The following is a 57,671-nucleotide window of genomic DNA, read 5'->3' as shown; positions in this document are numbered from 1 at the left end:
ACATCTTTAAAAGCATTAAGATGATAAGTTACGCCGGCCAATTTCACATATTTAGCATTCAGCGCTAATACCTTACTTTCATAATCATCACGGAATTGAGTGTAGGACTTATATTTTGCAAAATCATTTTTATTATCCAGCTCTGCTATCAATTTATTGTAAGGCGATTCTGAATACAGATGATCAATATTTTTAGCGAACGCTTTTTGTATCGCGGTTAAAGTTTGTCGTGCAGTTTGTTTCAGTTTGGCAATCATGAGTACCGCAAACTACTAATATTTTCAGTTTAATAAATGCAATATTCCCCAATCACCACAAAATGCGTTGAAATATTTCCACAAATTTCTACAAGTTACAACACACAACTATTAGGAATGCCTTTTTACAAGCTTGTTACAGCGGTTTTATAATGGTTTAACACTTTGGTGCTTTATTTGCCTTAAACGAAATCTCTAAACGAGGTATTACGATAGTTAAAAACTTTTATGAAAAAATTATTTACACTTTTAACCTTAGCCTCTGTTGCGGCTTTTACATCATGTAAGAAAGACAACAACAACAATTCGGGCACAGGCCCAACTACAACCATCGGAAATAAAATCGCACCGGATGGTTTCAACTTCGCTACTACTAAAACAGTTAATTTAAATGTTACCCTGCAAGACAATAACGGCGGCCCAATCGCAGGCGTTGTGGTTAGTGTTTATGCTCCGGGTAACACCGATCCTTCAACTTCATTATTTAAAGGCGTTACCGATAAATCTGGTAACTTAACCGGTAAAGTAACTGTTGCTACTTCGCTTGATAAAATAGTTATCGACCCTGCTTACGTAGGTTTAATGCGTTATGCAACTGCTGCTATCAACAACGGTTCAACCACTGTAGTTATCGGCGGTAAAAGCGGTTACAGCGGCGATATTATCCCCGATGCCGTTAACAGCGTAGCTACAGGTACTTCATCAAGCCACACCATGGTTAATGGTACAACTTCGGTAGATGTGGTTTATCCAACAGGATACACTTCTTCTAACGCGTTTACAAGCCCAACTAATTTAGGCCGTCCAGCTTATTTAGAAGCAACCGGTGATGTTATCGATGCTTCATTACTTTCTTATGTAAACGCATCATTGCCAGAAGGTACCCCGGTAACAACCTCACATCCTTCATACCTGGCAACAAATGCTGTTCACGCTATTAACGTAACTGCAAAATCAGACGTTTGGGTTACTTTCGTATCAGAAGGTGCAGGTTACCAAAACACATTGGCTTACTATACCTACAAAACCGGCAACCCGCCAACACAAGTGTTAGGTGGTACCAATGCTAATGGTATTGATAAGGTTACTTATATTTTCCCTAACGCTTCGGGCGCAGGTTCAGGTGGTGGCTTAAAAGCTGGTGATAAAGTTAAATTAGGCACTTTTGATGCAGGTACAACTATCGGCTTTGTATTAATTCAAAATGCATGGACAGGTAGTGGTGTTAATACCAGCAACACTGCTTTCTTTACCCAGGACGAGTTTAACCCAGAGAACACTGCAGCTTTAAGAAAACACACTGTAATGTTATATGATGATGTTCACAAACTTTACTTATTAGGTTTTGAAGATCAAAACAGACAAAATGGTGGTTCTGACAACGACTTTAATGACTTAGTTGTATACGCAACTTCTAACCCAATCACAGCTATCTCTGGTACAGGTGTAGCCCCAATTGATAAAGGCGGCGATAGCGATGGCGACGGTGTTCCGGATGCATTGGATGCTTTCCCTACAGATCCGGCAAGAGCTTATATCAGCTACTACCCATCAGCAAGCACTTATGCCAGCTTAGCTTACGAAGATAATTTCCCAAGCAAAGGCGATTATGACATGAATGACCTGTTGGTTAAATATCGTTATACATTCATCAGCAATGCTTCAAACCAGGTTGTTGAATTAAAAGGCGATTACATGGTTGGTGCAGCAGGTGCTTCATTCCACAATGGTTTCGGTGTACAATTACCGGTTCCGGCTTCGGCAGTGTCTTCGGTAACTGGTCAACAGTTCATCAGCAGCTACATTTCATTAGCATCAAATGGGGTAGAAGCAGGCCAAAGCAAAGCGGTAATTATTCCGTTTGATAACCACGAAGCCCTAGCTAAAAACCCTGACGGTGCGTTCTTCATCAACACTTTAACTGCTAAAGATAAAGTAACCAGCAAAACAGCTACTGTTGATATTAACTTTAACACACCTGTAGCGGCTTCAACTTTAGCAATTGCTAACTTCAATCCATTCTTGATCAGCAACCTGCGCCGCGGTTATGAGATCCACTTACCGGGTTATGCACCAACAGATAAAGCTAACACAGCACTGTTTGGCACAGCCGATGATAACTCATCACCTTCTGCTGGCCGTTACTATGTATCTAAAGAAAACTGGCCTTGGGCTATCAGCTTCACCGGCGACTTTAGCTACCCTGTTGAAACTGTTAACATTACGCAAGCTTACCCACACTTTGCTGATTGGGCAGGTTCTGCAGGTGTTAGTTTCCTTGACTGGTACAGCAACACAGCAAGCGGTTACCGTGTAAGCAGCAACATTTACAGCAAATAATTTTTAACTATCTAATATATCCAGAAAGCCACCAGCCTAAGGGCGCGGTGGCTTTTCTTATTTAAAAGAAACCCTCATTTAGATTTAAATCCTCACCAACATTTTACCTGTGTTCTTGCCTTCAAAAAGGCCAATAAACGCTTGCGGTAAGTTGGTAAATCCGTCTACTATCGTTTCCGAATAAGTTAATTTACCTTCATTTAACCACCTTGTTAACTGAGCAACGGCCTCTGGAAACCTTTCGGCAAAATTGGCAATCAGGAAACCCTGTACGGTAAGAAATTTATAAACCACTATTGGCAGTAAGCTTGGGCTTTTCTGCTGTTCTGTATCATTGTAATTAGAAATAGATCCACAAAGCGGGATGCGGCCATAAGGGTTCATATTAGCAATTACCGCATCAGAAATTTCGCCGCCTATATTGTCAAAATAAATATCAACTCCATTAGGGCAGCTTGCTGCAATTGCCTGTCTTATATCCGGAGTGGTTTTGTAATTAATAGCAGCATCAAATCCAAATTTAGTAGTCAGCAACTCAGCTTTTTCGTCTGTACCCACAATGCCAACCACATAGCATCCCATAATTTTCCCGATTTGACCGGCGATGCTGCCCACCGCGCCAGCCGCACCCGAAATAACAAGTGTTTCACCGCGTTTTGGTTTCCCGATATCTAATAATGCAAAATATGCCGACAAGCCCGTTATTCCTAACACACCCAAATAAGCGCTTAGGGGAGCATCTTTAGCATTTACTTGCTGAACTCCCGTACCGTCATTTACCTGGTATTCTTTCCAGTCAAGATAACCGCTAACAAACTCACCTTTCTTAAATTTTCCATTTTTCGATTCTACAACCTCTGCAATCAGCTTTGATGTTATAGGCTCATTAATTTCGAAACGGGGCTCTTTAGTACCAGACATTTTACCGCGTAAATAGGGGTCGACTGAAATATACACAGCTTTCAAAAGTATTTCTCCGATGCCAACTAACGGCATTGGCTCCTCAACCGTAACAAAATCCGAAATAAGCGGCATTCCTACAGGTCTGTTCTTTAGTTTAATTGTTTTGTTTTTCATAACATTAATACAAATCCATGGATTTATATTCCATGGATTATAAATAAGTAAATTTTTTTTATACCCTCAGTTTATTCAAAAGGTCATTCAACAGTTCAGCTTCTTCGGCGTTAATGCCATAAGCTACTTTATTGAAAAGCTCACGTCCCTTAACAGCCAATTTTTCCCCATCAGCAGTTAGCTTAATAAACACAACCCGTTGGTCTGAATGATCCCGATCTTTTTGAACCAGGCCTTTCTCCATTAATTTATTGATAAGTCTCGATACATTAGGCATCCTGTCAATCAAGCGTTCTTTAATTAAGTTAACGTTTGCTGTTTGGTTGGGCTGGCCTTTTAAAATTGCAAGCACATTGAGCTGTTGTAATGATAACCCGATGGGTTTTAATGTAACAGCAATCTCGCTCAAAAGCCAGTTTGCAGTGAAAATCAGATTCATACCGGCCTTGTGTTGGGGGACTACAAATTGCTCCTGTTTAATCTCATCTTCAATTTTCATAAGGCAAATATACAATCCATGGATGATATTAATTTATTGAAGAAAATTATTACGTTTAATAAACACAGCAAGTATCTATAATACCAATGCACGTCATAGATATTTCCTATAGCCCATCTAAACAATCAATCTGGAAGCCTGCCGATTTAGCCGTATATTTGCCATATAAATAACAGATAAACTATTATGATAACAATTGGTCAACAATTTCCTGCTTTTAATAAAAAAGCCGTAGTTAGTATAGAAAAAGGTAAAGAGTTTGAAGACATCACTTCTGACTTTTTAGTTAACGATGATAACGTTTGGACTGTAATGTTCTGGTGGCCAAAAGATTTCACTTTTGTTTGCCCTACTGAGATTGCCGAATTCAACAAAAACTATGGTGAATTCCGCGACCGTGATACCCGTTTAATCGGTGCTTCTACTGATTCTGAATTTGTTCACGCTGCATGGAGAAAAAACCATGATGATCTGCGCGATCTTAAATTCCCAATGTTAGCTGATACTTCAAAATCATTAGCTGAAGACCTGGGTATTTTAGAACCAACTGAAAAAATTGCTTACCGTGCTACTTTCATTATCGACCCAACTGGCGTTGTACGTTGGGTATGTGTTAACGATTTAAACGTTGGCCGTAACGTTAAAGAAGTTTTACGTGTACTGGACGGTTTACAAACTGACGAACTTTGCCCTTGTAACTGGGAAAAAGGCGAAGAAACTTTAACCGTTTAATTAAACATTTATAATCCCCGTGAGCCATCCTTACGGGGATTGTTATTTTCTGTCTGCAAAAAAACAAACAAAAATGAGCGAAACTACAGATGTAATACAAGAGCTTTTAGAGAGTGTAGCCGTAGATAAAAGCTACCGCACCACAGCACTTGAGTTATTAGAAAAAGGCGAATCGCGCTATGTACGCGATTTAAAGCTAAACTTTACCAGCACACTTACTTCAGAGCATTTAAGTGCTAAGGAGTGCGCGCTATTAGGTCTAAGCACCGCTATTAACAACACCAACAAGCCACTGGCTGATTATTATACCAAATACGCCGAAGAACAAGGCGCTACCGCTGCCGATATTGCTGAGGCTGTTGGTTGTGCATCATTGCTTGCATCAAACAACGTATTCTACCGTTTTAGGCACTTTACCCAAAAAGAAAAGTACACCCAAATCCCTGCACGTATTCGTATGCAGTTGATGATGAAGCCGGTAACAGGTAAAGAATTCTTCGAACTAATGAGCCTTGCTATCTCAGCCATCAACGGTTGCGAGATGTGTGTTAACGCCCACGAGGACTCCCTGATCAAATTAGGCACTACCGAGGAGCGCATTTTCGACGCTGTGCGAATCGCTTCTTTAGTAACCGCAACAGGCAAGGTGGTTTATTAACACTTGTTGATTAATACCATACAAAAAGCCTCTGTATATTCATATAGAGGCTTTTATCTTTTAATTATTTGTTAATAAATTTTTGCTTTTAGCTGAATAAATTCTTTAATTTTATAGAAGATTAAGCAACCTCGTTTCCATTATACTGATAGTCGTGTGTGCTCGGGGGAAAGACTACTTTTTTAATTGTATTTTTTTGGATAAGCCGTTCAGAGGTCAACTGAGCGGCTTTTTCCTTTTGATGTTATCTACAATCAAAAAATCCCGGCTATTTTTATAGCCGGGATCGATATAATTTTATTACTTATTTAAGTAATGCAAAATAAGCAGGTTTATGCTACTTAGTGTGCATCAGCTACCGCTTTCAGCTTCTTAAATGGCTGCAGATAGAGCAGTGGGATTGAGAACAACATCACCAGTCCAGACAACCAGTAAGCATCATCATAAGTAAGCAAAAGTGACTGTCGGGTAACGACACCTTCCATTGCCTGGTATGCCATTCTGGTGGCATCAATCATCGAACTTCCTTTGGCCATAAAGGCGTGCACATAGCCATTGAAACGATCGGTAAAGATCGGGTTGTACTGGTTAATATTTACCAGCAGGTTATTACGGTGCAGACCCTGGCGGGTGTGGATGATGGTAGTTAATACCGCAATACCAAACGAACCGCCCAACTGGCGCATCATGTTATTTAAACCAGAACCCTGGCCAATTTCGGGGCCTTTAAGGTCGGCCATGGCAAGGGTGGTTAGTGGTACGAATAACAGGGCCATACCAACACCACGGATCAACAACGGAACCAGTACATCGCTTTGGCCTGTTGCCAGTGTAGAGTGACTCAGCATATTGGTAAACACAAAGAACAGGAACATACCAATAGTTGCCATAAACTGTGCAGGGATACCCTTGTTAAGCATTTTGCCAATAAATGGCATCATTGCAATGGTACACAAACCGCCGGGGAATAGCAGCTCACCCGTTTGCTGTGCGTTAAAGCCCAGCAGGTTCTGGCAAAATACCGGGAACACAAATACTGAACCGTATAGACCGAAGCCCAATATAAATGAGGTAACCATACCCACAGAGAAACTGCGGTGGCGCATAATGCTAAAGTTTACCACCGGGTGGTCTGTACTTAACTCGCGCCATAAGAATAGCAAGAAGCCTAACACAGCCGCGATAGAAAGTACCAGGATGTAAGTTTTGGCAAACCAATCTTCATCCTCACCTTTTTCTAATATGGTTTGCAAACTACCTACTGTAATAGCCAGCAGGATTATACCCCACCAGTCAACAGGTTTACTTGTATCCTTGGGCGTCTCTCGTATAAAGGTTATGGTACAGAAGGCCGCAAGCGCACCTACGGGTATATTTACGTAGAAGATCCACGGCCATGAGTAATTCTCTACAATCCAGCCACCAATGGTAGGCCCAACTGTAGGCCCTACTACCGCGCCTAAACCAAACAGGGCTGTAGCAGTGCCAATCTCTTCGCGCGGCCAGGTTTCTATCAGGATAGCCTGGGCCGTCGAGATTAAACCACCACCGGCAAATCCTTGTATCACCCTGAAGAGGATCAGCTCGTTCATGGTATGCGCATTACCGCACAGGAACGACACAATGGTAAATACGATAATTGACGCGAGAAAATATTGCTTACGCCCGAAACGGCTTCCCAGCCAGCCCGACATAGGTAATATAATAACGTTGGCTACTGCATAACCGGTAACTACCCAGGCCACATCCGTTAGGGTGGCGCCCAGGTTACCCTGTATGTGGGGCAGCGCTACGTTTACAATCGTGGTATCAATCAGCTCCAACAATGAAGCCGTGATCACAGTGATTGTAATAATCCATTTTTTAAAGCCGGTTTCAGCCATAATTAATTGTTATTTAGTCCTTAGTAATAACAGACACGTTTACACTCATGCCCGGGCGCAGTTTATCTAAAGTAGCTTTATCTGCGTTAATTTTAATTTTAACCGGCACACGTTGCACTACCTTCACAAAGTTACCTGTAGCGTTATCCGGAGGTAATAATGAGAATTTAGCACCTGTAGCAGGTGAGAAATTGTATACAGTACCTTCCAGTTTCATATCTGGGAAAGCATCAACTTCTACATCAACTTTCTGGCCGTTTTTAATCTCGGTCAATTGTGTTTCTTTAAAGTTTGCAGTAATGTAAAGGCTGTTATCGTTTACAATTGAAAACAATGTTTGACCAGCTTGTACTAACTGACCCAATTGGATGCTCTTTTTAGAAGTTACACCAGTAGCAGGGGCAACAACAGTGGTGTATGATAATTGCAATTTCGCAAAATCAACATCAGCTTGTCTTTGGTCAGCACCGGTATTGGTAACTTTCAATTGATCGCGGGTTGTGCCAATTTGTACAACCGCTGCATTGTATTGGTCTTTAGCAGCCTGATAATTTGCTTTAGCAACATCCAGATCAGCTTTAGCCTGGTCGTATTGTTGTTGGGTAACAGAACCGTCTTTTACCAGGTTTGCATAACGTGCATAATCTTTTTGCGCTTTATCTAAGTGAGCTGCATTTGCCGCAACCTGTGCTTTATAGCTTGCAGAGTTTGCAGTGGTCTGGAAAATTTGAGACTGGCCAACACCGATGCTTGCACCGGCACCTTTTTGTGCGGCTAATGCTTGCTCTAGTTTAACCTGGTAATCGCGGGGATCAATTTTAACCAAAACCTGTCCTTTGGTTACGTGTTGGTTATCCTCGAAACCAATAGTATCTACATAACCACCAACACGTGCTACAACAGCGCTGATATCACCATCAATTTGCGCATCATCAGTATCTACGTGTTTGCTGAAATATATATATTCTTTTACGCCGAAAACGATACCAATCAGTAAGACAACACCTAATATGATAGGAACTACCTTATTGGGTTTCTTTTTTCCTGTTTCTTGTACTTCTTGTTCCTGTGCCATTTTATTTCGTGAGTTTATTATTTATTAAGTGTTCCGGTTGATTTAATTAAATTATAGTAAGCAAGGCCTGCTTCGGCTTTAGCCAACTCCAGGTTAATTTCTGCCTGGTATAATAATGATTGTGCATCCACACGGTCTGTTACCGTACCGGTAGAGTTTTGGTATTTAGATTCCTGTAACTTGTTATTCTCAGTTGCCTGATCGATAGAAACTTGTAACAGGTTAATCTTATTCATTGCCGCTACATAGTTCTGGTAGCTTTTATTCACATCGTCTTTCACATTATCAACTTCAATGTTTTTGTTGATAATTACCTGGTCGCGTTGGATGCGTGCTTCAGACTCTTTGTTTTTGTTGGTCCAAAGTGTGCTGAAGTTCCATGATAACGATAAGCCTAAAGTAAGTGGGGTGATATAGTTATCGTGAGTTGGCAGCGGGTTGGCAGCTATATCTAAATAGTATGCTGCTGCAGAGGCCGATAATTTTGGCGACCTGTCAGCCATAATACTTTTAATATTGGTTTCTGCAACTTCTGTACGCAAGCCCAGTTGTTTCAGCTCTTTGCGGTTAGCCATTGCGGTATCTAAATAGTTTTGCAATGGTGCTGCCGCGTTAGTTGGCGTAGGCAGGTGATTGATGTTAATTTTGGTATCCTCTGGCAAGCCTAACAATACGTTAAGGTTGTAATTAACAATTTTACGATTGCTCTCCAGGTCAATGCCGTTTAACTCGATGTTTGAGCGTTGTAACTGGAAACGCAATACATCATTTTTAGTTACCAAACCCTGTTCGAAAAAGCGTTGAGATTGGTGGATCTGCTGATCAACCGATTTTAAGTTCTCTACAACTACACCCTGGCTTTGCAGTATGCGATATAGGTTGTAATACTCGCTGATGATGTCGATAGTGATATCTTCTTTATCCTTATCAATATCAAGTTTCGATATTTTCACTAACAAGTCTGTTGATTGTTGTGCCAAACGCAGTTTACCACCGCCCCAGATCAGCTCATCGGCAGATACAGTACCCAGGTTTGCATTCGCACTTTTAGGTAAAGAGAAACTTTGGTCGCCAAATGCCAGTGTGTTTGCAGGTATTTGTGCGCGGGTGTACATAAAGCTTGCACTTGCAGTTGGCAGGGCTTTATCTTTAGCTTGCTTGTATTGCGAAACCGCCTGGTCTATCTTTGATTGCGATAGCTTCAGCGTTTTGCTGTTGTCGAGGCCTAATTTTATAGCCTCGTCTAAAGTAAGCGTTCTGTCCTGTGCAAAAGCGGCCGTAAATGTGAGCAGGCTAAAACCTGCCAGCACTAAACCGTACCGGCCTAATGCTTTAAATTTAAGGTTGATGATTTTATTTATTTGTGTGATCATGTTCTATAACTAAATATGGTTTTAACAGCGCTATTAAATAATTTTTGAGGCGTGGCTTAAATTTCTCTTCCAGTTCCTTCTCATCTTTCATGTCAAAACCAAACATTTCAGATGATACATAAGGCGTATTCATGATATAGTTTTTAATACCATAAATGGTAGCGCAAATCAATTGGATGTCTGCATCTTTTCTAAAATCGCCGGAATCGATACCGTCCTGAACGATCTTGAAAAATTGGTTTACGTTGTTTAAAAGTATTTTGTTGATCTTATCGCTCAGCTCACCACGCTTACCAACGCTCAATTCCTGGTAAAGCATTTTCTGAAAGCAATTATTGCTGAAAATACGATCAACATAGGTATCGATGTATTTTTCAATTTTGCCCCAGGGAGTTGTGCTTTCATCATTGTTAATATCAGCCAACAAACTTCTAAAAGTGGCTATGCGGTGTTCGAAGATGGCTAAGAATAAACCTTCTTTCGAACCGAAATAGTAATTAAGCATGGCCATGTTTACACCGGCTTCGCCAGATATCATACGTGTCGAAGCTCCGTCGTACCCTACTTCAGAAAATACCCTTTCGGCTACTTCTAAAATATGGTCTTTCTTATCTATCTTGTCCTTGTCCATTTTTTTAATCCGGCACAAAATTAATCAAACGATTGATTAGTTGTTGGTGGATTTGTCTGTTTGATGTAAACTATTGCTTATCAACCCTATATTTTTAATCGGTTGATTAACTTTAATTTATACTATCAACAATAGATTTTGTTTTTACTTTGCACAAACAAATTTTTGCGCGCTTATTTTTTTACAAATTATAATGAAACGTTTCATTTACCTGTTTACCTTCATATTAAGTTTCCAACAAGTTTTCGCTCAAACTGCGCCACCAGCAAGCGTGGCAAATATTGAGCAGGACCTTAAAAAGCTCAACGTTTTGGGCAGCGTACTATATGTTGCCGCCCACCCCGATGATGAGAATACCCGCCTGTTAGCATACCTGGCACAAGAACGCCATTACCGTACCGGTTACCTATCGCTTACACGCGGCGATGGGGGACAAAACCTCATCGGTACCGAACAGGCCGAACTGTTAGGGGCCATACGCACCCAGGAGTTACTGGCTGCCCGCCGGATGGATGGCGCCGAACAATTTTTTAGTCGCGCCAATGATTTCGGTTTCTCTAAAGGACCGGATGAAACCCTGAAGATCTGGGACCGCGAAAAAGTATTGAGCGACGTAGTTTGGGTGATCCGTAATTTTCGCCCCGATGTAATGATCTGTCGTTTTCCTACAACGGGAGAAGGCGGACACGGCCACCATACCTCATCGGCTATTTTGGCGCAGGAAGCATTCACTGCAGCTGCCGATCCAAGCCGTTTCCCTGAACAATTAAAATACGTTAAACCATGGCAGGTAAAACGCCTGTTGTGGAATACCTTCAACTTCGGTTCGGTAAATACCACCAGCGACAATCAGCTTAAGATTGATGTTGGTGGATACAACAGTTACTTAGGTAAAAGTTACGGCGAAATTGCTGCCGAAAGCCGTTCGAACCATAAAACACAAGGCTTTGGTTCGGCACGCCAGCGCGGCCAGGCTTTCGATTATTTTAAAACTATTTTGGGCGATGCACCGCAGAATGACATTATGGATGGCGTAAACACTTCGTGGAAACGTGTAAACGGCGGTAATGAAATTGAAGCGAACCTGTCTATCATTAATAAAGTTTTCGATCCGGCTAATCCGCAATTGTCAGTTCCTGCATTGGTAAGGTTACTTGGTATGGTAGAAAAAGTGCCGGATGTTTACTGGCGAAACCAGAAAGCAGCGCAACTAAAAAACCTGATTGCCGAGTGTGCCGGTTTATGGTTCGAGAGCTATTGCACCGCACCAATGTATGCTAAAGGCGATAACGTTGATGTAAGCACCCAGATGATCGTTCGTTCTGATGCGCAGGTTACACTTACATCTGTTAGCTATAAAACCGATGCAGATAAACCGGATGGCCACGAGAACCTGGCAGCTAATATCCTGAAAACAGTTAACTCAACCTTTAAAGCTACCGAACTTACCCAGCCTTACTGGTTAAAATATCCGCACGGCGTGGCCATGTACAGCACAGGTTACCTGGATTCGATAGGGGATGTAGCCCAAAAAACATTGCCGCAAAATATACCGCCCGCCATGCACGTAGTATTTACCATTGCGGGTAAACCAATCAGTTATGACGTACCTGTACAATATAAATATGTTGACCCTGCACGCGGCGAAATTTATCAGCCATTAATCATCGCCCCTGCGTTAACAGCCAACATTGTTAATAAAGATTATATCTACAACAGCCAGCAGTCGCAAACCATACAGGTTAAATTAAAGGCATTCACCAAAGCAAGCGGCAATATCAGCCTGAAGCCAATTGCAGGGTGGAAGATCAGTCCGGCAAGCATCGCTTACACCGACAAAAATAAAGGTGATGAGTGGACTGTAAACTTTACCGTTAGCCCGGCAGATGCCAACCCGCATGTTAATGTTATTGAAGCTGTGGCCGAAGCTAATGGCGAAAAAAGCTCACTGGGTTTTCAGCAGATCCGTTACGAGCATATCCCGACCATTACTTTATTCCCTCCTGCACAAGCCAAGCTGGTTAACATCGACCTGAAAACGGCCGGTAAAAAGATTGGCTACATTGCAGGAGCAGGTGATTTAGTGCCTGAGGCTTTACAGCAGGTTGGTTATGAGGTACACGAGTTAACAGAAAATGAGGTACTGAATGATGACCTGTCTAAATACGATGCTATTATAACCGGCGTTCGCGCTTATAATGTAAGCCAACGTTTAGTATTTGAGCAACCAAAGCTGATGGACTATGTTAAAAACGGCGGCAACCTGGTGGTACAGTACAATAATAATGTGGGCGTATTGGTACATCCCGGCCCGTATCCATTTACGGTAGTGAATCAGCGCGTTACCAATGAGGATGCCGTTGTTACGTTTACAGAGCCAGCAAGCCCGTTATTAAACTACCCGAATAAGATCACCAAGAAAGATTTTGACGGCTGGATCCAGGAGCGGGGCTTATACTTTGTGAGTAACATTGATGCTACTTATCACACCCCGCTATTAATGAACGACCCTAATGAAGCACCCAACAAAGGTTCATTAATTACGGCAGATTATGGCAAAGGAAGGTTTGTTTATACCTCGCTAGCCTTTTTCCGCGAGTTGCCTGCCGGCGTGCCGGGAGCATACCGTTTGTTTGTAAACCTGTTAAGCAACCCTAAAAAGTAAAAAACAGCATCATTTTATATCACAAACGTATTGCTACAGAAAATTTTATGCATTACTTTTGCCCACACTACTTTTAAAAGTTATGACACAACACGAAGAAGAAAAAAACTACGACTATATTTATTACATAGTTGCCCTGGTATCTGGTTTGTTTACAGGCGCCATTATTGAAAAAGGTATTGTTTGGATATTAGTTGGCGGCGTATTAGGTTTATTAACCGCAGCCCTTTTCCTTAAAACACTTGCTAAAAGCAGCCACGACTAAGCTTTTCAACAAGTCTTTGTTTTTATAAATCCATTATCGTTCTTGTAACGATAAGCTCTATATCAAAAAAGGTATGCTTTCGGCATACCTTTTTTATTTGTCTTTATTCTGTTTCTGCTATTACTTGGCCTGCGCTATTACCGCTTCGTTTAAGCGAACGTACTCATCACTTTTATCTGCCTTGGCTAATGCTACGCCTTGGGTAGCTGTTGAGATTGCACCTGCTTTATCGCCCATCTTTAATTGGATGCGCGCTTTCCATACTTTATAGTAATAAGCTTTAGGGTCGCCTTTTTCAAGAATGTTCATCCATTCTAATGCTTTGCCTAAATCTTTATTGTTTTCATAATAATATTGGGCAGCGGCAAAGTAGGGTTTCTTTTCGCCTTTCATGGCTTCATCTATGTTAGCCATTACACGGGCATCAACGTCAGTAGTTAAATGCAAGGTTATGGCTGTGTGCTCCCATGCAAAAGTTAAATCGCAGGTGGTGGGTTTTACATTGGTAAACTGCATGGTAAAGGTTTCTACCAAATCTTTCACACTTGATGGTTTTACTTTAAAACGAACCACATCATCAGCTTCTTTATACTGGTAAGCACCCCACTGTTTAGCCGTTTTGTTGATAATGATGGTCCACTCATCCTTACCCGGTATGCTGAACAAACCATATTCCCCGGCAGGGATTTTGTTCCCTTCAATAGTTACATCATCGCTAAACTTAATAACGGTAGCCTGGTTAGCACCCGTGCGCCATACTTCGCCATAAGGCTGCAATGTGCCTACGCCAAATATTTTACGGCCTTTCACATTCGGGCGCGAGTAGGTTAGGGTGATATTGCCCAGCCCAAACTCCTGCGTAATGGTTTGGCCAGAACTTGCCTGCGGCAACTTAAGGCCCTGTGCATTTACTTGCAGCGAACAGCATACCGCCATCAGCAGCATTAATTGTAGGTATATTTTTTTCATGTTTAAGAGGTTTTAATTGCTTGAGCGAAGATACATTTTAGAAACAAGAGCCAAGAAACAGGAAACAAGATAAAAAAGCAAAGGCTGCGACAAACGCAGCCCAAATCTTGTTTCTTGGCTCTCGATTCTTGTTTCTCTACCTTAAAGTACCTTAAAGCCCAAAGACAGCGACCACATATTTTGCCGCTGACTATAATCTTTATTAATTTGCGTTAACCCGCCTTCGTAACGGAGATCGATGGTAAATGCGCCAATATCGCCGCCAATGCCGCCCTGATAGCCTAGCGTGTTGCTTACATAATTATATATGCCCGGGTGGGTAGCAATAAACCCATCCGAAAACTGCCTGTTCTTATCAATTATAGCAGAATAAACCGGGCCACCCAGTATGCGGAAATTCATATTCCGGGGGCCGAAAGCGCCACCAAAAAGCAATGGGAAGCTAATGTTAGTAAATCGTACACTTTCGCCACCTGCAGAAGCACCACCATTTTGAGCAGTAAATTTACTGCCGCTGCTATTTAAATAAATTTCCGGCTGAAAAAACACACTGTTACCGCCACGCATAAATATACCTGCCTGGTAACCGGTTAATGTTGACGCTGATAAGTTATCGGCCTTTATTCTGGAGAAGTCGGCACCGCCTTTTACACCCAGTATAAATTGTGCTTTCGCGCCAAAGGTTAATGTAACAAGCAATGCTATGCTGAATAAGGCTTTTTTCATAAGGTTTAATCCTGCTTTCAAGGTATCTGTGTTTGTTTTGTAAATAAAGGTTTAATATGCTTAAGTTGTACCCTCTGTGAAGCGCTAATTTTATATTTTTGTTTAAAATATTTATACACTATGTCAGCCATCAGCATTAACAATACCGATTGGAAAAGGGTTAAAATTAAACTTCAGCGCAAATATAATCATCTTACCGACGATCAATTACAATATAACGCAGGAGAAGAAGATCAATTGATTGATCGTTTAGCCGGCCTGGTTAACCGCGACCGCGAATACGTAATATTTACGCTAAAAAAAGCGTTAGTTAACATCGACAATAACCGATTGTGAAACTAAGTGGTTAACTTTATCGTTAACCGTCAATTATCTTTAAAATATTTCGGGCCATGATGCAGAAAAACGTTTACCGTAAACTGGGTATTACTACCGCCACACTTCTGCTCGCTGTGCTGGTATGGAGCTTTAATGAAGACCTGTTTCAGATCTCCAAAAATCTGGATGTTTTTGCATCCGTATATAAAGAAGTTAATATCAATTATGTAGATGATATTAATTCGGCCAAACTCATTAAATCGGGCGTGGATGCCATGCTGGATGGTTTAGACCCATACACCGAGTTTGTGCCCGAATCTGAAATTGAAGATTACAAGCTTAAATATGTAAGTACCCAATACGGTGGTATCGGCGCCAGCATATTTAACCGTGATAAAAAAGTTTTTGTATCCGATGTTTTCAGCGGCTTCCCTGCCCAGAAAGCAGATATCCGCCCCGGCGATCAGTTGGTTAAGATCAACGATATTGATCTTTCAGGCAAAACCAACGACCAGGTAAGTACCTTACTTAAAGGCACCAAAGGTGCAGCCATTAAGCTTTTAGTAAAGCGCGATGATGCCCAGCCGATTGAAAAAAGCCTCGTTCGTGATGAAATTAAGCAGCCCAACGTAACTTACTATGGTATGGTAAGCGGTAATATGGGTTATATTAAGCTTGATAAATTTTTAGAGAATTCTGCCGATGAGGTGACCAACGCGCTTGTTAACCTGAAAAAGAATAATCCACAAGGTATCATTCTCGACCTACGCTCGAACGGTGGCGGTATTTTGCAGGAAGCTGTAAAAATTGTGAACCTGTTTGTGGCCAAGGATGTAGAGATTGTTTCGCAGAAAGGGAAGATCAAAGAAAAGAACTTCACCTACCGTACCGTAAGCAACCCGATTGAGCCTAATTTGCCTTTAGTAGTATTGGTGAACAGCCGCTCTGCATCGGCTTCAGAAATTGTTGCGGGCTCATTGCAGGATCTGGACAGGGCGGTGATTATCGGGCAGCGCAGCTATGGTAAAGGCCTGGTGCAGCAAACATTCACACTGCCTTATAACAGTTTGGTTAAAATTACCATTGCCAAATACTATATCCCATCTGGTCGTTGTGTACAGGCATTGGATTATACCCACCGTAAGGATGATGGCAGCGTTAACAAAATGGCCGATTCATCATTACACGAATACAAAACTAAAGATGGCCGTTCTGTATACGACGGCAGTGGTGTGTACCCTGATATTATGGTTAAGCAGGAACGTTTTGCTAACATTACCCAGGCATTGGTTGGTAAGCTGATGATCTTTGATTACGCTACCCGTTACCGTAACGCCCACCCAAAAATACCGGATGCATTATCATTCCAGATGAATGATGATGACTATAATGATTTTGTAAAGTACCTGAACGGCAAAGATTATACCTATAATACCAATAGCGAAAAATTGCTTAACTCGTTAAAAACCGAGGCTACCAAAGAAAAGCAATTCGGCGAGATACAGACTGAGTATGACGTTTTGAAAAACAAGCTGATGGCCAGCAAAAAGAATGATCTGCAAATCCACAAGGATGAGATCAAGCAAGTGCTGGAGAACGAAATCGCCTCACGCTATTATTATGAGAGAGGCCGTTACGAAGTAAACTTTAAATACGACAAAGAACTTGCACAGGCTGTTAAAACCATGCAGGACAAAAATCAGCTTGCTGCCGTATTAAAAGGAGTGGGAGAGTACAAAGTTATTGGCAAACCGCAACTGGCTGCTGTAGCCCTTAAAAAGACTGACAAAGGCACTGAAGATAGCGATCAGTAAGCCTGTTTAATTATAATAAAAGGGGAGTCGGGCCAATGGTACGGTTCCCCTTCTTATTTGCACCAATAATTAACAGTTCAATAAAGATTTAAACCTTTACGCCAAATTGGTGTTTAACCTTTAACAATAACCCCAAATAACAAACCTATGAAAGCGCTTAAAATTTTCGCTGTGGCAATGGTTGCCCTATTTGTATATGGCTCTGCCAGTGCACAAGATCATCATGCAAGACATCATCATCATGTACACAAAGTACATCACCGTGTGGTTCATCATCATCACCACATGTAGTGGATAAAAAGAAAGCCCGATAAAATTTATCGGGCTTTCTTTTTAATATCATATTCATTATAAAATAAAAGGCCTCCCAATATAATCAGGAGGCCTTCGTTATGATGTTTCGTTAACCGATTAGCTCAGTTTACGTTTCACTTCTACGTTTTCGTAAGCTTCAACAATGTCGCCCACTTCAATGTTGTTAAAGTTCTGGATGTTTAAACCACACTCGTAACCTGCGTTAACTTCTTTCACATCGTCTTTATAACGTTTCAGTGAAGCCAGCTCGCCGGTGTAGATCACCACACCATCGCGGATGATACGGATCTTACTGTTACGGTTAATTTTACCATCTAACACCATACAACCTGCAATGGTACCCACCTTGCTGATCTTGAAGGTTTCGCGGATCTCAACGTTGGCAACAATTTTCTCTTCGAACGTTGGTGCAAGCATACCTTCCATCGCCGCCTTGATCTCGTTGATCGCGTCGTAGATGATAGAGTATAACCTGATGTCGATCTGTTCTGCCTCAGCCAGTTTACGCGCACTTGCAGAAGGGCGTACCTGGAAACCGATGATGATAGCATCAGAAGCCGAAGCTAATAATACATCAGACTCGGAGATCTGACCAACCGCTTTAGAGATGATGTTAACCTGGATCTGATCTGTAGATTGTTTCAATAACGAGTCAGATAATGCCTCGATTGATCCATCCACGTCACCCTTAACAATAATGTTAAGTTCCTTAAAGTTACCAATAGCCAAACGACGGCCGATCTCATCCAGTGTGATGTGTTTCTGTGTACGTAAGCCTTGCTCGCGTTGTAATTGTAAACGTTTGTTTGCAATTTCACGTGCTTCAACTTCGCTTTCCAGTGCGTTAAACTTATCACCCGCAGTAGGGGCGCCCTGCATACCCAGCACCTGTACCGGTCCTGATGGGCCAACCTCATCGATACGTGCACCGCGTTCGTTAAATAACGCTTTAACACGACCGCTGTATGAACCCGCCAGTATCGGATCGCCCACACGTAATGTACCTGCCTGTACCAGTACAGTAGTTACAATACCGCGGCCCTTATCTAATGCTGCCTCAATAACAGTACCTACGGCACGTTTATTAGGGTTAGCTTTCAGCTCTAACAATTCGGCTTCAAGCAATACTTTTTCAAGTAACAGCTCAACATTTAAACCGGTTTTGGCTGATATTTCCTGGGTTTGGTATTTACCACCCCATTCTTCAACCAAAATGTTCATAGCAGATAGTTGCTCACGCACTTTGTCGGCATTAGCACCTGGTTTATCAATTTTGTTGAAGGCGAAAATGATTGGTGCGCCTGCAGCCTGCGCGTGGTTTATCGCCTCGCGGGTTTGCGGCATCACGCTATCGTCAGCAGCAATAACAATGATAACAATATCTGTTACCTGGGCACCACGTGCACGCATAGCGGTAAACGCTTCGTGACCCGGTGTATCCAGGAATGTAATTTTACCTTTATCATCCGGCAAGGTTACTTCGTAAGCACCGATGTGCTGGGTTATACCCCCCGCTTCACCGCCAATTACGTTTGTTTTGCGGATAAAATCCAGTAATGAAGTTTTACCGTGATCGACGTGACCCATAATGGTTACGATCGGCGAACGCGGGATCAGGTCTTCAGGAGCATCAGGCTCATCAAGGTTCCACTCTTCGTCCTCTGGTTTAACAAAGTCTATCTGGTAACCAAATTCTTCGGCCACAATGGTCAAAGTTTCGGCATCAAGCCTTTGGTTAATAGATACGAACAAGCCTAAGCTCATACAGGTAGAGATGATCTGGGTTACACCCACATCCATCATCGAAGCCAGCTCGTTTGCCGTAACAAACTCGGTTACCTTCAATACCTTTGATTGTAATTCGCGTTCTAATGCTTCTTCCTCCGCATTGGCTGCAACATCATCACGTTTTTGACGACGGAATTTGGCACGCTGTGCGAATTTACCAGACTTACCAGCACCACTTAAACGTGCAAGTGTTGCTTTGATCTGATCTTGTATTTCTTTTTCTGTAGGCTCTTCTTTAGGGCCGGTGCTTGGTGTAGCGTTACGGTTACCAAAGCCTGGGCGGTTATTGTTGTTACCACCTGGGCGATTTTGGTTGAAGCCACCCGGACGGTTTTGATTATTACCACCCTGGTGCGGGCCACGGTTTTGGTTATTACCCTGGCCGCCTTGTCCCTGGCCACCACCTTGCTGGTTGTTATGGCCGCCTTGTCCCTGTTGAGGATTTTGGCCCGGAGGCGTATCCTTACGTTTACGTTTACGGCGTTGATCGGCAGCGTTTGTGTTTGACGACGATGCTACCGGCCCACGTTTAGGCGGGTTAACCGGAAGGGTGATCTTTCCGATAATATTTGGTCCGCTCAGGCGATCAGCCTTTGCTCTTATTACTTCGTCTTCCGGTGCAGCAGCCGGTGCCTCTGGCGCTGCAGGAGCAGCAGGCGGCGGCGTTTGTGCTACCGGCGCAACTGGCGCAGGTGCCGGGGTTGGTTTAACCTCTGGCGCAGGTGCAGCAGGTGCTTCCTTCACAGGAGCAGGAGCTTCAACTACCGGTTTAGCAACAGGAGCTTCTACCACTTCTGGCTTAGCAGCAACCGGTGCCGGGGCAGGGGTTGGCACAGGTGCCGGGGTTGGTTTAACTTCTGGCGCTGGTGCAGCAGGTGCTTCCTTCACAGGGGCAGCAGCTTCAACCGGCTTAACTGGTTCCGGTGCCTTAACCACAGGTGCGGCAGGTGCTTCTTCCTTAACTTCAGCCGGGCGGGTATTTCTACCGCTCAGATCATTAAGGTCAATTTTACCTACTACCTTAACACCAGGCAAGCTACCATCGTTACGATCGGCAGCTGGTTCTGGCTGTGGTTTTGGTTTTTCTGCCGGGGCAGGTGTAGAGAACTGACCGGCATTTTTGATCAGTATCTCCTCCGGTTCAAAATCCTTCGACCGGGTAGAATGCGGCTCTGCATTCTTTTCAGGTACAAAACCAGGCTCGTCACGGCGTATTTTGCCGATGTTGATCTGCTTGGCTTCTTCCTTGATGATTTTATCAGCACCAAATTGCTTCAACAGGGCAGAGTACATATCGCTGTCGAGTTTATAGTTAGGTTGCTTCTCTACTTTGAAGCCTTTCGAACCTAAAAACTCCACGATGGTACCTATACCAATGTTCAGTTCCTTAGCTGCTTTAAATAATTTTATCGATTTGTCTTCTGACATTTATTATTACTTTCTCTGTGCTATTTATGCAAAAATACGATTTTTAATTCTGCTTAACGATTTTATTCAAATTCGGCATTCAGAATAGATAAAACCTCTTTCACGGTTTCCTCTTCAAGATCAGTACGTTTAACCAATTCACCAACAGTTAGCGCAAGAACAGACTTAGCGGTATCTAAACCGATACGCTTAAATTCGTCAAGGATCCAACTGTCAATTTCATCTGAAAACTCTTCGATATCCACATCTTCCTCATGCTCGTCGGCCTCGCGGTAAACGTCTATTTCGTAACCTGTCAATTTACCTGCCAGTTTAATGTTATGGCCACCACGACCGATAGCTAATGATACCTGATCGGGCTTTAAATAAACTGCAGCGGTTTTTTTATCGTCATCTAATTTAATAGAAGTGATTTTAGCAGGCGATAATGCACGCTGAATGTACAGTTGCAGGTTATTGGTGTAGTTAATTACGTCTATGTTTTCGTTCTTTAATTCGCGAACGATACCGTGGATACGTGAACCTTTCATACCTACGCAGGCACCAACCGGATCGATACGGTCATCATAAGATTCAACGGCCACTTTAGCGCGCTCGCCCGGTTCGCGAACAATTTTCTTGATGGTAATTAAACCATCGAAAATTTCAGGAACTTCCAGTTCAAATAAACGCTGTAAAAACTCAGGCGCAGTACGGCTGATGATGATTTTAGGGTTGCTGTTCATCATATCAACCTTGCTAACCACCGCTTTTACGTTATCGCCTTTTTTGAAATAATCGGCAGGGATCTGCTCAGATTTTGGCAGTAACAACTCGTTACCTTCATCATCCAGCACCAAAGTTTCTTTTTTCCAAACCTGGTAAACCTCACCGGTTACAATTTCGCCAACGCGGTCTTTATATTTTTTGAAGATCTCGTCTTTCTCCAGTTCCAGAATCTTAGAAACCAAAGTCTGACGGGCTGCAAGAATAGCGCGGCGGCCAAAGCTTTCCAGTGTAATCTGCTCTACATACTCGTCACCAACTTCCAGATCGGCATCAAGGGTTAAAGCTTCTGCAAGCTCAATCTCCAGGTCATCATCCTCAGAGAAACCATCTTCAACCACGGTACGGGTGCGCCAGATCTCCAAGTCACCGTTATCTGTATTAACAATTACGTCGCAATTTTCGTCCGTACCATATTTTTTTCTGATCATGCTTCTGAAAACGTCTTCCAGAACGCTCATCATGGTTGGGCGGTCAATGTTCTTGAAATCTTTAAATTCCTGAAAAGAATCAATTAAATTAATACTGGTTGTGCTCATCTTTATTTAAATGATATTAAAACCTTTGTTTCTGTCAGCTGATCGAACGGGATACTAACTTCCGCCGTTTCAGCTTTTTTACCTTTAACTTTTATTTGTTCTGCTATTGTTATTTTATCAGCATCAACTGCAGTAAGCTTACCTTCCTTTTTGCTGCCATCTGTTAACTTAACGGCTACTGTACGGCCAATATTTTTTACATACTGGCGGTTCAGTTTCAAAGGCGTATCAATACCCGGCGACGAAACCTCGAGGTTATACGGTGTATCAATGGTGTTTTCTTCTTCTAACTTAAAGCCTACATAGCGGCTCACTTGTGCACAGGCATCAATACCGGCGCCATGGTCGCCATCAAGCAAAATGATCAGATCTCCGTTGCTGTGCATTTTCACATCAACTAAAAAAACCTCGGGCAATTCGGTTAGTTTTTCTTCCACCAGTTCGGTAACCCGTTTCTCAATATTCGTCATCCTGTTGTTTAACTGATAAAACCAAAAAGAGGGGGCAAATTGCCCCCTCTTTTCAGATACTGCAAATATATAAACTTTTATTTGATTTTCAAGTAGTTTAGGTTATGTACCTGTATGAAATTTATCAGCCTCGATCACTATATTCGTTTACCAAGGCACAAAATGACATGAAAACATTTAAAACGGCGATTAAAAGTCTCTTCAACAATAATACCTGGTTAATTTTGATAGCTACTATAGGTATACTCACACTTTGTTTTAACGAAAAAGCGATGGCCCAGCACAAAGACCAAATAGTTAGAATAGCAAAAATTGAGGTAGACCCGGCACAAATAGAACAATACAACACTGCGCTGAAAGAGCAAATGACCACGGCCGTACGTGTAGAACCCGGCGTATTAACTTATTACGCTGTTGCCGATAAAGCCACCCCGTCGCATATTACCATATTCGAAATTTATGCGGATACTGCTGCATACCAGGCGCACATACAAACACCGCACTTTAAGAAATACAAAGCAACTGTGGAGCATATAGTTACCAAATTGGAGCTTGAAGATGTTAGGCTGGTTCGTGTAGCGAAGAAGCCGGAGATGTAAGGTTGACATAATCTTGAAACATCCGAATTTTTACCCCTTATTAACGCTGTTGCAAATTGCACGGACAGTAGTGTTCCCCTAAATTAGGGGAATGCAATGACAGTGCTACTACTTCTAACATTAATAGGTAAGATTTAGGATAATTCGCCCTTATAAATCCCGACTTTACGGCGTAAATATAACCTCTGCATACTTCGGCGAACCGTTTTTCCATTTACCTTTCATTAAGTCCCAGGCATTACTATCATCGTGCAGTTTGTAATAACGGGCAAAATATTTAGCGTTTTTCTGAAAAGGAGTGTCGGCAACAAATACCAACACATCTTTTATCAATTTGTATTTGCCGGGTTGGGGTGATACAAAATCCATCATGTCGGTATCGGCAGGCATTTTGTAAACTGGTAATATGGCCTGCCATTGGGACAGGCCTAAACTATCCCCGTTAAGGTTAGAAAGAATGTTGTAATCGATACCTGCAATTTTAACACTGTTGGCACCGGTAATTTTCACCGCAAACTGTTGCTGATTGGGCTTTTTTGCACAGCCCACCAAAATAAAACACAATAACCAGACAGTTTTTTTCATATTTGGAAACAGCAAGCAAGATACGCATTACCATAATGAAATTAATACGCTACGGACAAGCCGGACAAGAGAAACCAGGAGTTATAATAGATGATATCCGGTACGATGTTTCGGCTTATATTAACGACTATAACGAAGCCTTCTTTACTAACGGTGGTATTGAACAATTAAGAGCCCTTCTTACTGAAAAGAAAGCTGAGCTTATTAAGATTGCTGATGATGTCGATTAGGTAGCCCTGTTGCACGCCCATCAAAAATAGTTTGCGTAGGCCTTAACTACCGCGACCATGCTATTGAGGTAGGAGCATCGATACCATCAGAACCGGTGATCTTTATTAAAAGCACCTCTGCATTGAACGGCCCGAATGACGAGATTATTATCCCGAAAGGTTCAGAAAAAACAGACTGGGAATGTGAGCTGGCAGTAGTGATCGGCAAAAAAGCGACTTACATTGACGAGGCTGATATAGAAGATTACATAGCCGGATATGTGCTGCATAACGATGTATCTGAACGTGCCTTTATGTTTGAGCGCAATGGTACCTGGGATAAGGGCAAAGGCTGCGACACTTTCGCACCGCTTGGCCCGTATGTAATTACGCCCGATGAAATGCCCGATATTGATAACCTGCGCGTTTGGTTAAATGTAAATGGTAAGCCCATGCAAAACGGCAACACGGCAGATATGATCTTCAAAACGCATTACCTCGTATCATACATTACCCAGTTTATGACCCTGCTACCGGGCGACATCGTTTCAACCGGTACACCAGCGGGATCGGGCATTGGGTTGAAGCCCTCTGTGTTTTTAAAAGACGGCGATATAATGGAACTGGGTATTGAGGGCTTAGGCAGCCAACGCCAAACGGTTAAAGCTTACAAGCCATAATTAAAACCGGTAAGCGGCGCCAAGTTGTAAACCCAGGAGTATCAGCGCAGCATCTGTAGGCATAAACTTATAGGCCAGGTTAAAAGAGAAGTGCCTAACGCCCACATTGGCATTAAACCCAACATTGTTAAACGGTATCCCGTTAATGTATTGCTTTTGGCCTGGTGTATTATTTAGCCCAATCTTAAATGCCAGCGAAACCGCGGGAGAAACTTTAACCATAGCTTCGGTAAAAAGGCCATAAGTAAACAGATCTGTTTTGCGGTAATACGTAAGCTTATCGGTATTAAGCATCCTTTGTCTGAAAGCGGCATAGTCGCCAAATTCTTTGGTATAGGTTAGGTCGAGGCCAATAATGCGCCAGTCTACATTACCCCGATTGATATATGGCGACATAGAAAAGTTTACACCCAGGCCGTAAAAGTTTTTATCGATCGAGATATTAGTATTATCTGTACCTGCTCTATAATTACCGGCAAACCCTAAAACGCCATAGCTGATGTTTAAATTGGGATTTTTTAATGTATAGGATTGATAAATGTTAAGCAAGCCCGCCGATGCACCGTCATCTATATTACCAGAATTCCCAGTTAAAAGCAATGCGCCGGATACATAGGTGCCATGCCGCACAGAATCGCCCGAATACGGTTTAGACATATACTGAACATCATTTTGAAACATGGCCGAGGGATAATAGTGCTTTGTACACGAAGAGAAAATAAGTAGCAACGCTGCAGCAAACAGATAAGGTTTCATCAACAGGGTAATAATTAGGTTCGGTTAAGATAATAATTTCTCTCAAAAAAGAGATTTAGTGCTTTTACGAAAATGGGGATGCTTATGCTACATCTGCGCTGCCGTCCCGATCATTATCGGGATGGTTAATGTGTCACATGGTTTCATCTTATGGAAGCTGGAAGCTTCCCAATGTACAGTCACATTTACGCTGCGCTAAACTTGCGACAGCGAATAGGACAGCAATAGTTTTGTCATTCTGAACGCAGTGAAGAATCTCCTGCGTAAATGCTACCGGTTTTGTTTTCGCTAATACTTGTTGAAGAAGATTCTTCACTGCGTTCAGAATGACAAGTTGTATATAAAAGAAGGGCTCGTAAATATCACGAGCCCTTCTTTTATAACCTTTAATATCTATCCTTAAAAAATAAAATCCGTGCTCAAAAAGTTCGAGTCGTGATCTTTTACAATTTCGTTGATCAGTGTTTTGTTCGATTCAGTCATCTTGGCTGCAACCAGTGAGCGGATAGAGAACGAACGCAAAGCATCATGAACAGATAACGTTCCTTCGGCGCTGTCTTTACGGCCGGTGAACGGGAACACATCCGGCCCGCGTTGCGACTGGCTGTTGATGTTCACCCGGCTTACCAGGTTCACAAACGGATCAATCAGCGCAGCTACTTCTTTGGCATCGTTACTAAAAATACTCACCTGCATACCATGCGGCGAATCAATCTGGTACTGGATCGGCTCCTCGATACTCTCGAAAGGCAATACCGGGATAACCGGGCCGAATTGTTCTTCGAGGTATAGCTTCATTCCTTTCTTAACCGGGTAAACCACTGCCGGGAATACAAAAGATTCTACCGTAGTACCCCCGTTTTCGTTCATTACTTTAGCACCATTGGCAATAGCATCGTTAATACAAGCCTGCAAATAACCAGGTTTGGTTGGCTCGGCAACCGGGGTAATGTTAACACCCTTAACCCAAGGCATACCCGGCACAAGGGCGTTCACAGCATCGCTTAACAGCTTCAAAAATTCATCGGCAACATCTTTATGTACATGGATGATTTTTAAAGCCGTACAACGCTGCCCGTTAAATGATAATGCGCCCAACACGCATTCGCTAACAGCCAATTTTAAATCGGCATGTTTGGTTACGATGGCTGCATTCTTGGCATCCAAGCTTAACACCGCACGTAAACGGTTGCTTTTAGGGTGTCGTTTCTTTAAATCATTAGCCACCTTGCTCGAACCGATAAAGGCCAGCACGTTAATATTACCACTCTCCATTAAAGCCGGGGTAACGTTAGCGCCACGGCCATAAACTGTGTTTACAACCCCGGCTGGGAAAGCTTCCTGGAAAGCACGCAGCAAAGGATAGTGTAATAGCGTACCATGTTTAGGCGGTTTAAATAGGATGGTATTACCCATTATAATAGCCGGTATCAGCGTGGTAAAGGTTTCGTTCAGCGGGTAGTTAAACGGGCCCATACACAATACCACTCCGATTGGCGCGCGGCGGGTTTGTGCCATCACACCTTCGGCGATCTCAAACCGCGACGATTGCCTATCAATATCTTTTAGCGCATCAATAGTTTGGTTAATATAATCTACGGTACGGTCAAATTCCTTGGTCGAGTCGGCATACGATTTTGCAATTTCCCACATCAGCAGACGTACCACCAGATCGCGCTGCTCCACCATTTTGTATACAAACTTCTGCATACACTTAATGCGGCCTTCCACACTCATGGTTGGCCATTCACCACGGCCATTGTCGTAAGCCTTAATGGCAGCATCCAATGCTTCCTTGGCTTCCTTTTCGGTACCTAAGGGATAGGTGCCAATTAATTTGTGTAATAACCCCTCTGATGTTGGCAAACAGACAGGCGAATACACCGCGCTCACTTCCCCATCCCACTTCTTCATTTCCCCTCCACTCAGGTATTCGCGCTGATGAAGCTCTTCGATCCGGAACTCTTCCGGGATCTGGCTTTCATCTACAAACAGAGATCTGATTTGATCTTGAAAACTCATGTTTTTATTGTTGGTTGATTTAGTGTAACAATTTCGGAAAAAACAGCGTAATGCTTAATAGAAGCCGTTTTTTTGCATGAAATTTGACAGATATATTTTAATTGGCGTTTAAACCTTGCGGGTAGCCGTTAGTCTAAATAACAGTTTTAATTTTAAGACGATATAATTTTTTTGTAAAAAAGCGCGTTAACAATTTATTCATATCATGAGAACTACATTTAAACCCCTATCTACCCTGTTTTTTGCAGGGCTTTTAACTATTTCAATTATATCTACAGCTGATGCCCAAAGAGGCGGCTTCCATGGCGGAGGTGGTCATTTTGGTGGTGGCTATTATCATGGCGGCGGCTACTCACACTTTGGCGTTGGCATCGGTGTTGGAGTAGGCGTTGGTTTCGGCGGCTACTACAGCTCATTCGGCTACCCACGTTATGGCTTTATAGGCGCATTGCCTTATGGTTATTACCCATTTTTCTGGGGTCCTTACCAATATTATTATTCAGGCGGATATTTTTATCAGCCAGGCCCAAATGGTGGTTACCAGGTAACTGCTCCGCCGGTTGGTGCCGAAGTGCCATCCTTACCTAAAGGTGCAAGCCCTATTAATATTGATGGTGTGCAGTATTATGAGTTTAACGGCGTGTATTACAAAAATGCCGTTACCCCCGATGGCAAAAAAGTGTTTTTAGTTGCCGGAAAAGATGGCGTATTGAATACCAACCCTGAGGGCATTACCCCGCCGGACAGTACAGCTACTGTTGATACAGCGCCCCCTATGCCACAAGTTGGCGATATGACGGACCAGCTGCCAGAAGGCGCACGCAAAATTACTTTGAACGGTAAAAAGTATTGGGTAACTATCGATAATATTTACCTGGAAGAAGTTAAAGGACAAAATGGCACCAGTTACCGTGTTGTTAGCGTACCTGAAGCAAATAACGAACAAGAGGATAAAGACAAACAATAAGCAATAAATACCGCTATAAAAAAGGACACTGGTTATCAGTGTCCTTTTTTATTTTGCATCATATTTTGAAACCATTTGGCATTTGAATTGTAATGAAAACATTACACAAGGGGATCTCAACTTTATACTTTATTCAAAACAAATGAAAACATTAAATTTTAGAAGCACATTTTTAGCCCTGCTTATTGCAGCCGCTTGCATGATAAATGCGGGTTGCGACTCGTTTACTAAAACTCAAAAAGGAGCCGCCGTTGGTGCAGCTGGTGGTGGTACCATTGGGGCTATTATTGGCCATGCTACCGGGCATACTGCGCTGGGTGCTATTATTGGTGGTGCAGTAGGTGGTACAGCAGGTGCATTTATTGGCCGCAAAATGGATCGCCAGGCTGCAGAAATTAAACAAAACGTTCCGGGTGCTACAGTTGAGCGCGAGGGTGAGGGTATTGTGGTAAAATTTGATTCAGGGATTTTGTTTGATGTTGATAAAACAGAATTGAAGCCTGTAGCCAAAACCAACTTGCAAAACCTGGCAGCATCGCTGGTTAAAAACCCGGAAACTAATATCCTGATCATTGGCCATACTGATAGCACAGGTACAGTTGCCCACAATATGGATCTGTCTGTTCGCCGTGCCGAATCTGTAAAATCTCAAATTGTTGCCGGTGGTGTTGATGGCGCCCGTTTAAGCACGCAAGGCAAAGGCCCAACAGAACCTGTTGGCGATAACAAAACTGCCGACGGCCGTGCGTTAAACCGCCGTGTAGAGGTAGTTATTGTAGCTAACGACCAAATGAAAGCTGAAGCTAAACAAGCTCAGTAATTTAAAAATCATATCATTGAAAAAGCCCGTTCTCATTGAGCGGGCTTTTTTTGTGTCAATTTCCCCTCCGACCGTCAATTGCGAGGTATAGCCTGTACTGAATTTACCTCGGGAAGGCAATCCCCTATTCATAGAGAGTAATGCTTAGATTAACGTCACTAAACAGATTACAAGTTTCTGCTCTTATCAATGTCAGTCCCGCTCAATCGCCGCGGGTAGGCTATTACTTTTTAGCCAAAAAGTAATCAAAAGGCTCATCGGCAAAAGGCTTCTTTTCGCACAAGGCCATGCCACACAGCGTTCAGAACAACACAGGCCGGGATCTTTTGCCCCGCTAACGTTCGCACAACCCTGCCCTTCTGCAAAATCTCCAATGCCTCTTTCCGACACACAGGCCAGCATTGTTCTGCCCGCTTTTGGCCGAAGCTGTTTGCCGACGGGGGAGAAATCAAGAACCAAGAATTCAGACAAAAAATAAAATGAACTTTATTGCCGAATCAGTTACTATCATAACCTAACCTTTTCTGGGGCAGCATTGGCAATGTTGCGGCAACCACTGTTCCTGCCCAACCACTGCACTTCATAGCAACAGGGCCCGGCTGCGACTTTTCTTTTTGGTACTTTTTCTTTTGAGAGAAAAGAAAAAGTACATCCACTGACGATTCATATACTTCACCACCCTTCCTAATGGAAAACTGATTTACCTCATGATTTACGAAACTGTAAAATTCACGACTGCTTTCCCAAAGTAAGTCCGGAATAGACTTTGCCTCCAATGACGCTAAGGTTTGATAATCAAAATTCACCCTTTGCTATTCCCACATCCATTACCTAACTTTGTATCAATGATAAAAAAGTCGATAGCATTATCTCTGGCCTTACTGTATACAGTAACGGTGCTGGGCTTTGCCATAAACTTTCATTATTGCTTAAACCAGGTTTCGTCGGTACAATTTGATGCGCCGGTAAAAAAATGCAGTACACTCCGCGTGGTTAAAACCATGAAATGCTGCAAAGACAAAAAGGTTGAAGTAAAGGTTAAAGACGGGCACCAAAGTTCTTCTTTATCATTCCTGGCTAAAACTGCTGTTTTTGTTTTACCGCGAATCACTTATCCAAGCTTTGCAGAGCAACCCGTTCAAACTTCGGCTACCATTGCCTTTAACCGCGGCCCGCCCGACTTAGGTAGTCAGCCACCCACTTATCTCTCCAATCGCAATTTCAGGATCTGAATAATTAATTATTGCCCAACAAATTGGATATGCAGTTGCATTAGCCAATCAACGCATTTAATTATTTATTCAAAAATTACAGATCATGAAATTCCTTAAAATATTTGTAGCCTTATTGGTTACCACCATCAGCATAGCAAAAGCACAATTTACCAAAGCAGAATTACAGGTAAGCGGCCTTACCTGCTCTATGTGCTCAAACGCTACCGAAAAATCACTCCGCAAACTCGATTTTATCGGCGACATTAAAACCGACCTTAACCGCAATCTTTTTATCATCACGTTTAAAAAAGATGCGATAGTTAATCTCGATCAAATTAGCCAAAAAGTGCAAAGCGCAGGTTTTTCTGTTAACAGCTTAAAAGCCACCTTCAACTTCAGCAATGTTAAAGTGAGTAACAATTATCACTTTAATTATAATGGCACCTTATACGACTTCCTCAACGTGGGCGATAAAACGCTCGATGGCCCGGTTGCCGTTACCGTGTTGGATAAAAACTTCGTACCTGCATCTACCTATAAAAAATACGCAGCTATGGCCGATGTTCCTTGTTATAAAACAGGGATAATGAATGGCAGCCGCGTATACCATGTAACCATTTAAGTTTCAATTTCAGCCTTTACTGATTTTTATGAAACACTTATTGGTGTTGCTGCTGATATGGATATCGGCAGCAACCGCCTCTGCGCAAGAGCTGTATGTAAATACAGAGCCTGCCAGCAACATGGCTACAAATTCATTGGGCATCCGGGTAGAAAACCAGGGTTACTTTAAACCCGATTTTCGTAACCGCAGCACGCTGGAACTGATGTACGGCGCAAGCAAAAACCTGATGGTACACGGTTCATTATACGAATCTAACTTTAACACCAACAACAGCCATTTCGAAGGCGGAAGCGTTTATGCTAAGTACCGCTTTCTTTCAGTCGATAGTGTACAACGCCATTTTCGCGGAGCATTTTTCGCGAAAGTATCGGCCATTAATAACCCGATCATTAACCAGGAGATTTCTCTGGAAGGTGATAACAGCGGGGTTCAGGGCGGCGTGGTATTTACGCAGCTATTGCACAAACTGGCCTTATCAGGCTCGGCAAGTTATATCCGTGGGTTTAATAATAGCAGAGATCAGATTCCGGATGGATATGCGCGCAATGCGGCGGCCTGGTCGTTATCTGCCGGGTATTTGTTGTTCCCGAAAAATTATACCAACTACAAGCAAACCAACCTCAACTTGTATTTCGAATTACTGGGTAAAGCCAACCCCGGTTATGGGCAGGGTTATGTGGATGCCGCACCGGCCGTACAGCTCATTTTTAACAGCCAGCTTAGGTTGGATTTTTCGTACCGTACGCCCTTGTGGAACGATATGACACGAAACAGCAAAAACATGTATCTCGTGCGGATCGAGTATAACATATTCAATATCTTTTAATAGCCATCAACATGAAAGTATTATTAATAAGCTTAGCTATGCTGTTGGCCCTAAACGCATCGGCCCAGCATCAACATAAAATTGACTCTGCATCTACCAAAGCAATGCCCCTGCATCATCAGATGCAGGGCATGAGTCACCCAATGAAAGACACCACTATACATACAGACAGCATGGATATGGGCGATATGAAAATGGATGACATGCCCGGCATGACCAGCCAGTTTTCGCGCACAATTCCGATGAACCGCGATGGCTCAGGCTCCTCCTGGGTGCCCGACGAAACGCCGATGAATGCCTACATGATCCACGGTAAAAAATGGATGACTATGATTCATGGTAATATCTTTCTTCGCTACAATAACCAGGATCTGTTTAAAAGTGGCCAACGAGGCGCTTATCATTTCGACGCACCGAACTACCTGATGGGGATGACCCAGCGCAAGGTTGGCGAGCACGGTTTATTCTCTATTAATACTATGTTTTCGCTCGATGCATTCCTGGTGGGCAATGGCGGCTACCCACTGCTTTACCAAACCGGCGAATCGTACAAAGGCAATAAGCTTGTTGATAAGCAGCACCCGCACGATCTATTCTCAGAACTAAGCGTGGCTTATACCCAGCAGCTCTCTAAAAAAACTGACGTTTACGCCTCCTTCGGTTACCCTGGCGAACCGGCATTAGGCCCACCTGTGTTTATGCACCGGCTCTCGGCAGCTAATAACCCCGACGCGCCCTTGAGCCATCATTATGCCGATGCTACGCATATTACTTTTGGTGTAGCTACACTGGGTTTTCGTGTAAGTGACTTTAAGATAGAAGGATCAACTTTTAAAGGCCGCGAACCGGACGAGTTTCGTTATGGTTTTGATGCCATGAAGTTTGATTCTTATTCGATCAGGTTATCTTATAATCCGTCAAAAGAATGGGCACTACAGGTTTCAAACGGCTGGATCCACAGTCCCGAAGAAATTGAACCGGAGCAAAATGTGAAACGCTTTACCGCATCGGCCATCCATACCAAAATGCTGAATGCTGATAGCTACATTGCTACCTCATTGATTTACGGGCAAAACCATTACAGCGACAACGACAAAACACTGCCATCTGCTTTATTGGAAAGCAACTTGCAATTACATAAAAACGCTTTCTACGGCAAGTATGAATTTATGCAAAAGGATGCTGATGAACTGGATCTGGAAAATCACACCACAGGTTATAATCCCAACTATAACATCAATGCATTTACGCTGGGTTATAACCGGCAATTGGGTAACTGGATTAAAAACACCGATTTCCGCTTGGGATTACAGGGCACGGTAAACATATCGCCAACGGCACTTCAATCACTATACGGTACTGCGCCAATAGGGTTGGAGGTTTATTTGCGTATCAGCCCTTCCCTCATGAAGATGGGGATGAAGCACGACCACAACATGATGGACATGAACATGTAATCATACTAATCACAAAAAGAAAAGGCGCAGTTCAAATGAACTGCGCCTTTTCTTTTTGAAGTTTCACGTCTAACGTACCACGTCTAACGAAAACCTAAAACTTAGTATTCTGTATATGGGCCAAATGATGGCGGCTATGCCAGGAGTACATGGCGAGGTTACGCTTCAAAGTTATTTCAATTCCTGCTTCGGGATGAAAAAAGGTGCGGTCCCAATCGGCATCAGTAAATGATTCGAACAAGGCTACCATACGTTGGTGTAAACCCTCCAGTAATTTTAATGATGATTCAACCGGCAATTCATAATCGCCCAATATTGCCCAGCGGTCTTCGTGGTAAGTTTTAATGGTTGGGTTTTCCTCTGTCATGCCCCATTTAAAACGGATAATCGAGTTCATGTGGCTATCGGCAACATGGTGCACCACTTGCTTAATGGTCCAGCCGCCCGGGCGATAAGGTGTATTTAACTGATCGTTGGTTAACCCAATTACAGCATTGCGCAATTGCATAGGCAGGGCTTTAATATCAGCGATCCATTGGGCAATTTCTTCTTTGGTGTAAGTTGCCGGTGGCGTAAACTTACAAATGGGGTATCTCAGGCTATCGTCGGTCATTTTGTTCTTTTTTAAATGTTTGGGCTTGTTTTAACCGTTAAAAACCGGTTTCAGAATAATTTGTAATATACTTGTGTCAGCTAAAATTCGTTCCGATAAAGTATTGCGCCAAAATAACGTTTTGTACGTGCTATTGTAAACAGAAATGATAAAAAAAATCCTGTTTTTCCTATTCCTTTATTGCATTAATACGGCCTTTGCCGAAACCATAAAAACAGATGTGCTGGTAATAGGCGGCAGTGCCAGCGGTACCGCAGCGGCTATACAATGCGCACGCAGCAAAATTAAAACCCTATTGGTTGAACCCGGCCCCTGGCTGGGCGGCAGCATGACTTCGGGCGGCATCTGCATCCTCGATGCCAATAAAAATATCCCATCTGGCATTTATGGCGAGTTCCGCAAAAAGGTAACGGAGTTTTATAAGAAGACATCCGGTTACGATACCACCTACAATGCCACGCTAAAATTCGAGCCATACACAGGCGCAGCCATCCTCAAAAAAATAACAGACACAGTTAAAAACCTCACTGTAAAACTTAACACCAGCTACACTACCGTTAAAAAAGACGATACCGGCTGGGATGTTGTGATAGCACAGGACGGCAACACCACAACCATTAAAACCAAAGTATTAATAGATGCTACCGAATTTGCCGATGTAGCAGCGAAAGCAGGCGCAACATTAGTAAGCGGAGCAGAAACCCGGCAAGATACCGGGGAGAAACTAGCTCCAGAAACAGCATTGACCACTTTACGTAATTTAACCTGGGCTGTAGTTTTAAAAGATTACGGCAAGGCCGATAAAACGATCACTAAGCCCGAAAACTATAACCCAAACCTATATGCCTGCCTTAAAGGAAAGGATGTTAACAAACTTTTATCCGATGGTAAATTGCCTAACGATAAATACTTCATTAACTGGTGCGCAAACAGCTACCCGGTAACGGCCGAACAACTATCACCCGCCAAACGTGAAGAATATTTTAAAACATTACGCCTGCAAGCTTTAGGGTTAGTTTATTACCTGCAAACCGAATTGGGTTATAAAAATTTGAGTTTGGATGATGAATTTGATACACCGGATCATTTGCCATACCAACCATACATCCGCGAATACCGACACATAAAAGGCGAGGTGAGGATGATAGCCGATGATATTTACACGCCTTACAACCGGGTATCTAAACTATACCGAACTTCGATAGGTGTAGCCGATGCGATGCCCGAGCAAAATGCGGATGGCGCTGTAGCTTATCCTCCATTCCCCGCATATACTATTCCTCTTGGCGCGTTGGTAGTTAAGGATATGGAGAATTTAATTGTGACCGAAAACGCGATTTCTGTTACACATCTGGTTGGTGCAAGTACCTGTAACCCGGCAGTGCAAATGACGCTTGGACAGGGGGCCGGTACCGTTGCTGCCTTTTGCGCCTTCTTTAAAACTACAACTCAGCATTTAAGTGTAAGGGCAATTCAGGGCGAGATTCTTGACTTTAAAGGATTCTTGTTACCGATAAGCGATATTCCTTTAACTGATCCCGATTTTAGGGCGATACAGCAGGTATGTGCTACCGGTTTATTACAAACACGTACAGAACCATCAAGCGGTAATGCTTTGAAAATTTTGTTTAATGCTGATTCGCTGGTTCACACGGCCGAAGTAAAGCCCATGCTGAATGAGATTTATACCCGCGGCTTTCTCTGGTTTAATAAAATAAAACCGGGCGAATTTATTACCGTTGGTAACCTGCTGGCATTTATCAGCGAGATCACCCTGAGCGAACCCAAGCCATTACAGATAGAACTACAAAAGGAATGGAAAAGCCGCTACAAATTCAAAGATGATTTTGATTTGAACCGACCTGTTACCCGCCGCGAATTTGCTGTACTATCTAACAAATACTTAAATCCCTTTGCCCGCCGGGTTGATCTGAGCGGGCATTTGGTTAATTAGCCGGTTGCTTTAATTTACCTTCCAATTCCGGGTTTTGTGGTGGTAGCACCTTAACGTTTTGTTCCACCTCGGTTTGTTTTACATGTACGGCATAGTCGGCAGGTTCAATATGGCTGCCGTTGGCTTCGGCATATACCTGGGTAAACTCGGCACCGATGTAGAGAATGGCTGCGGTGTAATAGATCCACAGTAAAATAATAATGATAGACCCCGCTGCCCCATAAACTGATGTTTTGGCCGAAAGCTCGATATATAAACCAATAGCATATTTACCAAGCATAAACAGCACCGCTGTAAAAAATGCGCCCGAACGTACATCTTTCCACTTAATTTTAACATCTGGCAGTACTTTAAAAATTATGCCGAACAGTACCGAAATCACAATAAAAGCAATGGCTATGTTAATACCATTAATTACCCAAACGGTTATTCCCGGTAAAAAATGTACCAATTTGGCACTCAGGGCTAAAATGAGCAAGTTTAATATCATTGATACCAACAGTAAAAAACCCAGGCTCACAATCAGAGAAAACGACAAAAACCTGTTTTGAACCAGCTTTAACCAACCCTTTTTAGGCTTGGCTTTAACCCGCCAGATGATGTTAAGCGAATCCTGGATTTCGATAAAAATACTGCTGGCACCCACCATTAAAGTTATTACACCAAACACCACAGCTACCCCTGTTTTGCCCGATAGCTCCAGGTTTTTCAACATATCCTGAATCTGGACTGCAGCCTGCGATCCTACATAACCTTTTATTTCGGGATAAATGCTATTAGTAATAGCATCGTGTCCAAGAAATAATCCGGCCAGCGAGATCACCAATATCAACAATGGTGCTATCGAAAACACGGTATAATATGCCAGTGAGGCACTCAGCTTTAGGCCATTATCATTTATAAAACCCATAAAGGTGGCTTTTAAAACGCACCACCAACGGCTTAAATATTCTTTATTCAAATACTTCATAAATTTTTACAAGTGCAGGTTAGGGGCAGGCCTGCGATAAGCACTACATTAATAAAGCAATTTTATGCTATAATGGTTTTGATAAGCAATTTTAATGCCTGAGGGAAAAAGGGTTTGGTGCTACCTCCACATTTTTAATAAAGAGTTTGTCATTTCGAACCCTTGAAGGGATGGGAAGCGTAGAGGGAAGGGTGAGAAATCTTATACGGCATGCTGTTCGAAATATGGCACAGAAGATTTCTCCTCACCCCAATTCTCAATGCCCTGCTGTTCGTTCGAAATGACAAAATGTTTAGTAAAAGAAAGGGCATTCTTATAGAATGCCCTTTCTTTTACCGCATTGCTAATTCTTTATTATCAGCCTCTACCATCTTTTTAAAGAAGGTATTAAACTGTGGTACCTTATCGGCAGGCACAAAGTCTTTCTTGAGTTTAAAGCTGCGGGTTAGTATCAGTTTGTTGCCAATTTGCTTCGGTACTATACTGTATTCAATAATGTCGTTACTTAAGGTAACCGGCAGCATTGATTCTACCATCTTTTTACCAGCAGGTAAGTTAATGGTAATGCTCTCCACATCGTTATCGGTATAAAACATTTGCGATAAATCGATACCCGATGTACGTGGTAAAGATACCTGTAGATCGTTTGCTGATATTTTGCTCGACCACGGCAGGTTAAAGATCGACATGCCACCGATTGATTTGGTTACATTACCCAGTTGATAGCTGAGATTTACATAAACGGTATCAGTCGGGTTTAAACGATCGATGTTTTTATAATCCAGTTTGGTAATTTCCACATCCGGGTAGGTGCTCGAGATCGCTTCTTTTAAACGCTTGATCCTGTCTTTTTGCGAAAGTTCACCGTACGATTCGCGCAGGCCGCCGGCCATTGAACCGGTTTCGAAAGTTTTTTCGGTAATCACCATATTCTTTTCGCTGAATAGAATGTTGGTATTACGCTTTACATTATTCTCTTTACGGGTAGTTGGGTGCAGGTAGCTAATGGCATCAGTCGGCACGCTTTCGTCATTAATATCCAGCAAGGTTGAGTTTAGCGCACTGCCATACAAACAACGAAACGGCAGGTATTGCGAAGTTAATTCGATGTAGTAATCCTGTTTATCCAAATTCACTTTAGCCATGCAATGGTTAAAGTCGATTGATGGCAACGGCATACTTAATAAACCATTATCGCGGGTTTTAACCAGTACCAGTTGCGCTTTAATGCCGGCCTCTTTACACATAGCTACAAACAAGGTAGCTACATCCTTACAGTCGCCAATACGGGTATTGATAACAGCTGCCGGGTTCTGCGGGATCAACCCACTTTGGCGGAACGATACCGAACTATAGCTGATATTACCGGTAATGTAATTATAGATCTTTTCTACCTTTTGCATCTGGCTTAGGTTTGGTTTGCCGGTAAACAGATCGCCAATTACCTGTTTCACTTCGTAGTTGGTGCGGGCTTTGGCCGTTGCCATATCATTATACCAGTCCGAAATAAATTTCCAGTCAGGAATCGATGTCAGGTACAGCACATTGGCCACGTCATCCATCGGCGGCATTTTATCTTCGTATTGCAGACTGGCTTGTTTATTGTTTTGCCATACGTACATATCAAAATCATCAACCGAGGTTTTTACCGGATTGATGGCTTGCTGCGAAAATGTAGAATTAAACTTCTGGTTCCTGGCAATCAGCAAAGAGTATTTGGTGGTCACATAAGGCTTGCCGTGTGTAAAGTAAAACGAATCCCAGAAGTATCCGGCCAGGCGGCCTTTTTCATAGTTCTGTACTTTGTAGCGCATGTTAACCACGTCGCCCACTTCGAGGTTGGTAAATACAAGCTGGCTTTCGTTACGCTCGGCAGGTACTTTGGTGCCGTTAGCTTTAATAACTTCGGCTGCTTCTACAACCAGGTCCTGCCAGCTATCTGTATCAATATTGTATTCTTTCCAGCTTTCTATGCCCTTTTGGGTTAGTATCTTAACGGTTAAAAACTTACGGGCTTCAGATCCGCCTTGCTCATAAACTACTTTTTGCACCTCTTCATTCAAGATTACCGAGTTATCATCCGGATAATCACCAGCCTTTGGCGCGGCTTTTACAATGGCATCAACATCGGGGTCGGTAAAGTAAGCGAACACATCTTTTTTATTCTGTAGTTTACGGAGTGATTTGATCGACTCGTAATCATTCGGATTCAGCTCCAGATCTTTCTGATAATAACTAACCGACTTATCCTTGTTATTGCTCATCTCATTGATCTTACCCAATGAAGCGTAGTAAGAGCTAATGGTTGGCGCAATAGCAATTGTTTTCAGATAAGCTTCTTCGGATTTGGCGTAATTCTGCTGGTTATAATACTGGTTACCAATGTAAGAGTAGATACCAGTTGCATAAGGCTTATTGGCTATTTCATCATTCAACACTTTGTAACCAAGATCTGCATTACCTGCTGCAAAATAAGCTTCAGATAATATCTTAACCATAGTGTAGTCGTCGTTATTATCCACATACTTTTTAAGTACGGCTAATGATCCGGGTACGTCTTTATGCAATTCTTTTACAATGGCATATTTTAACTGTACTAACTCACGGTTGTCAGGGAATTTCAGATAGGCTTCTTCACCCAGGCGCACCAGTTCATCCTGGTTCTTGTTCGAACCGGCAAGACCAATTTTAGTAGAATAAATATATTCTTCCTGGCCAGGATAATTTGCTTCGATCTCTTTTACAACATCAGCCGCTTTATCAAACTCTTTCTGGTTATATAATTCACTGTATTTATAGATCAATGCCTGCAGCGAGTGTGGGTCAGCGTTTTTAATGGCTTCTTTAATGGTTTCGGTACCGGTGCGGTTATCCTCGCGACTAAAAATCTGGATCAGCATTACATTCAGGAATGTATTGTCGGGGTATTTCTTTTTCAGCTCGTCAACCAAACGTCGCGATTCGAAAGTGCGGTCGTTACGCAGATACGCTTCGGCCAGTAAAATTTTTGATAGATCATCATCCGGGTTTTGCTTAACCTTATCGGCAAAATAGGTAATGCCTACCGGCTGAACTGCCGCTAAATTATAAGCAGCAGCTTTAGTGTATGGTTGTGCCTGGGCAGTGTAAGTAAGGTTGTGTAGTACGTAGCCTTTATCGTCGGTCAGCCTCACCATAAAATTCAGGTTATCGCAATAGCTCTCACCCAACTGTATCAGTATGCGGTTATAGCCTTTATTCAGTTTTACATTTTGGATATAGGTATCCAGATCGTTATTACGCTCATCGGCCTCTGATAAAACCTGTGCATCATTAACCCATACTTTTACCGAACCCGAAACGCCGGTACGTAATTGCACGGTTTGATCTTCATCGGCTTTAACAAAGCTCTGTGCAAATACGATAGAGTTGTGCGAGTTGCTGAAATACTCAAAATCAACCCAATGATCATGACGCGGGGCTTTTACTTCGCGCCAGCCAATTTTGGTGCCTTGTTTCGAGGTAAAAATTGCACCTGCTTCGGGATGGGCCAGTACATCATCATATTTTTTATCGAAACCGCTGGTCGAAATATTTTCAAACTCGCCGGTTATCTGCCAGCTATCAACAGATCCTGTGTTTTTATATTCGGCATCTGCCTTATCATATTGCTTGCTGCTTTCGTAATGCTTGCCTATCATTTGGCTGGCCATTGCTGGTAGCATGCCATCATACTGGCGATTGGCCGCTAAATCTTTGAAGAAGGCCAGCTGCTGAGGTGTTTTTTTGCCTGACCCTTCATTTACAGAGGCAGTAGTCCACAAGGCATAAATATAGGGTTGCGGGTTTTTGCTTTGTGCGCAAAACTTCGCGAAATAGTCGAATGATTCAGAAGCCGGTTTATCCAGCTGCGCTAAAAGGCTCAAACCTAACAGGGCTTCGCCGGCAGATTGATTTTGTTTGGCGGCCTCGGTAAATAAAGCTCTTGACTCAGTACGTTTGTTGGCATAAAAAGCCTGCCATGCTTTTTGAAGATCTGTTTGGGCAAACAAATTGTTGCACGCAAGCACAAGCATCAAGCACAACAGTGACTTTAGGGGATTAGGTTTAATCATGATGTATTAGGTAATATAGGGATTTTTCTATCTGTGCGATACGATCAGCAAATCAAGATCTTTACTCGGGATATTAAACCGCTCGCCAATATGCTTATTGGTTAAATGCCCCTGGTAAATATATACGGCATTGCGCACGCCCGATTTTTGCCAGATCACGTTTTTTAAGCCCCCATGCTCGCCAATATCCAACAGTATCGGTGCGAATATATTGGTAAGCGCATAGGTTGCCGTACGCGCCACACGCGATGCAATATTAGGCACGCAATAATGGATCACATCGTACTTGCGGAACGTAGGGTTGGTATGGTTGGTAACTTCCGATGTTTCGAAATTACCCCCCTGATCTATACTCACGTCAATAACCACCGAATTGGGTTTCATACGACTCACGATACTTTCTGATATAATGCAGGGACTGCGGCCATCTTCGGCACGCATGGCACCAATGGCAACATCGCAGGTGGTAATCGCTTTTTCGAGCACAATGGGTTGTACTACAGAAGTGAATACCCTGGTGCCAATATTATTCTGTAAACGGCGAAGCTTATAAATTGATGGGTCGAAAACTTTTACTTCGGCACCCAATGAAATGGCAGTACGTGCAGCATATTCGCCAACAGTACCAGCCCCCAGAATAACAATTTCGGTAGGGGGTACGCCGGTAATGCCACCCAGCATCAGGCCTTTGCCATCAAAAACGTTGCTCAGATATTCGGCCGCGATAAGGATTGAGGTTGCTCCTACAATTTCGCTCATAGCACGGATAACGGTTAGCGAACCGCCTTCGTCCTGCAAATGCTCGAAAGATAGCGCCGTGATCTTTTTATTGATCATCGCCTGCAGGCAATCGGCTTTGAGGGTAGAAAGTTGCAGGGTAGAGATGAGGATCTGGCCGGGTTTCATCAGCTCAACTTCTTTTAACGTGGGGGGAGCTATTTTAATGATGATGTCGGCAGCGTCATAAACCTGTTTACTGTCGTATACAATCTGGGCTCCCTGCTCGCTGTAGTCCTTATCCGAAAAATTGGCGGCTTGGCCGGCATTGCTTTCCATTATAATATCGTGCCCGTTGTTTACCAACAGCGCTACAGATAATGGTGTTAAGGCAATCCGGTTTTCCTGGAAAGAAACCTCTTTAGGTATACCTATGTAAAGTTTGTTTTTCTTGCTTTTTACTTCAAGCATCGACTCCTGGGGTTGCATCATTGCCTGTTTGGCAACATCAGAAAACCCACTATATAACCCTGAACTCATGCTATAATCCTCTGGACGTTGAAGATAGTAAAATTAAATCTGTTCGGCAATAATTTCGCGGGATGTAGGGCTTATCGCCCTAATACTGACTTTAAGGTAATGATCGGGCAGCAGATCGGCAATTTTCTCTGGCCACTCAATAAAGCAGTAGGCGTTAGAATAAAAGTATTCTTCGTACCCCATATCAAAAGCCTCGCTCTGGCTTTTCAGGCGATAAAAGTCGAAGTGGTAAACAGTAGCATCGCCTCCGCGATATTCATTCACAATAGAAAACGTTGGGCTGGTTACTGATTCGCTAACCCCCAAAGCCTCGCACAGCGATTTAATGAACGTAGTTTTACCCGCACCCATATCACCATAGAATAAGAAGATGCGTTGATTGGCTGCAAAATCCAAGAGCTTAATGGCTGCGCCATTAAGCTCTGATAAAGAATTTATATTTAGCGTAAGCTGATCTGAATTCATGATCTAAAAATCAAACGGCCAAGATACGCACTTGATTTATTACTTACTTCCATAAGTAACCACCGGGATGATCATTTCTTCCAGAGAGATCCCGCCGTGCTGGAAAGACTCATTATAGAAGTTCACAAACTGGTTATAGTTATTAGGATAAACAAAGTAACTGTCGCTTTTGGCAAACACAAAGCTCGAACTTACGTGCAGTTTAGGAAGCATAGCATCGTGCGGGTTGCGAATGTGGAAAACGTCCTTCGCATTAAAATTCAGGTTTTTGCCTTGTTTGTAACGCAGGTTGGTATTGGTGTTGCGGTCGCCAACAATTTTGCTTGGGTTTTTAACACGGATGGTTCCATGATCGGTAGTAATGATCACTTTCACCTGTTTGGTTGATAAAAACTTCAACAAATCAAACAAAGGTGAATGCTCAAACCACGACAAGGTTAATGAGCGGTAAGCCGCATCATCACTTGCCAATTCGCGAATCATCTGCATATCGGTACGGGCGTGCGACAGCATATCCACAAAGTTGTAAACAACCACGTTTAGGTCGTTATTCATCAGGTTGTTAACCGAATCATTAAGTGATCTGCCTTCGTCTATGTTTAGAATTTTATGGTATGATGTTTTGGTTTCTTTACGTACAGCACGTTTTACATGATCTGTCAGAAAATCGGCCTCGTATAGGTTTTTGCCACCTTCGTCCTCATCATTTTGCCACATGTTAGGGTAGCGTTTTTCCATATCAAGCGGCATTAAACCGGCAAATATGGCGTTACGGGCATATTGTGTAGCGGTTGGCAAAATACTGTAATAAGTATCTTCTTCCTCCAGCCTGAAATATTCGCTGATGATGGGGTTAATGATCTTAAACTGATCGTAACGTAAATTATCAATCAGAATAAAAAATACCGGTTGGCCGCCATCCAGCTTAGGGAAAACTTTTTTCTTGAATAACTGGTGCGAAAGGGTAGGCGCTTTGTCCTGGTTTTTAATCCAGTCGAGGTAATTTTTCTCAATGAATTTAGAGAACTGCACATTGGCTTCGGCTTTTTGCAAGGTCAAAATTTCATGCATGCCAGAATCTTGCAGTTTCTCCAGTTCAAGCTCCCAGTAAATTAACTTTTTGTAAACATCAACCCATTCCTGGTAGCTCAGGTTGTCATTCAGAGTCATACCCAATTGCCTAAAATCCTGCTGATAGGCCATGGTGGTTTTCTCGGTCACCAGCCTTTTGTTCTCTGTAAGCTTTTTGATGGTTAATAATACCTGCTTAGGGTTTACCGGTTTAATCAGGTAATCATCTATCTTTGAGCCGATGGCATCTTCCATCATCGGTTCTTCTTCGTTTTTAGTAATTAATACTACCGGTATGTCGTTATTAAGGGCTTTAATTTCCGATAATGTTTCGAGGCCGGTTAAGCCGGGCATATTTTCATCCAGGAAAACCAGGTCAAAATAGCTGTTCTTAAACGCGTCAACCGCATCGCGGCCGTTGGTTACGGTAGTTACTTTGTAACCTTTTTCGCTTAATAACAGTATATGTGGTTTAAGCAGATCAATTTCGTCGTCTGCCCATAAAATAGTAGTTTCCTGCATCTTGTTCTTTATTTATCCCCTTATAACCTTTCGGCACCTCATTTGTTGCTGTAATTATAAGTAATTAACAATATTTAACAGATACTCTTGGCAAGGTTTACAATTAATTAACACTTTTGCACATTCGTAAGTACGTTACCTTGAATAAAAAGAAAATTATCAACGATCCGGTTTACGGGTTTATATCCATACCCACCGAATTAGTATTCGACCTGATTGAGCATCCTTATTTTCAACGGTTAAGATACATTAAACAATTGGGAATGACGCACCTGGTTTATCCGGGCGCACTGCATACCCGTTTTCACCATGCCCTGGGCGCAATGCACCTCATGAGCATGGCGGTTGAAACCCTCTGCAACAAAGGCCACATCATCACTCCCGAAGAGCAGGAAGCCGTTACCATTGCCATTTTACTGCACGATATTGGCCACGGCCCATTCTCGCACGCTTTAGAGAAAAGCATAGTACAAGGCATAACGCACGAGGATATTTCTGAACTGCTGATGGACCGGCTGAATAAAACTTTTGGAGGCCGCCTCACCATGGCTATCGAAATATTTAATAACACCTATCCAAAGCAGTTTCTTCATCAGCTGGTATCGAGCCAGTTGGATATGGACAGGATGGACTATCTGAACCGCGACAGCTTTTTTACCGGTGTATCAGAAGGCGTGATCAGCTCTGACAGGATCATTAAAATGCTGAACGTTGCCGATGATTATATTGTGGTAGAGAAAAAGGGGATTTACTCGATCGAGAAATTCTTGATTGCGCGGCGGTTAATGTACTGGCAGGTATATCTCCACAAAACCGTAGTATCGGGCGAGCATTTGCTAGGTAAAATACTAAAACGTGCCAGGGAGCTTGCATTACAGGGCGCACAACTTTTTTCTACACCTGCATTAAACCATTTCCTGGTAAATAGTATCAGTAAGGAAATGTTTATGCAAGATGAGCGCCATATTAAAACGTTTACCTGTTTGGATGATACTGATATTATGGCGGCCGTAAAAGTCTGGATGAACCATAGCGATAAAGTATTAGCAATGCTTTGCACTAATTTTATACACAGGCACCTGTATCATGTTGATATTACCAACCACCCGGCAGATGATGCTTTTATAAAAAAGTTAACTGCCAGTGCTGTTAAAAAATATGGCATCAGCGAAGCCGACGCTTCTTATTTTGTATTTACAGAAACCATCAGCAATTATGCCTATAAGCTTGATGAAGGCAATATTTTAATACTGATGAATAACGGCGAAACGCGCGATATTACCAAAGCAAGCGACAATTTAAACCTCGAAGCTTTGGCCAAACCGGTTGAAAAATATATATTATGTTATACCAAAGACCTGATATAAAACGTATTTAGCCTATATTATAATAATTTGTTGCTTCGATATTAACATTTAAATTTGCCCGATGCAATTCACTGCACTTGAAATAGGTTTACTGCTAAACGGCACCGTAGAGGGTAGCCCCGAAGCACAGGTAAATCAGTTAGCTAAAATTGAGGAGGCCACAGCCGGCTCGCTCTCATTTTTGGCCAACCCGAGGTATGAGCAATTCTTATATACCACGCAGGCCTCTGTGGTTATTGTTAACAATGACCTCGTTTTAACTGAGCCTGTATCTGCTACTTTAATACGGGTAGAGAATGCATACAGTGCCTTTTCTGTACTGCTCGAAAAATACAACACGCTTAAGCTTGATAAGCATGGCATAGAGCAGCCAAGTTTTATACACCCAAGTGCACAACTTGGCGAAAACGTATACATAGGCGCATTCAGTTATATCGGTCCCAATGTAAAAATTGGCAACAACAGCAAAATTTATCCCAATACTTATTTAGCCGATAATGTAACTATTGGCACCGATACTACGTTATTTGCTGCAGTTAAAGTATATTTTGATTGCGTGATCGGCAATAATGTAATAATTCATTCGGGCGCTATTATTGGCAGCGACGGTTTTGGCTTTGCGCCCACAGCTGATGGCACTTACACCAAGGTTGCCCAGATTGGCAATGTGGTGATACATGATAATGTAGAGATCGGCTCCAACACTACGATCGACCGTGCAACAATGGGTTCAACCATTATCAGCAGCGGTGTTAAACTGGATAACCTGATCCAAATTGCCCATAATGTTGAAATTGGTGCCAATACCGTAGTAGCTTCACAAACCGGCATATCTGGCAGTACCAAAATTGGCGAAAACGTAATTATTGGTGGCCAGGCAGGTATTGTAGGTCACATCAGCATTGCTAAGGGCACACAAATACAGGCACAATCCGGCATTGGCCGAAGCATTACCGACGAAGGTAAAAAATGGGCAGGTTCACCGGCCGTATCTTACGCAAGTAACATGCGCTCGCAGGTGGTGGTTAACCGATTGCCCGAATTAGAAAAGAAAATTAACGAACTCGAAAAAATAATTGCTGAACTACGCAATATCAGCATATGACTCAAATTTTGACGCAGTCTCCCATACAAATTATGAACGTAAAACAAAGAACCATTAAGACAGCGGTTTCCGTATCAGGCACAGGTTTACATACTGGTGAAAATGTAACAATGACCTTTCATCCGGCTCCCGAAAATCATGGATTCAAATTCAGACGGGTTGACCTGGAAGGCGCTCCGATCATAGATGCCGATGTTGATAACGTAACCGATACCTCACGCGGTACTACTATCACACAAAACGGCGCAAGCGTTAGTACTGTTGAACACGTATTGGCTGCCCTTGTAGGCTGTGAATTGGATAACGTGCTGATTGATCTTAATGGCCCTGAAACCCCTATCATGGATGGCAGCTCGATGCCTTTTGTTGATACCATTACCGAAGCCGGCTACGAAGAGCAGGAGGCAGATCGCGAATATTACCACATTCCATACAATATCCACTATTCTGAGCCTGATCGTAAGGTTGACATGGTTGCCATGCCGCTTGATGATTACCGCTTTACCTGTATGGTTGATTATAACTCACCGGTATTGGGTAGCCAGCATGCAAGTATCTCTACCATGTCTGAGTTTAAGAAAGAGATTGCATCATGCCGAACTTTCTGTTTCTTACACGAGCTGGAAATGCTTCTGGCCCACGATCTGATCAAAGGCGGAGATATTAACAATGCCATCGTTGTTGTTGATAAAACCATCGACAAAGAAGAACTGGCTAAACTGGCTAAATTATTTAACCGCGAAGATATTGACGTTGCCCCTCAGGGTATCTTGAACAACATTGAACTGCGCCACCAAAATGAGCCTGCGCGCCACAAGTTGTTAGACATGATTGGTGATTTAGCCCTGGTTGGTGTTCCGCTTCGCGGCCATATTATGGCAGCTCGCCCGGGCCACGCAGCAAACGTTGCTTTCGCTAAAAAGATCAAAGCTTTAATTAAAAAAGAACGCAGCCGTAAACATGTAAAGGTTTATAACCCGCACATGAAACCGGTTTACGATACCGTACAGATCATGAATATTTTGCCGCATCGCCCGCCTATGCTGCTGGTCGACAAAATATTGGAGCTTACTAAAACCCACGTAGTAGGTTTAAAAGCTGTTACCATGAACGAGCCTTTCTTTGTTGGCCACTTCCCTGGTGCACCGGTTATGCCGGGTGTGTTACAGATAGAAGCGATGGCACAAACAGGCGGTATCCTGGTATTAAATACCGTACCCGATCCTGAAAACTGGTTAACGCTTTTCCTTAAAATTGAGAATGCCCGTTTTAAAGACAAAGTATTGCCTGGCGATACACTCATTTTCAGATGCGATCTTGTGGCCCCTATCCGCCGTGGTATTGCACAAATGAAAGGTATCGGTATGGTAGGAGAGAAAGTTGTAGTAGAAGCCGAATTAATGGCTCAGATCGTTAAATATAAAGAATCATGATTCAGCCATTAGCATACATACATCCACAAGCTAAAATAGCTGACAATGTGGTGATCGAGCCTTTTGTTACCATTCACAAAGATGTGGAAATTGGCGAAGGTACCTGGATCGGTTCAAACGCCACCATTATGGAAGGCGCACGCATCGGTAAAAACTGCCGCATTTTCCCGGGAGCTGTAATTTCAGGCATCCCGCAGGATTTAAAGTTTAAAGGCGAGAACACTCTGGTGATCATCGGCGATAACACTACCATCCGCGAATGCGTAACCATTAACCGGGGTACTAAAGATCACTGGCGCACCGAAATTGGTAGCAACTGTTTATTAATGGCTTATTGCCACGTAGCACACGATTGCCAGATTGGTGACAACTGTATCTTCTCAAACAATACAACCCTTGCCGGCCATATCACCATAGGCGACTATGTAGTACTGGCAGGCATGGTGGCAATACACCAGTTTTGCAAAGTGGGCTCGCATGCTTTTGTAACCGGCGGTTCGTTGGTACGTAAAGATGTGCCTCCCTATGTAAAAGCTGCACGCGAGCCACTTTCATACGCAGGTATCAACTCGGTAGGGTTACGCCGTCGTGGTTTTAGCGAAGACAAGATTAACGAGATACAGGATATTTACCGCACACTGTTTGTAAAAAATAACAACGTGAGTAAAGCCATGGAAATTATCGAAGCCGATTTCAGGCCAACTGAAGAGCGCGACGAGATCCTTAACTTCATCACCAGCTCTCAGCGCGGTATCATGAAGGGTTTTGGAAATAGTTAAATATTAAGTTTATTGGTTCATTAGTTCATTGGTTGATTAGGTTGTATTTTCACGACTAAGCACCACGAACTAATGAACGATATACAACTTCCTTCAAAAATTAGTTCACTGTCTTAGGCTGGTAATTCGATTCAGAATACAAGTACCAATGAACTAATGAACCGATGAACTAATGAACTAATGAACCAAATACAAATAACCCTCGAAGACACCGGCCGCCGCTTTAACCGCGACTGGATCTTCAAAAACATTAGCTACACATTTACATCGGGTAATAGCTATGCAATACTGGGTTCTAATGGTTCGGGAAAATCAACCCTGCTGCAAATTCTTAATGGCAGTTTAGGCCCATCAAAGGGTAAAATAACTTACACACTTAACGGTGCGGTAATCCCCACAGAAGCTATCTATGAGCACCTGAGTCTGGCCGCACCCTACCTGGAACTGATCGAGGATTTTTCGTTGAATGAAATGATCGACTTTCATTTCAAATTCAAACCCCTGTTACCCAATATCAGCAAACAGGATGTTATTGCGCTGCTCAACCTCAGTACCAACGCCAATAAACTCATCAAATACTTTTCGTCGGGCATGAAACAACGCCTTAAACTGGTTCTGGCATTCTGCTCCGATACACCGATTTTGATGCTGGATGAACCTACATCAAACCTCGATACGCAAGGTATAGAATGGTACCGCGATCTGGTTCAGCAATTCTCTGCTGGTCGACTCACTATCGTTTGCTCAAATCAACTTCATGAGTACGATTTCTGTCAAAATCAGCTCAATATTGCAGATTATAAGGCTCAACCTGTAACACAATAGCTTTTTGCTCGTCTGATAGGATATTTTTATCTTGTCAGGAAAACTTTATCTCCCTTAATTAAATGAATAAACACGTACTCACTTTTGTATCGGCATTAGCTATTGCCGGCACCGCTTTTGGCCAGGCTAAACTGGTTGAAAAAGTAACCAAAAAAGGCAACGAAATTGTAATACCGTACGAAAAGTATGTATTGCCAAATGGTTTAACGCTGATACTGGCCGAAGACCATTCAGACCCATTAGTCCACGTTGATGTAACCTATCACGTAGGATCAGCACGTGAAGAAATCGGCAAATCAGGCTTTGCACATTTCTTTGAGCACATGATGTTCGAGGGGTCTGACAATGCACCTAAAGGCACGCACGATAAGATAACCATCGGTAATGGCGGTACCAATAACGGTTCAACCAACCGCGACCGTACCAATTACTACGAAACCGTACCTAACAATTTACTGGAAGACGCCATCTGGCTCGAAGCCGACCGTATGGGCTTTTTATTAGGTCAGGTTACGCAAGAGCGTTTTGAAGTGCAACGCGCAACCGTTAAAAACGAGCGCGGCCAAAACTATGACAACCGCCCGTATGGCCTGGCATCAGAATACACCAGTAAAAACCTGTATCCTTACGGCCACCCATACTCATGGCTAACCATTGGCTATATCGAAGATTTAAACCGCAGTAATGTAAACGATTTAAAGAACTTCTTTTTACGCTGGTACGGCCCCAACAACGCAACCCTAACCATTGGAGGCGATTTTAACCCCGCTACAACACTAAAGCTGGTTGAGAAATACTTTGACGCCATTCCGCGTTGCCCGGCCGTACAGCCCGTTAAAGTGGCACAAGTAAGCTTAGCCGCTAACCGATATGCATCATATACCGATAACTACGCCCGTGTACCAATGTTGGTGATCGATTACCCAACTGTACCCGATTATACCAAAGATGTACCTGCGCTTGATTGCCTTGCCGAAATACTGGGCCAGGGCAAAAACTCTATCCTATACCAAAACCTGGTTAAAAAGCAATTGGCCTTACAGGCATCAGCATCAAGCCAGTCGTCAGAACTGGCGGGTGAGTTTATGATCCGCATGGTACCACTTCCGGGTAAGTCACTGGCAGATATGGAGCAGTTGTATAATGCATCGCTCGATTCGCTGGAGAAACGCGGCGTTACCGATGAAGACCTGCAAAAATTTAAAGGCGGTATTACAGCCGGGTTTATCAACAACCTGCAAAGTGTATCGGGCAAGGTATCACAACTGGCCGAATTTCAAACTTATACCGGCAACCCTAATAAAACCGCCGATCTGTTAAAAGAATACGCCGCCGTAACCAAAGAAGATGTGATGCGCGTATTCCATCAATACATTAAAGGCCACGGCGCTGTTGTATTAAGCGTATTAACAAAAGGCCAGGAGCAAACCGCTGCCAAGCCGGATAACTACAAAATAGATTCGACCCATTACAACAAACCAAACTATGGTTACGAAGGCTTAAAATATACCAAAGCTGTTGATAACTTCAACCGTAACCAGCAGCCTTCATTCGGCCCTAACCCGGTTACCAAAGCGCCGCAGTTCTGGAAGAAAGACCTGCCATCTGGCACTAAAGTTATCGGCGTACAAAATACCGAAGTACCATTGGTTACCTTAAATTTAACCTTACCGGGCGGCCGTTTATTAGAAGAAAACGATTTAAGCAAAGCCGGCATCTCGAGCCTTTTTGCTACCATGATGCAGGAGGATACCAAGAATTATACTGCCGAAAAATTTGCCATTGAACTGCAAAAGCTGGGTGCCAGTATCCGCGTAAGCAGCGATGTTGATGGTATGGTATTTTCTGTACAATCGCTGAAAAGCAACTTTGCCAAAACGATGGCCTTATTGCAGGAACGCTTGTTTAATCCGTTGTTTACCGAAGCTGCATTTAACCGCGATAAAAAGCAAACGCTGGAATCATTCAAGCTACAAAAATCGCAACCTGCCAATATTGCTACAGCAGTGTTCGCCAAGCTAAACTATGGTTCAACCAATATCCTCGGCATCTTACCTGCCGGCAATGAACAAACGGTTAAGAGCATCAGTCTGCAGGATATCCAGAACTATTACAACAATAATATTACCGCCAATGGTGCTAAAGTGGTTGTAGTGGGCGATATTACCGAAGCCGAGTTACTGCCTCAGCTCGCCTTCTTAAACAAGTTGCCTAAAAAGGATATTAAGCTTGTCGCGCCAGCCCCCGCCATTGCAGTAACTAAAACCAAAATCTATTTGGTTGATGTACCTAAGGCTGCTCAAACCGAATTCCGAGTTGGTTACGGCACCAATTTAAAATACGACCCAACCGGCGATTACTACAAACTATACCTGATGAACTATCCATTGGGTGCCGATTTTACCAGCCGTGTTAACACCTACCTGCGCGAAACCAAAGGCTGGACCTATGGTGCCAGTACACGTATTGTGGGTGATAAATATTCGACTGATTATTATTTCTCATCGGGCATTCGCGCCAATGCTACAGATAGTGCCTTGGTATCTTTGATGAAGGAGTTAAACAATTACAGTCAGAATGGGCCAACTGCTGCCGAGATCACTAATATGAAAAAGGCCATTAGCCAGGGTGATGCCTTGCGTTACGAAACAGGTGCGCAAAAAGCACGTTTTGTGGCTCGCATACTGGATTATAACCTGCCCGCAACCTATGTTGATGCCCAAAACAAGCTGATTTCCAATATTACTGCGGAACAGTTAAAAGCTACCGCTGCAACCTGGATTAAACCCAACCAGTTAAACATTTTATTGGTGGGCGACAAGGCTGCTATTTTACCCGGCTTGCAGAAATTAGGTTACGATATTGTTGAACTAAATACCGATGGCGACCCGATTACTGCGCAATAACTGCTTGATAGTTTGCGGGTAAGTATATAATTTTGCGATCCAATATAGATTATGTCAAAAGCATCAGAAATAAAAAATGGCAACATCCTTCGTTTTAACGGGGATTTAGTGCAGGTAGAAGAGTTTATACACCGTACACCAGGTAACTTACGTGCCTTTTACCAGGCGCGTATGCGTAACGTAAAAAGCGGCAAATTGGTTGAATACCGTTTCCGTACAGATGAAGAGGTTGAAATTGCCCGCGTAGAAACCAGCGATTACCAATACTTATACGAAGATGGTAACGACCTGGTAATTATGGACAATGCCACTTACGAACAACACAATGTGCCTAAATTTTTATTTGGCAACGGTGTTAAGTTTTTAAAAGAAGGGATGAACGTGATCGTAGCTTTCGAAAGCGATGAGCCTATCATGGCAAAAGTCCCTGCATCGGTAGAATTAGAGGTTACTTATACCGAACCTGCAGTTAAGGGTGATACTTCGACCAACGCGCTTAAATCGGCCACTGTTGAAACAGGAGCTGAGATCCGCGTACCATTGTTTATCAATATTGGCGACAAGGTTAAAATTGATACTACAAGCGGTGCTTATTCAGAGCGTGTAAAAAGTTAATTTTAGATTATAACAAAATAAAAAGAGGTTCTAAATTTTTAGAGCCTCTTTTTGTTTTGTTACCTTTCCATCGTCACAAACACCATACACGTCATTGCGAGGTACGAAGCAATCGCGAACTTTACAGGGCGGCTCTGCTTATCGGGGATTGCTTCGTACCTCGCAATGACGGTTAAACGCTTGCCATGAAAAAGGAAGAAATCCGCAAACTATTCGTCCAAAAACGCAATCAACTTACTGAAGTTGAATATGGCGTGTTATGCCAAAAGCTATTTTGCCAGTTCCGTCAATTTGATTTGAGCGAGGTGAGATGCATACACCTCTTCTTACCTATTGTAAAACGGAAAGAACCTAACACCCTGCTAATCCGTGACTGGCTGAAAGTCAATCATCCTGAAATTAAGATCGTGTATCCTAAAACCAATTTCACCGACCATAGTATGCAAAGTTTTGCGGACGATGAAAGTTTGGTAATTAAAAATAACGGCTATGACATTCCCGAACCGGTAAGCGGCAACCAGATCCCGGTTGATCAGATAGATTTGATCCTGATCCCCTTATTAGCTTTTGATAAGTGTGGGTACAGGGTAGGCTATGGAAAAGGCTTCTACGACCGCTTTATGGCGCAGTGCCGACCAGATACACAATTTGTTGGTTTATCGCTTTTTGAAGCTATTGGAAAAATAGAAGACCTCGATGAGTATGATATGCCAATGCATGCCTGCATTACACCAGATTATCTCTATAAATTTTAAGATTTGATTGAGGGGGAGAAAAAAAAGAGCCTCCTATCGGGATCGAACCAATGACCTACTGATTACAAGTCAGTTGCTCTACCAGCTGAGCTAAGGAGGCTTCTATTTTTATAAATCCCGCCAGACATCACCTGGAAGCGGTTCAAACCAACGGGAGCGCAAAAATATAAATTTTTGTATTTCTACAAAATTAAACTTGCAAATCGAGCTCTAAAAGTACCGGGCAATGGTCGGAGTGGCGGGCTTCGGGCAAAATGGCTGCGCGTTTAATATGGCTTTCCAACTCTTTGGTGGCCATATTATAATCGATACGCCAACCTAAGTTCTTGCCTCGGGCACCGGCACGGAAACTCCACCAGGTATAATTATGCGGCTCCTGGTTAACATGCCTGAAGGTATCTATAAAACCCGACTCCACCAGCGTATCCATCCAGGCGCGCTCCTCCGGCAAAAAGCCCGATGAGTTTGCGTTCGATTTTGGATTGTGGATATCAATAGCCTTGTGGCAAATATTATAATCGCCGCAAACCACCAGGCGCGGGCAAATTTCTCTTACTTGTTTTAGGTATGCGCCAAACTCATCCAGAAAACGATATTTAAATACCTGGCGCTCATCCCCGCTCGAGCCTGACGGGAAGTATACGCTCATTACCGAAAGTCCTTCAAAATCAACACGAATGTTGCGTCCCTCACGGTCAAAATCGCTGATACCGCAGCCATATTCCACATGCTTTGGAGTATGCTTGGTTAGGATGGCGGTACCGCTATAACCTTTCTTTTCGGCAGGGTACCAGTAATGTTGGTAACCTAAAGCTTCAACCAAATGCAAATCGGTCAGCACATCAGGCGTAGCCTTAATTTCCTGCAGGCAAACTACGTCGGCATCGGTAGCCTGTAACCAGGCCAGCCAGTCTTTACTAATGGCAGAACGAATGCCGTTTACGTTATAGGTAATAATTTTCATGAACCTCTCCCCAGCCCTCTCCAAAGGAGAGGGGGCTTCCTTTCTTATTTTATATAATTTAAATCTACTTGTCTCCCAACTCTGCTTGTGGCAATGATGGCGATGGTGCAATTAACTTATCCAGTTGCTCGCATTCTTTTTTGCTAAGCAGGGCAACCGTCATGGGTACGTTTTGCAGCGGGCGGTCTTTGGCGTCTTTTTTTACGGCGGCAATACGGTCAACCATATCGATGCCGCTTACTACTTCGCCATAAACCGTATAATTTTGGTCGAGGTGAGGCACGCCTCCTACGGTCTTGTACCATTCGCGCTGCCAGGTTGGTATTTTACGACCTTTTAGCCGGGTATTTTCAAGCGTATCTAATTTGCCATCGGTCCAGCGTTTGCCTTCTACTATATAGAACTGGCATGCGCTCGAAGCTTTGGCCGGGTTATCATCTCGCGCTGCGGCAAGTACGCCGCGTTTGTGGAAAAGGCTGTCTTTAAACTCGGCTGGTACGGTATATTTTAGATCGCCATTTCCAAGTTCCGCGCCGGTTTTTGCTGTCTTAGAATCCGGGTCGCCGCCCTGGATCATAAAGTTCTGGATTACCCGGTGAAACAGCGTTCCGTTATAAAAGCCTTGTTTAGCCAGCTTAATAAAATTGTCGCGGTGCTGTGGTGTTTCGTTATACAAACGAATAATCACCTCGCCATAACTGGTTGTGATCCGTACATACTGGTGCTTGGGCCCTTTGGCGAAAGCAAATGCAGTAATAAATAGCAGTACGGTTAAGAGTATCGGTTTCTTCATATCAATTCATTTCGAGTTCATCAAAATAATCAATTATCAGCGATTTCATCAACATTTCCTGCTCCATCATAGTATAGTTTGGGATGGTGCCCGTCAACTTCCAGTGCGGCCAGCCGTCCTGGTCTAAAGCCTCCAGTTCATAGAAGCCCATTTTACTCAGCAGCTTGCAGGTGGCAATGTGCATCAATTCTTCCTTTTGGCGTTTGCTGAACTTCTTTGGGCCTTTGCCCAGTTCCTGCACACCGATTAAGAACAGCATTACTTTTATATCGGGCACATCGGTATCAAAATCTTCCGAGATCTTCTTTTGAAGTTCGGCCCATCTTTTATTGGTTTCAGCAGGAGTCATAGTTTGCAAATTTAACTTATTACACCAATTAAGTTGGCAGCCAAATGCGTAGGCAAAATGTAATTTAATTTGGTGCAATAAGTGGAAACCACGAGTGGAGCATTCCACATGTTCCATGTTACAGACTTAAAAGTATTTATTATGCCGGTTGGTATATTTTTAATTATCTCATTTTAAAATAATTAAATACTGTTTACGCTCCATTTTCGATTCGTGCCCTGTTCCACTTTTACTTACTTAAAAGTTGTTTTTTGTGACAATAATAGGTCTGCAACGCATTAACTATATTCCACCATCACAACATCGCATAAACATTTATAAAACCCGTACGTATTTACTTTATGCGTAAATTATTTATCCTAATCAGCTTCATTTTATTCGGTGCTTGTGCCTTTGCCCAGCCCGATACCATTTCCATCAACCTTGATAATGTGGCGTATCCATACCCGGTTAAGTTTCTACACTTGAAACAGGAGGGGCAGGATATTAAAATGGCTTATATGGATGTAAAGCCTCAGAATCCAAATGGCCGCTCTGTGATCTTATTCCACGGCAAAAACTTTGGTGGTTATTATTGGACAAGTGTGATCAAAACCCTAACTGGTAAAGGCTTCCGTGTTGTTGTGCCAGATCAGGTTGGTTTCGGCAAATCAGACAAAGCCTATATTCATTATAGTTTCCATAGCCTCGCCCGAAATAATAATATATTGCTGGATAGTTTAGGTATCGATAAGATCACCATACTCGGCCACTCCATGGGCGGCATGCTGGCTACGCGGTTTACATTAATGTACCCTAATCGTGTAGAGAAACTATTGTTAGAAGACCCAATCGGTCTGGAAGATTACCGAACCTTTGTTCCGTACCAATCTGCCGAAGACGATTACAAAACCGAGCTTAAAACCACTTACGAAAGCGTTAAAAGCTATTACATGAACTCCTATTTCACCAAATGGGACACGAGTTATGATTACCTGGTTAAAATAGCAGCCAACGTTAATAAAAGCACAAACTTCTCCCGTTACGCCAAAGTTGCCGCCATGACATTTGAGATGATCTACGAACAACCGGTTTGCTACGAGTTCAGCCTTATTAAAGTACCAACTGTATTATTTATCGGCAAAGAAGATAAAACCATTGTAGGCAAAGCGCTTTTAAGCGACGAAGAAAAAACGAAACACGGCCAGTATAAAGTTTTAGGGCCAGAAACCGCGAAGAAAATACCCGATTGTAAGTTGATTGAGTTTGATAATTGCGGGCATATACCGCATATAGAGGTTAAGGAGGAGTTTTTGAAAGCGTTAATAGGGAATATATAATTGAGCATCCATGCAGCACGTCATTGCGAGGTACAGCCTGTCCCGGATTTACTTCGGGAAAGCAACCTCAGACCGATTAGTACTAACAATAATAGCGCAGAAACTACTATGAAGGGTTTGTGCTGTTACGTACGTCAGTCCCGCTCAATCGCCGCGGGTGGGCTGTTA

Annotated in this window: 51 protein-coding genes and 1 tRNA gene (1 of these 52 only partly in view); 27 read left to right on the top strand and 25 right to left on the bottom strand. The window is 42.9% G+C overall.

Going from position 1 to position 57,671, the window contains the following annotated elements; genetic code table 11:
- Positions 1-257: the 5' portion of a class I SAM-dependent methyltransferase gene (locus PQO05_RS00535; RefSeq protein WP_273630678.1), read on the bottom strand. The gene continues 604 nt to the left of window position 1, outside the view; only the first 257 of its 861 coding nucleotides appear in the window; its start codon is at positions 255-257; its stop codon lies off the left edge, out of view.
- 228 nt (positions 258-485) lie between these two features.
- On the opposite strand from PQO05_RS00535, the gene PQO05_RS00530 reads away from it, so the two are divergent.
- On the top strand, positions 486-2,597 hold the full coding sequence (locus PQO05_RS00530; protein WP_273630677.1) for an LruC domain-containing protein: 2,112 nt from the start codon (positions 486-488) through the stop codon (positions 2,595-2,597).
- Between the two features lie 84 nt (positions 2,598-2,681).
- On the opposite strand, the gene PQO05_RS00525 is transcribed toward PQO05_RS00530, so the two are convergent.
- Together PQO05_RS00525 and PQO05_RS00520 are read right to left on the bottom strand one after the other, a co-directional pair.
- The gene (locus tag PQO05_RS00525) at positions 2,682-3,674 is read right to left on the bottom strand and encodes an NADP-dependent oxidoreductase (protein ID WP_273630675.1); all 993 of its coding nucleotides are present in this window, start codon (positions 3,672-3,674) and stop codon (positions 2,682-2,684) included.
- Positions 3,675-3,732: 58 nt separating this feature from the next.
- On the bottom strand, positions 3,733-4,173 hold the full coding sequence (locus tag PQO05_RS00520) for a MarR family winged helix-turn-helix transcriptional regulator (protein WP_273630674.1): 441 nt from the start codon (positions 4,171-4,173) through the stop codon (positions 3,733-3,735).
- A gap of 186 nt (positions 4,174-4,359) precedes the next feature.
- Between PQO05_RS00520 and PQO05_RS00515 the strand changes: the two genes are divergently transcribed.
- Positions 4,360-4,905, top strand: a complete 546-nt coding sequence (locus tag PQO05_RS00515) for a peroxiredoxin (RefSeq protein ID WP_273630673.1) — start codon at positions 4,360-4,362, stop codon at positions 4,903-4,905.
- 73 nt (positions 4,906-4,978) lie between these two features.
- Positions 4,979-5,563, top strand: a complete 585-nt coding sequence (locus tag PQO05_RS00510; RefSeq protein ID WP_273630672.1) for a carboxymuconolactone decarboxylase family protein — start codon at positions 4,979-4,981, stop codon at positions 5,561-5,563.
- Positions 5,564-5,904: 341 nt separating this feature from the next.
- On the opposite strand, the gene PQO05_RS00505 is transcribed toward PQO05_RS00510, so the two are convergent.
- The 4 genes from PQO05_RS00505 to PQO05_RS00490 are packed head-to-tail and all read right to left on the bottom strand — an operon-like array spanning position 5,905 to position 10,525.
- Positions 5,905-7,446, bottom strand: coding sequence for a DHA2 family efflux MFS transporter permease subunit (locus PQO05_RS00505; protein ID WP_273630671.1), 1,542 nt, complete (start codon positions 7,444-7,446; stop codon positions 5,905-5,907).
- Between the two features lie 13 nt (positions 7,447-7,459).
- Entirely contained in the window at positions 7,460-8,521 is a 1,062-nt protein-coding gene (locus PQO05_RS00500; RefSeq protein WP_273630670.1) for an HlyD family secretion protein, read from the bottom strand.
- Positions 8,522-8,538: 17 nt separating this feature from the next.
- Complete coding sequence (locus tag PQO05_RS00495) at positions 8,539-9,894, bottom strand: TolC family protein (protein WP_273630669.1); 1,356 nt, start codon at positions 9,892-9,894, stop codon at positions 8,539-8,541.
- Complete coding sequence (locus PQO05_RS00490) at positions 9,875-10,525, bottom strand: TetR/AcrR family transcriptional regulator (protein WP_273630668.1); 651 nt, start codon at positions 10,523-10,525, stop codon at positions 9,875-9,877. Before PQO05_RS00490 ends, PQO05_RS00495 begins: the two co-directional genes overlap by 20 nt.
- 193 nt (positions 10,526-10,718) lie before the next feature.
- Between PQO05_RS00490 and PQO05_RS00485 the strand changes: the two genes are divergently transcribed.
- Positions 10,719-13,190 (top strand): PIG-L family deacetylase, encoded by a 2,472-nt coding sequence (locus PQO05_RS00485; protein ID WP_273630667.1) that lies wholly within the window; start codon positions 10,719-10,721, stop codon positions 13,188-13,190.
- A gap of 82 nt (positions 13,191-13,272) precedes the next feature.
- A complete protein-coding gene (locus PQO05_RS00480) occupies positions 13,273-13,455 on the top strand; it encodes a hypothetical protein (protein ID WP_273630666.1) in 183 nt (60 codons plus the stop codon).
- A gap of 120 nt (positions 13,456-13,575) precedes the next feature.
- Here the strand turns inward: PQO05_RS00480 and PQO05_RS00475 are convergent, their stop codons facing one another.
- Together PQO05_RS00475 and PQO05_RS00470 are read right to left on the bottom strand one after the other, a co-directional pair.
- Positions 13,576-14,424, bottom strand: a complete 849-nt coding sequence (locus PQO05_RS00475) for a DUF2911 domain-containing protein (RefSeq protein ID WP_273630665.1) — start codon at positions 14,422-14,424, stop codon at positions 13,576-13,578.
- 141 nt (positions 14,425-14,565) lie between these two features.
- Entirely contained in the window at positions 14,566-15,150 is a 585-nt protein-coding gene (locus tag PQO05_RS00470) for a porin family protein (RefSeq protein WP_273630663.1), read from the bottom strand.
- A gap of 120 nt (positions 15,151-15,270) precedes the next feature.
- Between PQO05_RS00470 and PQO05_RS00465 the strand changes: the two genes are divergently transcribed.
- The 3 genes from PQO05_RS00465 (at position 15,271) to PQO05_RS00455 (ending at position 17,573) form a co-directional block, all read left to right on the top strand.
- Positions 15,271-15,486, top strand: coding sequence for a hypothetical protein (locus PQO05_RS00465; protein ID WP_273630662.1), 216 nt, complete (start codon positions 15,271-15,273; stop codon positions 15,484-15,486).
- Between the two features lie 56 nt (positions 15,487-15,542).
- Complete coding sequence (locus PQO05_RS00460; protein ID WP_337942262.1) at positions 15,543-17,282, top strand: S41 family peptidase; 1,740 nt, start codon at positions 15,543-15,545, stop codon at positions 17,280-17,282.
- A 147-nt stretch (positions 17,283-17,429) separates the two neighbouring features.
- The gene (locus PQO05_RS00455; RefSeq protein ID WP_273630661.1) at positions 17,430-17,573 is read left to right on the top strand and encodes a hypothetical protein; all 144 of its coding nucleotides are present in this window, start codon (positions 17,430-17,432) and stop codon (positions 17,571-17,573) included.
- A gap of 120 nt (positions 17,574-17,693) precedes the next feature.
- On the opposite strand, the gene infB is transcribed toward PQO05_RS00455, so the two are convergent.
- From infB to rimP, 3 genes are all read right to left on the bottom strand, one after another.
- A complete protein-coding gene (infB, locus tag PQO05_RS00450; RefSeq protein WP_273630660.1) occupies positions 17,694-20,813 on the bottom strand; it encodes a translation initiation factor IF-2 in 3,120 nt (1,039 codons plus the stop codon).
- Between the two features lie 62 nt (positions 20,814-20,875).
- The gene (nusA, locus tag PQO05_RS00445; RefSeq protein WP_273630659.1) at positions 20,876-22,117 is read right to left on the bottom strand and encodes a transcription termination factor NusA; all 1,242 of its coding nucleotides are present in this window, start codon (positions 22,115-22,117) and stop codon (positions 20,876-20,878) included.
- A gap of 2 nt (positions 22,118-22,119) precedes the next feature.
- On the bottom strand, positions 22,120-22,587 hold the full coding sequence (gene rimP, locus PQO05_RS00440) for a ribosome assembly cofactor RimP (protein ID WP_273630658.1): 468 nt from the start codon (positions 22,585-22,587) through the stop codon (positions 22,120-22,122).
- 167 nt (positions 22,588-22,754) lie between these two features.
- Between rimP and PQO05_RS00435 the strand changes: the two genes are divergently transcribed.
- On the top strand, positions 22,755-23,186 hold the full coding sequence (locus tag PQO05_RS00435) for a putative quinol monooxygenase (protein WP_273630657.1): 432 nt from the start codon (positions 22,755-22,757) through the stop codon (positions 23,184-23,186).
- Positions 23,187-23,351: 165 nt separating this feature from the next.
- Here PQO05_RS00435 and PQO05_RS00430 read toward each other — a convergent pair whose 3' ends face one another.
- Positions 23,352-23,771, bottom strand: coding sequence for a hypothetical protein (locus PQO05_RS00430; RefSeq protein ID WP_273630656.1), 420 nt, complete (start codon positions 23,769-23,771; stop codon positions 23,352-23,354).
- Positions 23,772-23,806: 35 nt separating this feature from the next.
- Between PQO05_RS00430 and PQO05_RS26705 the strand changes: the two genes are divergently transcribed.
- Positions 23,807-24,001, top strand: coding sequence for a hypothetical protein (locus tag PQO05_RS26705; RefSeq protein ID WP_420490388.1), 195 nt, complete (start codon positions 23,807-23,809; stop codon positions 23,999-24,001).
- Between the two features lie 26 nt (positions 24,002-24,027).
- Positions 24,028-24,660 (top strand): fumarylacetoacetate hydrolase family protein, encoded by a 633-nt coding sequence (locus PQO05_RS00425; protein WP_420490478.1) that lies wholly within the window; start codon positions 24,028-24,030, stop codon positions 24,658-24,660.
- Here the strand turns inward: PQO05_RS00425 and PQO05_RS00420 are convergent, their stop codons facing one another.
- Positions 24,661-25,416: a hypothetical protein gene (locus PQO05_RS00420; protein WP_273630655.1), complete on the bottom strand. Its 756-nt coding sequence runs from the start codon at positions 25,414-25,416 to the stop codon at positions 24,661-24,663.
- Positions 25,417-25,815: 399 nt separating this feature from the next.
- Complete coding sequence (locus PQO05_RS00415; protein ID WP_273630654.1) at positions 25,816-27,438, bottom strand: NADP-dependent glyceraldehyde-3-phosphate dehydrogenase; 1,623 nt, start codon at positions 27,436-27,438, stop codon at positions 25,816-25,818.
- A gap of 205 nt (positions 27,439-27,643) precedes the next feature.
- Here PQO05_RS00415 and PQO05_RS00410 point away from each other — a divergent pair, with 205 nt between their 5' ends.
- From PQO05_RS00410 to PQO05_RS00385, 6 genes are all read left to right on the top strand, one after another.
- On the top strand, positions 27,644-28,405 hold the full coding sequence (locus tag PQO05_RS00410) for a DUF6515 family protein (protein WP_273630653.1): 762 nt from the start codon (positions 27,644-27,646) through the stop codon (positions 28,403-28,405).
- Between the two features lie 142 nt (positions 28,406-28,547).
- Positions 28,548-29,225, top strand: a complete 678-nt coding sequence (locus PQO05_RS00405) for a YiaD family glycine zipper/OmpA-like lipoprotein (RefSeq protein ID WP_273630652.1) — start codon at positions 28,548-28,550, stop codon at positions 29,223-29,225.
- An 845-nt stretch (positions 29,226-30,070) separates the two neighbouring features.
- A complete protein-coding gene (locus PQO05_RS00400; RefSeq protein WP_273630651.1) occupies positions 30,071-30,457 on the top strand; it encodes an HYC_CC_PP family protein in 387 nt (128 codons plus the stop codon).
- A gap of 85 nt (positions 30,458-30,542) precedes the next feature.
- On the top strand, positions 30,543-31,061 hold the full coding sequence (locus PQO05_RS00395; protein ID WP_273630650.1) for a heavy-metal-associated domain-containing protein: 519 nt from the start codon (positions 30,543-30,545) through the stop codon (positions 31,059-31,061).
- 28 nt (positions 31,062-31,089) lie between these two features.
- Positions 31,090-31,890, top strand: a complete 801-nt coding sequence (locus PQO05_RS00390) for a hypothetical protein (protein ID WP_273630649.1) — start codon at positions 31,090-31,092, stop codon at positions 31,888-31,890.
- Between the two features lie 11 nt (positions 31,891-31,901).
- On the top strand, positions 31,902-33,347 hold the full coding sequence (locus PQO05_RS00385) for a hypothetical protein (RefSeq protein WP_273630648.1): 1,446 nt from the start codon (positions 31,902-31,904) through the stop codon (positions 33,345-33,347).
- A 94-nt stretch (positions 33,348-33,441) separates the two neighbouring features.
- Here the strand turns inward: PQO05_RS00385 and PQO05_RS00380 are convergent, their stop codons facing one another.
- Positions 33,442-33,960: a YfiT family bacillithiol transferase gene (locus PQO05_RS00380; RefSeq protein WP_273630647.1), complete on the bottom strand. Its 519-nt coding sequence runs from the start codon at positions 33,958-33,960 to the stop codon at positions 33,442-33,444.
- Between the two features lie 145 nt (positions 33,961-34,105).
- Between PQO05_RS00380 and PQO05_RS00375 the strand changes: the two genes are divergently transcribed.
- Positions 34,106-35,914 carry an FAD-dependent oxidoreductase gene (locus PQO05_RS00375; RefSeq protein WP_273630646.1) on the top strand — a complete coding sequence of 603 codons (1,809 nt, stop codon included), beginning with the start codon at positions 34,106-34,108 and terminating at the stop codon, positions 35,912-35,914.
- Here the strand turns inward: PQO05_RS00375 and PQO05_RS00370 are convergent.
- The 5 genes from PQO05_RS00370 to porX all read right to left on the bottom strand — a co-directional run bounded on the left by PQO05_RS00370 (position 35,907) and on the right by porX (position 44,293).
- The gene (locus PQO05_RS00370) at positions 35,907-36,884 is read right to left on the bottom strand and encodes a YihY/virulence factor BrkB family protein (RefSeq protein ID WP_273630645.1); all 978 of its coding nucleotides are present in this window, start codon (positions 36,882-36,884) and stop codon (positions 35,907-35,909) included. The genes PQO05_RS00375 and PQO05_RS00370 overlap by 8 nt on opposite strands.
- Before the next feature lie 332 nt (positions 36,885-37,216).
- Positions 37,217-40,978, bottom strand: a complete 3,762-nt coding sequence (locus tag PQO05_RS00365) for a transglutaminase domain-containing protein (protein ID WP_273630644.1) — start codon at positions 40,976-40,978, stop codon at positions 37,217-37,219.
- 27 nt (positions 40,979-41,005) lie between these two features.
- Positions 41,006-42,235 (bottom strand): alanine dehydrogenase, encoded by a 1,230-nt coding sequence (locus PQO05_RS00360; RefSeq protein ID WP_273630643.1) that lies wholly within the window; start codon positions 42,233-42,235, stop codon positions 41,006-41,008.
- Positions 42,236-42,268: 33 nt separating this feature from the next.
- Positions 42,269-42,700 (bottom strand): tRNA (adenosine(37)-N6)-threonylcarbamoyltransferase complex ATPase subunit type 1 TsaE, encoded by a 432-nt coding sequence (tsaE, locus tag PQO05_RS00355; protein WP_273630642.1) that lies wholly within the window; start codon positions 42,698-42,700, stop codon positions 42,269-42,271.
- A gap of 39 nt (positions 42,701-42,739) precedes the next feature.
- Entirely contained in the window at positions 42,740-44,293 is a 1,554-nt protein-coding gene (gene porX, locus PQO05_RS00350; RefSeq protein ID WP_273630641.1) for a T9SS response regulator signal transducer PorX, read from the bottom strand.
- Between the two features lie 140 nt (positions 44,294-44,433).
- Between porX and PQO05_RS00345 the strand changes: the two genes are divergently transcribed.
- The 8 genes from PQO05_RS00345 to PQO05_RS00310 all read left to right on the top strand — a co-directional run bounded on the left by PQO05_RS00345 (position 44,434) and on the right by PQO05_RS00310 (position 54,078).
- Positions 44,434-45,660, top strand: a complete 1,227-nt coding sequence (locus tag PQO05_RS00345; RefSeq protein ID WP_273630640.1) for an HD domain-containing protein — start codon at positions 44,434-44,436, stop codon at positions 45,658-45,660.
- Positions 45,661-45,721: 61 nt separating this feature from the next.
- A complete protein-coding gene (gene lpxD, locus PQO05_RS00340) occupies positions 45,722-46,765 on the top strand; it encodes a UDP-3-O-(3-hydroxymyristoyl)glucosamine N-acyltransferase (protein ID WP_273630639.1) in 1,044 nt (347 codons plus the stop codon).
- 32 nt (positions 46,766-46,797) lie between these two features.
- Complete coding sequence (locus tag PQO05_RS00335) at positions 46,798-48,198, top strand: bifunctional UDP-3-O-[3-hydroxymyristoyl] N-acetylglucosamine deacetylase/3-hydroxyacyl-ACP dehydratase (RefSeq protein WP_273630638.1); 1,401 nt, start codon at positions 46,798-46,800, stop codon at positions 48,196-48,198.
- Positions 48,195-48,977: an acyl-ACP--UDP-N-acetylglucosamine O-acyltransferase gene (gene lpxA / locus PQO05_RS00330; RefSeq protein ID WP_273630637.1), complete on the top strand. Its 783-nt coding sequence runs from the start codon at positions 48,195-48,197 to the stop codon at positions 48,975-48,977. Before PQO05_RS00335 ends, lpxA begins: the two co-directional genes overlap by 4 nt.
- Positions 48,978-49,166: 189 nt before the next feature.
- Positions 49,167-49,802 carry an ABC transporter ATP-binding protein gene (locus PQO05_RS00325; RefSeq protein ID WP_273633561.1) on the top strand — a complete coding sequence of 212 codons (636 nt, stop codon included), beginning with the start codon at positions 49,167-49,169 and terminating at the stop codon, positions 49,800-49,802.
- A gap of 62 nt (positions 49,803-49,864) precedes the next feature.
- Positions 49,865-52,708, top strand: a complete 2,844-nt coding sequence (locus PQO05_RS00320; protein ID WP_273630636.1) for a M16 family metallopeptidase — start codon at positions 49,865-49,867, stop codon at positions 52,706-52,708.
- 51 nt (positions 52,709-52,759) lie between these two features.
- Complete coding sequence (gene efp / locus PQO05_RS00315; RefSeq protein WP_273630635.1) at positions 52,760-53,323, top strand: elongation factor P; 564 nt, start codon at positions 52,760-52,762, stop codon at positions 53,321-53,323.
- A 185-nt stretch (positions 53,324-53,508) separates the two neighbouring features.
- Complete coding sequence (locus PQO05_RS00310; RefSeq protein ID WP_273630634.1) at positions 53,509-54,078, top strand: 5-formyltetrahydrofolate cyclo-ligase; 570 nt, start codon at positions 53,509-53,511, stop codon at positions 54,076-54,078.
- 27 nt (positions 54,079-54,105) lie between these two features.
- On the opposite strand, the gene PQO05_RS00305 is transcribed toward PQO05_RS00310, so the two are convergent.
- The 4 genes from PQO05_RS00305 to PQO05_RS00290 form a co-directional block, all read right to left on the bottom strand.
- Positions 54,106-54,178, bottom strand: a tRNA-Thr gene (locus tag PQO05_RS00305).
- A 90-nt stretch (positions 54,179-54,268) separates the two neighbouring features.
- Positions 54,269-55,042, bottom strand: coding sequence for an exodeoxyribonuclease III (locus PQO05_RS00300; RefSeq protein ID WP_273630633.1), 774 nt, complete (start codon positions 55,040-55,042; stop codon positions 54,269-54,271).
- A 64-nt stretch (positions 55,043-55,106) separates the two neighbouring features.
- Positions 55,107-55,835, bottom strand: coding sequence for a peptidylprolyl isomerase (locus PQO05_RS00295; RefSeq protein ID WP_273630632.1), 729 nt, complete (start codon positions 55,833-55,835; stop codon positions 55,107-55,109).
- Between the two features lies 1 nt (position 55,836).
- Entirely contained in the window at positions 55,837-56,184 is a 348-nt protein-coding gene (locus tag PQO05_RS00290; RefSeq protein ID WP_273630631.1) for a hypothetical protein, read from the bottom strand.
- 341 nt (positions 56,185-56,525) lie between these two features.
- Between PQO05_RS00290 and PQO05_RS00285 the strand changes: the two genes are divergently transcribed.
- On the top strand, positions 56,526-57,503 hold the full coding sequence (locus tag PQO05_RS00285) for an alpha/beta fold hydrolase (RefSeq protein ID WP_273630630.1): 978 nt from the start codon (positions 56,526-56,528) through the stop codon (positions 57,501-57,503).
- The last annotated feature ends 168 nt before the right edge of the window (positions 57,504-57,671 follow it).

Source organism: Mucilaginibacter jinjuensis, assembly GCF_028596025.1.
Taxonomy (GTDB): Bacteria; Bacteroidota; Bacteroidia; order Sphingobacteriales; family Sphingobacteriaceae; genus Mucilaginibacter; species Mucilaginibacter jinjuensis.
This window is presented reverse-complemented; position numbering and strand designations above follow the sequence as displayed.

What these genes read in the sequence shown, in the direction of transcription:
- PQO05_RS00530 (WP_273630677.1), top strand. Translation starts at nt 486, where the DNA reads ATGAAAAAATTATTTACACTTTTAACCTTAGCCTCTGTTGCGGCTTTT.
- PQO05_RS00525 (WP_273630675.1), bottom strand. Translation starts at nt 3,674, where the DNA reads ATGAAAAACAAAACAATTAAACTAAAGAACAGACCTGTAGGAATGCCG.
- PQO05_RS00520 (WP_273630674.1), bottom strand. Translation starts at nt 4,173, where the DNA reads ATGAAAATTGAAGATGAGATTAAACAGGAGCAATTTGTAGTCCCCCAA.
- PQO05_RS00515 (WP_273630673.1), top strand. Translation starts at nt 4,360, where the DNA reads ATGATAACAATTGGTCAACAATTTCCTGCTTTTAATAAAAAAGCCGTA.
- PQO05_RS00510 (WP_273630672.1), top strand. Translation starts at nt 4,979, where the DNA reads ATGAGCGAAACTACAGATGTAATACAAGAGCTTTTAGAGAGTGTAGCC.
- PQO05_RS00505 (WP_273630671.1), bottom strand. Translation starts at nt 7,446, where the DNA reads ATGGCTGAAACCGGCTTTAAAAAATGGATTATTACAATCACTGTGATC.
- PQO05_RS00500 (WP_273630670.1), bottom strand. Translation starts at nt 8,521, where the DNA reads ATGGCACAGGAACAAGAAGTACAAGAAACAGGAAAAAAGAAACCCAAT.
- PQO05_RS00495 (WP_273630669.1), bottom strand. Translation starts at nt 9,894, where the DNA reads ATGATCACACAAATAAATAAAATCATCAACCTTAAATTTAAAGCATTA.
- PQO05_RS00490 (WP_273630668.1), bottom strand. Translation starts at nt 10,525, where the DNA reads ATGGACAAGGACAAGATAGATAAGAAAGACCATATTTTAGAAGTAGCC.
- PQO05_RS00485 (WP_273630667.1), top strand. Translation starts at nt 10,719, where the DNA reads ATGAAACGTTTCATTTACCTGTTTACCTTCATATTAAGTTTCCAACAA.
- PQO05_RS00480 (WP_273630666.1), top strand. Translation starts at nt 13,273, where the DNA reads ATGACACAACACGAAGAAGAAAAAAACTACGACTATATTTATTACATA.
- PQO05_RS00475 (WP_273630665.1), bottom strand. Translation starts at nt 14,424, where the DNA reads ATGAAAAAAATATACCTACAATTAATGCTGCTGATGGCGGTATGCTGT.
- PQO05_RS00470 (WP_273630663.1), bottom strand. Translation starts at nt 15,150, where the DNA reads ATGAAAAAAGCCTTATTCAGCATAGCATTGCTTGTTACATTAACCTTT.
- PQO05_RS00465 (WP_273630662.1), top strand. Translation starts at nt 15,271, where the DNA reads ATGTCAGCCATCAGCATTAACAATACCGATTGGAAAAGGGTTAAAATT.
- PQO05_RS00460 (WP_337942262.1), top strand. Translation starts at nt 15,543, where the DNA reads ATGATGCAGAAAAACGTTTACCGTAAACTGGGTATTACTACCGCCACA.
- PQO05_RS00455 (WP_273630661.1), top strand. Translation starts at nt 17,430, where the DNA reads ATGAAAGCGCTTAAAATTTTCGCTGTGGCAATGGTTGCCCTATTTGTA.
- infB (WP_273630660.1), bottom strand. Translation starts at nt 20,813, where the DNA reads ATGTCAGAAGACAAATCGATAAAATTATTTAAAGCAGCTAAGGAACTG.
- nusA (WP_273630659.1), bottom strand. Translation starts at nt 22,117, where the DNA reads ATGAGCACAACCAGTATTAATTTAATTGATTCTTTTCAGGAATTTAAA.
- rimP (WP_273630658.1), bottom strand. Translation starts at nt 22,587, where the DNA reads ATGACGAATATTGAGAAACGGGTTACCGAACTGGTGGAAGAAAAACTA.
- PQO05_RS00435 (WP_273630657.1), top strand. Translation starts at nt 22,755, where the DNA reads ATGAAAACATTTAAAACGGCGATTAAAAGTCTCTTCAACAATAATACC.
- PQO05_RS00430 (WP_273630656.1), bottom strand. Translation starts at nt 23,771, where the DNA reads ATGAAAAAAACTGTCTGGTTATTGTGTTTTATTTTGGTGGGCTGTGCA.
- PQO05_RS26705 (WP_420490388.1), top strand. Translation starts at nt 23,807, where the DNA reads ATGAAATTAATACGCTACGGACAAGCCGGACAAGAGAAACCAGGAGTT.
- PQO05_RS00420 (WP_273630655.1), bottom strand. Translation starts at nt 25,416, where the DNA reads ATGAAACCTTATCTGTTTGCTGCAGCGTTGCTACTTATTTTCTCTTCG.
- PQO05_RS00415 (WP_273630654.1), bottom strand. Translation starts at nt 27,438, where the DNA reads ATGAGTTTTCAAGATCAAATCAGATCTCTGTTTGTAGATGAAAGCCAG.
- PQO05_RS00410 (WP_273630653.1), top strand. Translation starts at nt 27,644, where the DNA reads ATGAGAACTACATTTAAACCCCTATCTACCCTGTTTTTTGCAGGGCTT.
- PQO05_RS00405 (WP_273630652.1), top strand. Translation starts at nt 28,548, where the DNA reads ATGAAAACATTAAATTTTAGAAGCACATTTTTAGCCCTGCTTATTGCA.
- PQO05_RS00400 (WP_273630651.1), top strand. Translation starts at nt 30,071, where the DNA reads ATGATAAAAAAGTCGATAGCATTATCTCTGGCCTTACTGTATACAGTA.
- PQO05_RS00395 (WP_273630650.1), top strand. Translation starts at nt 30,543, where the DNA reads ATGAAATTCCTTAAAATATTTGTAGCCTTATTGGTTACCACCATCAGC.
- PQO05_RS00390 (WP_273630649.1), top strand. Translation starts at nt 31,090, where the DNA reads ATGAAACACTTATTGGTGTTGCTGCTGATATGGATATCGGCAGCAACC.
- PQO05_RS00385 (WP_273630648.1), top strand. Translation starts at nt 31,902, where the DNA reads ATGAAAGTATTATTAATAAGCTTAGCTATGCTGTTGGCCCTAAACGCA.
- PQO05_RS00380 (WP_273630647.1), bottom strand. Translation starts at nt 33,960, where the DNA reads ATGACCGACGATAGCCTGAGATACCCCATTTGTAAGTTTACGCCACCG.
- PQO05_RS00375 (WP_273630646.1), top strand. Translation starts at nt 34,106, where the DNA reads ATGATAAAAAAAATCCTGTTTTTCCTATTCCTTTATTGCATTAATACG.
- PQO05_RS00370 (WP_273630645.1), bottom strand. Translation starts at nt 36,884, where the DNA reads ATGAAGTATTTGAATAAAGAATATTTAAGCCGTTGGTGGTGCGTTTTA.
- PQO05_RS00365 (WP_273630644.1), bottom strand. Translation starts at nt 40,978, where the DNA reads ATGATTAAACCTAATCCCCTAAAGTCACTGTTGTGCTTGATGCTTGTG.
- PQO05_RS00360 (WP_273630643.1), bottom strand. Translation starts at nt 42,235, where the DNA reads ATGAGTTCAGGGTTATATAGTGGGTTTTCTGATGTTGCCAAACAGGCA.
- tsaE (WP_273630642.1), bottom strand. Translation starts at nt 42,700, where the DNA reads ATGAATTCAGATCAGCTTACGCTAAATATAAATTCTTTATCAGAGCTT.
- porX (WP_273630641.1), bottom strand. Translation starts at nt 44,293, where the DNA reads ATGCAGGAAACTACTATTTTATGGGCAGACGACGAAATTGATCTGCTT.
- lpxD (WP_273630639.1), top strand. Translation starts at nt 45,722, where the DNA reads ATGCAATTCACTGCACTTGAAATAGGTTTACTGCTAAACGGCACCGTA.
- PQO05_RS00335 (WP_273630638.1), top strand. Translation starts at nt 46,798, where the DNA reads ATGAACGTAAAACAAAGAACCATTAAGACAGCGGTTTCCGTATCAGGC.
- lpxA (WP_273630637.1), top strand. Translation starts at nt 48,195, where the DNA reads ATGATTCAGCCATTAGCATACATACATCCACAAGCTAAAATAGCTGAC.
- PQO05_RS00320 (WP_273630636.1), top strand. Translation starts at nt 49,865, where the DNA reads ATGAATAAACACGTACTCACTTTTGTATCGGCATTAGCTATTGCCGGC.
- efp (WP_273630635.1), top strand. Translation starts at nt 52,760, where the DNA reads ATGTCAAAAGCATCAGAAATAAAAAATGGCAACATCCTTCGTTTTAAC.
- PQO05_RS00310 (WP_273630634.1), top strand. Translation starts at nt 53,509, where the DNA reads ATGAAAAAGGAAGAAATCCGCAAACTATTCGTCCAAAAACGCAATCAA.
- PQO05_RS00300 (WP_273630633.1), bottom strand. Translation starts at nt 55,042, where the DNA reads ATGAAAATTATTACCTATAACGTAAACGGCATTCGTTCTGCCATTAGT.
- PQO05_RS00295 (WP_273630632.1), bottom strand. Translation starts at nt 55,835, where the DNA reads ATGAAGAAACCGATACTCTTAACCGTACTGCTATTTATTACTGCATTT.
- PQO05_RS00290 (WP_273630631.1), bottom strand. Translation starts at nt 56,184, where the DNA reads ATGACTCCTGCTGAAACCAATAAAAGATGGGCCGAACTTCAAAAGAAG.
- PQO05_RS00285 (WP_273630630.1), top strand. Translation starts at nt 56,526, where the DNA reads ATGCGTAAATTATTTATCCTAATCAGCTTCATTTTATTCGGTGCTTGT.